51 protein-coding genes and 1 pseudogene (1 of these 52 cut by a window edge) are annotated in these 56,602 nt (G+C 71.3%); 14 read left to right on the top strand and 38 right to left on the bottom strand.

Going from position 1 to position 56,602, the window contains the following annotated elements; translation table 11 throughout:
* The 3 genes from ACLIYP_RS04605 to ACLIYP_RS04595 form a co-directional block, all read right to left on the bottom strand.
* A protein-coding gene (locus tag ACLIYP_RS04605; RefSeq protein WP_412711849.1) for an ABC transporter ATP-binding protein crosses the window boundary here: on the bottom strand, nt 1-622 show its 5' portion. The gene continues 338 nt to the left of window position 1, outside the view; the window shows 622 of its 960 coding nt (coding positions 1-622); the start codon lies at nt 620-622; the stop codon falls past the left edge of the window.
* 100 nt (nt 623-722) lie between these two features.
* Nucleotides 723-1,976, bottom strand: coding sequence for a LolA family protein (locus ACLIYP_RS04600; protein ID WP_412711848.1), 1,254 nt, complete (start codon nt 1,974-1,976; stop codon nt 723-725).
* Between the two features lie 276 nt (nt 1,977-2,252).
* Nucleotides 2,253-3,263, bottom strand: coding sequence for a polyprenyl synthetase family protein (locus tag ACLIYP_RS04595; RefSeq protein WP_412711847.1), 1,011 nt, complete (start codon nt 3,261-3,263; stop codon nt 2,253-2,255).
* 278 nt (nt 3,264-3,541) lie between these two features.
* On the opposite strand from ACLIYP_RS04595, the gene fahA reads away from it, so the two are divergent.
* On the top strand, nt 3,542-4,774 hold the full coding sequence (gene fahA, locus ACLIYP_RS04590) for a fumarylacetoacetase (protein WP_412711846.1): 1,233 nt from the start codon (nt 3,542-3,544) through the stop codon (nt 4,772-4,774).
* Between the two features lie 248 nt (nt 4,775-5,022).
* Nucleotides 5,023-5,532, top strand: a complete 510-nt coding sequence (locus ACLIYP_RS04585; protein ID WP_412711845.1) for a hypothetical protein — start codon at nt 5,023-5,025, stop codon at nt 5,530-5,532.
* A gap of 110 nt (nt 5,533-5,642) precedes the next feature.
* On the opposite strand, the gene nuoN is transcribed toward ACLIYP_RS04585, so the two are convergent.
* Genes nuoN through ACLIYP_RS04515 form a run of 14 tightly spaced genes read right to left on the bottom strand, consistent with a single transcriptional unit; the run spans nt 5,643 to nt 21,846 of the window.
* Complete coding sequence (gene nuoN / locus ACLIYP_RS04580; RefSeq protein WP_412711876.1) at nt 5,643-7,238, bottom strand: NADH-quinone oxidoreductase subunit NuoN; 1,596 nt, start codon at nt 7,236-7,238, stop codon at nt 5,643-5,645.
* Nucleotides 7,239-7,273: 35 nt separating this feature from the next.
* Nucleotides 7,274-8,869, bottom strand: coding sequence for an NADH-quinone oxidoreductase subunit M (locus tag ACLIYP_RS04575; RefSeq protein WP_412711844.1), 1,596 nt, complete (start codon nt 8,867-8,869; stop codon nt 7,274-7,276).
* A gap of 4 nt (nt 8,870-8,873) precedes the next feature.
* The gene (gene nuoL / locus ACLIYP_RS04570; RefSeq protein ID WP_412711843.1) at nt 8,874-10,820 is read right to left on the bottom strand and encodes an NADH-quinone oxidoreductase subunit L; all 1,947 of its coding nucleotides are present in this window, start codon (nt 10,818-10,820) and stop codon (nt 8,874-8,876) included.
* Between the two features lie 13 nt (nt 10,821-10,833).
* On the bottom strand, nt 10,834-11,133 hold the full coding sequence (nuoK, locus tag ACLIYP_RS04565; RefSeq protein WP_093660472.1) for an NADH-quinone oxidoreductase subunit NuoK: 300 nt from the start codon (nt 11,131-11,133) through the stop codon (nt 10,834-10,836).
* A complete protein-coding gene (locus tag ACLIYP_RS04560; RefSeq protein WP_412711842.1) occupies nt 11,130-12,074 on the bottom strand; it encodes an NADH-quinone oxidoreductase subunit J in 945 nt (314 codons plus the stop codon). Before ACLIYP_RS04560 ends, nuoK begins: the two co-directional genes overlap by 4 nt.
* Nucleotides 12,071-12,697 carry an NADH-quinone oxidoreductase subunit NuoI gene (gene nuoI, locus ACLIYP_RS04555; RefSeq protein WP_412695571.1) on the bottom strand — a complete coding sequence of 209 codons (627 nt, stop codon included), beginning with the start codon at nt 12,695-12,697 and terminating at the stop codon, nt 12,071-12,073. Before nuoI ends, ACLIYP_RS04560 begins: the two co-directional genes overlap by 4 nt.
* Nucleotides 12,690-14,102, bottom strand: a complete 1,413-nt coding sequence (gene nuoH / locus ACLIYP_RS04550) for an NADH-quinone oxidoreductase subunit NuoH (RefSeq protein WP_412711841.1) — start codon at nt 14,100-14,102, stop codon at nt 12,690-12,692. The genes nuoI and nuoH overlap by 8 nt, the downstream gene beginning before the upstream one ends.
* Complete coding sequence (locus tag ACLIYP_RS04545) at nt 14,102-16,651, bottom strand: NADH-quinone oxidoreductase subunit G (RefSeq protein ID WP_412711840.1); 2,550 nt, start codon at nt 16,649-16,651, stop codon at nt 14,102-14,104. Before ACLIYP_RS04545 ends, nuoH begins: the two co-directional genes overlap by 1 nt.
* Nucleotides 16,648-17,988, bottom strand: coding sequence for an NADH-quinone oxidoreductase subunit NuoF (gene nuoF / locus ACLIYP_RS04540; protein ID WP_412711839.1), 1,341 nt, complete (start codon nt 17,986-17,988; stop codon nt 16,648-16,650). Before nuoF ends, ACLIYP_RS04545 begins: the two co-directional genes overlap by 4 nt.
* Nucleotides 17,988-18,824: an NADH-quinone oxidoreductase subunit NuoE gene (gene nuoE / locus ACLIYP_RS04535; RefSeq protein ID WP_412711875.1), complete on the bottom strand. Its 837-nt coding sequence runs from the start codon at nt 18,822-18,824 to the stop codon at nt 17,988-17,990. Before nuoE ends, nuoF begins: the two co-directional genes overlap by 1 nt.
* Before the next feature lie 17 nt (nt 18,825-18,841).
* On the bottom strand, nt 18,842-20,200 hold the full coding sequence (locus ACLIYP_RS04530; protein WP_412711838.1) for an NADH-quinone oxidoreductase subunit D: 1,359 nt from the start codon (nt 20,198-20,200) through the stop codon (nt 18,842-18,844).
* Nucleotides 20,200-20,925 (bottom strand): NADH-quinone oxidoreductase subunit C, encoded by a 726-nt coding sequence (locus ACLIYP_RS04525; RefSeq protein WP_412711837.1) that lies wholly within the window; start codon nt 20,923-20,925, stop codon nt 20,200-20,202. The genes ACLIYP_RS04530 and ACLIYP_RS04525 overlap by 1 nt, the downstream gene beginning before the upstream one ends.
* The gene (locus ACLIYP_RS04520; protein ID WP_093660456.1) at nt 20,922-21,476 is read right to left on the bottom strand and encodes a NuoB/complex I 20 kDa subunit family protein; all 555 of its coding nucleotides are present in this window, start codon (nt 21,474-21,476) and stop codon (nt 20,922-20,924) included. The genes ACLIYP_RS04525 and ACLIYP_RS04520 overlap by 4 nt, the downstream gene beginning before the upstream one ends.
* A 10-nt stretch (nt 21,477-21,486) precedes the next feature.
* Nucleotides 21,487-21,846 carry an NADH-quinone oxidoreductase subunit A gene (locus ACLIYP_RS04515; protein WP_206348966.1) on the bottom strand — a complete coding sequence of 120 codons (360 nt, stop codon included), beginning with the start codon at nt 21,844-21,846 and terminating at the stop codon, nt 21,487-21,489.
* 716 nt (nt 21,847-22,562) lie between these two features.
* On the opposite strand from ACLIYP_RS04515, the gene ACLIYP_RS04510 reads away from it, so the two are divergent.
* Nucleotides 22,563-23,387, top strand: a complete 825-nt coding sequence (locus ACLIYP_RS04510; protein WP_412711836.1) for a C40 family peptidase — start codon at nt 22,563-22,565, stop codon at nt 23,385-23,387.
* A 112-nt stretch (nt 23,388-23,499) separates the two neighbouring features.
* Here ACLIYP_RS04510 and ACLIYP_RS04505 read toward each other — a convergent pair whose 3' ends face one another.
* Entirely contained in the window at nt 23,500-24,795 is a 1,296-nt protein-coding gene (locus ACLIYP_RS04505; RefSeq protein WP_412711835.1) for a geranylgeranyl reductase family protein, read from the bottom strand.
* Nucleotides 24,796-24,960: 165 nt separating this feature from the next.
* Entirely contained in the window at nt 24,961-25,653 is a 693-nt protein-coding gene (locus ACLIYP_RS04500; protein ID WP_412711834.1) for a demethylmenaquinone methyltransferase, read from the bottom strand.
* 225 nt (nt 25,654-25,878) lie between these two features.
* Here ACLIYP_RS04500 and ACLIYP_RS04495 point away from each other — a divergent pair, with 225 nt between their 5' ends.
* The 3 genes from ACLIYP_RS04495 to ACLIYP_RS04485 all read left to right on the top strand — a co-directional run bounded on the left by ACLIYP_RS04495 (nt 25,879) and on the right by ACLIYP_RS04485 (nt 29,350).
* Nucleotides 25,879-26,304 (top strand): type VII secretion target, encoded by a 426-nt coding sequence (locus ACLIYP_RS04495; protein ID WP_412711833.1) that lies wholly within the window; start codon nt 25,879-25,881, stop codon nt 26,302-26,304.
* On the top strand, nt 26,301-28,574 hold the full coding sequence (locus tag ACLIYP_RS04490; RefSeq protein WP_412711832.1) for a hypothetical protein: 2,274 nt from the start codon (nt 26,301-26,303) through the stop codon (nt 28,572-28,574). The genes ACLIYP_RS04495 and ACLIYP_RS04490 overlap by 4 nt, the downstream gene beginning before the upstream one ends.
* Before the next feature lie 125 nt (nt 28,575-28,699).
* The gene (locus ACLIYP_RS04485) at nt 28,700-29,350 is read left to right on the top strand and encodes a hypothetical protein (protein ID WP_412711831.1); all 651 of its coding nucleotides are present in this window, start codon (nt 28,700-28,702) and stop codon (nt 29,348-29,350) included.
* Between the two features lies 1 nt (nt 29,351).
* Here ACLIYP_RS04485 and ACLIYP_RS04480 read toward each other — a convergent pair whose 3' ends face one another.
* From ACLIYP_RS04480 to ACLIYP_RS04470, 3 genes are all read right to left on the bottom strand, one after another.
* Nucleotides 29,352-29,909: an imidazolonepropionase-like domain-containing protein gene (locus tag ACLIYP_RS04480; protein WP_412711830.1), complete on the bottom strand. Its 558-nt coding sequence runs from the start codon at nt 29,907-29,909 to the stop codon at nt 29,352-29,354.
* A 21-nt stretch (nt 29,910-29,930) separates the two neighbouring features.
* Nucleotides 29,931-31,130 carry a cyclic dehypoxanthinyl futalosine synthase gene (gene mqnC, locus ACLIYP_RS04475; protein ID WP_412711829.1) on the bottom strand — a complete coding sequence of 400 codons (1,200 nt, stop codon included), beginning with the start codon at nt 31,128-31,130 and terminating at the stop codon, nt 29,931-29,933.
* A gap of 182 nt (nt 31,131-31,312) precedes the next feature.
* Nucleotides 31,313-32,188 carry a menaquinone biosynthetic enzyme MqnA/MqnD family protein gene (locus ACLIYP_RS04470; protein WP_412711828.1) on the bottom strand — a complete coding sequence of 292 codons (876 nt, stop codon included), beginning with the start codon at nt 32,186-32,188 and terminating at the stop codon, nt 31,313-31,315.
* Nucleotides 32,189-32,429: 241 nt separating this feature from the next.
* On the opposite strand from ACLIYP_RS04470, the gene ACLIYP_RS04465 reads away from it, so the two are divergent.
* On the top strand, nt 32,430-32,633 hold the full coding sequence (locus tag ACLIYP_RS04465; protein WP_093660436.1) for a cold-shock protein: 204 nt from the start codon (nt 32,430-32,432) through the stop codon (nt 32,631-32,633).
* 244 nt (nt 32,634-32,877) lie between these two features.
* On the opposite strand, the gene ACLIYP_RS04460 is transcribed toward ACLIYP_RS04465, so the two are convergent.
* The 6 genes from ACLIYP_RS04460 to ACLIYP_RS04435 all read right to left on the bottom strand — a co-directional run bounded on the left by ACLIYP_RS04460 (nt 32,878) and on the right by ACLIYP_RS04435 (nt 38,294).
* Nucleotides 32,878-34,290 (bottom strand): dicarboxylate/amino acid:cation symporter, encoded by a 1,413-nt coding sequence (locus ACLIYP_RS04460; protein WP_412711827.1) that lies wholly within the window; start codon nt 34,288-34,290, stop codon nt 32,878-32,880.
* A 465-nt stretch (nt 34,291-34,755) separates the two neighbouring features.
* Nucleotides 34,756-35,112: a DUF4229 domain-containing protein gene (locus tag ACLIYP_RS04455; protein ID WP_412711826.1), complete on the bottom strand. Its 357-nt coding sequence runs from the start codon at nt 35,110-35,112 to the stop codon at nt 34,756-34,758.
* A gap of 28 nt (nt 35,113-35,140) precedes the next feature.
* Nucleotides 35,141-35,665 (bottom strand): GNAT family N-acetyltransferase, encoded by a 525-nt coding sequence (locus ACLIYP_RS04450; protein WP_412711825.1) that lies wholly within the window; start codon nt 35,663-35,665, stop codon nt 35,141-35,143.
* A 45-nt stretch (nt 35,666-35,710) separates the two neighbouring features.
* Nucleotides 35,711-36,874, bottom strand: coding sequence for an aminofutalosine synthase MqnE (gene mqnE, locus ACLIYP_RS04445; protein WP_412711824.1), 1,164 nt, complete (start codon nt 36,872-36,874; stop codon nt 35,711-35,713).
* Between the two features lie 130 nt (nt 36,875-37,004).
* On the bottom strand, nt 37,005-37,463 hold the full coding sequence (locus ACLIYP_RS04440; protein ID WP_093660428.1) for an Lrp/AsnC family transcriptional regulator: 459 nt from the start codon (nt 37,461-37,463) through the stop codon (nt 37,005-37,007).
* A gap of 105 nt (nt 37,464-37,568) precedes the next feature.
* Complete coding sequence (locus ACLIYP_RS04435; protein WP_412711823.1) at nt 37,569-38,294, bottom strand: UbiX family flavin prenyltransferase; 726 nt, start codon at nt 38,292-38,294, stop codon at nt 37,569-37,571.
* A 96-nt stretch (nt 38,295-38,390) separates the two neighbouring features.
* Between ACLIYP_RS04435 and ACLIYP_RS04430 the strand changes: the two genes are divergently transcribed.
* Both ACLIYP_RS04430 and ACLIYP_RS04425 read left to right on the top strand, forming a co-directional pair.
* Nucleotides 38,391-39,608 carry a hypothetical protein gene (locus ACLIYP_RS04430; RefSeq protein ID WP_412711822.1) on the top strand — a complete coding sequence of 406 codons (1,218 nt, stop codon included), beginning with the start codon at nt 38,391-38,393 and terminating at the stop codon, nt 39,606-39,608.
* A 169-nt stretch (nt 39,609-39,777) separates the two neighbouring features.
* The gene (locus ACLIYP_RS04425; RefSeq protein ID WP_093660422.1) at nt 39,778-40,398 is read left to right on the top strand and encodes a rhomboid family intramembrane serine protease; all 621 of its coding nucleotides are present in this window, start codon (nt 39,778-39,780) and stop codon (nt 40,396-40,398) included.
* Nucleotides 40,399-40,478: 80 nt separating this feature from the next.
* Here ACLIYP_RS04425 and mqnP read toward each other — a convergent pair whose 3' ends face one another.
* Entirely contained in the window at nt 40,479-41,399 is a 921-nt protein-coding gene (mqnP, locus tag ACLIYP_RS04420) for a menaquinone biosynthesis prenyltransferase MqnP (protein ID WP_412711821.1), read from the bottom strand.
* The gene (locus ACLIYP_RS04415) at nt 41,396-42,847 is read right to left on the bottom strand and encodes a menaquinone biosynthesis decarboxylase (protein ID WP_412711820.1); all 1,452 of its coding nucleotides are present in this window, start codon (nt 42,845-42,847) and stop codon (nt 41,396-41,398) included. The genes mqnP and ACLIYP_RS04415 overlap by 4 nt, the downstream gene beginning before the upstream one ends.
* 135 nt (nt 42,848-42,982) lie before the next feature.
* Between ACLIYP_RS04415 and ACLIYP_RS04410 the strand changes: the two genes are divergently transcribed.
* Nucleotides 42,983-43,444 (top strand): PLD nuclease N-terminal domain-containing protein, encoded by a 462-nt coding sequence (locus tag ACLIYP_RS04410; protein WP_412711819.1) that lies wholly within the window; start codon nt 42,983-42,985, stop codon nt 43,442-43,444.
* A 62-nt stretch (nt 43,445-43,506) separates the two neighbouring features.
* On the opposite strand, the gene ccsB is transcribed toward ACLIYP_RS04410, so the two are convergent.
* From ccsB to hemL, 6 genes are all read right to left on the bottom strand, one after another.
* Nucleotides 43,507-44,616, bottom strand: a complete 1,110-nt coding sequence (ccsB, locus tag ACLIYP_RS04405) for a c-type cytochrome biogenesis protein CcsB (protein ID WP_412711874.1) — start codon at nt 44,614-44,616, stop codon at nt 43,507-43,509.
* A 5-nt stretch (nt 44,617-44,621) separates the two neighbouring features.
* Nucleotides 44,622-46,448: a cytochrome c biogenesis protein ResB gene (resB, locus tag ACLIYP_RS04400; RefSeq protein ID WP_412711818.1), complete on the bottom strand. Its 1,827-nt coding sequence runs from the start codon at nt 46,446-46,448 to the stop codon at nt 44,622-44,624.
* A gap of 1 nt (nt 46,449) precedes the next feature.
* The gene (locus ACLIYP_RS04395; RefSeq protein WP_412711817.1) at nt 46,450-47,214 is read right to left on the bottom strand and encodes a cytochrome c biogenesis CcdA family protein; all 765 of its coding nucleotides are present in this window, start codon (nt 47,212-47,214) and stop codon (nt 46,450-46,452) included.
* Between the two features lie 5 nt (nt 47,215-47,219).
* Nucleotides 47,220-47,837 carry a TlpA family protein disulfide reductase gene (locus ACLIYP_RS04390; protein ID WP_412711816.1) on the bottom strand — a complete coding sequence of 206 codons (618 nt, stop codon included), beginning with the start codon at nt 47,835-47,837 and terminating at the stop codon, nt 47,220-47,222.
* 184 nt (nt 47,838-48,021) lie between these two features.
* Complete coding sequence (locus tag ACLIYP_RS04385; RefSeq protein ID WP_412711873.1) at nt 48,022-48,681, bottom strand: histidine phosphatase family protein; 660 nt, start codon at nt 48,679-48,681, stop codon at nt 48,022-48,024.
* Between the two features lie 146 nt (nt 48,682-48,827).
* Complete coding sequence (gene hemL / locus ACLIYP_RS04380) at nt 48,828-50,159, bottom strand: glutamate-1-semialdehyde 2,1-aminomutase (RefSeq protein ID WP_412711815.1); 1,332 nt, start codon at nt 50,157-50,159, stop codon at nt 48,828-48,830.
* 126 nt (nt 50,160-50,285) lie between these two features.
* On the opposite strand from hemL, the gene ACLIYP_RS04375 reads away from it, so the two are divergent.
* The 3 genes from ACLIYP_RS04375 (at nt 50,286) to ACLIYP_RS04365 (ending at nt 52,273) form a co-directional block, all read left to right on the top strand.
* Complete coding sequence (locus ACLIYP_RS04375; protein ID WP_412711872.1) at nt 50,286-50,900, top strand: hypothetical protein; 615 nt, start codon at nt 50,286-50,288, stop codon at nt 50,898-50,900.
* A gap of 34 nt (nt 50,901-50,934) precedes the next feature.
* Complete coding sequence (locus ACLIYP_RS04370) at nt 50,935-51,270, top strand: YnfA family protein (RefSeq protein WP_412711814.1); 336 nt, start codon at nt 50,935-50,937, stop codon at nt 51,268-51,270.
* 223 nt (nt 51,271-51,493) lie between these two features.
* Entirely contained in the window at nt 51,494-52,273 is a 780-nt protein-coding gene (locus tag ACLIYP_RS04365; RefSeq protein WP_412711813.1) for an SDR family NAD(P)-dependent oxidoreductase, read from the top strand.
* A gap of 103 nt (nt 52,274-52,376) precedes the next feature.
* Here the strand turns inward: ACLIYP_RS04365 and argS are convergent, their stop codons facing one another.
* Complete coding sequence (gene argS, locus ACLIYP_RS04360; RefSeq protein ID WP_412711812.1) at nt 52,377-54,161, bottom strand: arginine--tRNA ligase; 1,785 nt, start codon at nt 54,159-54,161, stop codon at nt 52,377-52,379.
* A gap of 246 nt (nt 54,162-54,407) precedes the next feature.
* Here argS and lysS point away from each other — a divergent pair, with 246 nt between their 5' ends.
* Complete coding sequence (gene lysS / locus ACLIYP_RS04355; protein WP_412711811.1) at nt 54,408-56,156, top strand: lysine--tRNA ligase; 1,749 nt, start codon at nt 54,408-54,410, stop codon at nt 56,154-56,156.
* Between the two features lie 64 nt (nt 56,157-56,220).
* On the opposite strand, the pseudogene ACLIYP_RS04350 reads toward lysS, so the two are convergent.
* Nucleotides 56,221-56,602, bottom strand: a pseudogene (locus ACLIYP_RS04350) (hypothetical protein); the annotation flags it as partial.

The raw sequence follows: 56,602 nt of genomic DNA, 5'->3' as shown, positions 1-56,602 counted from the left end.
GTTCGATCTCGTCCAGCAGATGTGAGGAGAGGAAGACCGTGGTGCCGTCACCGGCGAGTTCCCGCACGAGGGACCGGATCTCGCGCATGCCCTGGGGGTCCAGCCCGTTGGTCGGCTCGTCCAGCACCAGCAGCTCACGCGGCCGCAGCAGCGCCGCCGCCAGACCGAGGCGCTGCTTCATGCCCAGCGAGTACGCCCGCGCCTTCTTCCGGGCGGCGGCCGTGAGCCCCACCCGCTCCAGCGCCTCCCCCACCCGGGCGGCACGGGTGCGGGGATCGGCGGTCGGGTCGGCCGCGTCCAGGCGCAGCAGATTGTCGCGGCCGGAGAGGAAGCCGTACGGCGCCGGGCCCTCGATCAGCGCGCCCACCCGCGGCAGCACCCGCCGGGCGGCGTCCGGCATCGGCTCGCCCAGCAGCCGCGCGCTGCCGCCGCTGGGCCCGATCAGCCCGAGCAGCATCCGGATCGTGGTCGTCTTGCCCGAGCCGTTGGGCCCCAGGAAACCGAAGACGCTGCCGCGCGGCACCGCCAGGTCGAGGCCGTCCACGGCGAGCTGTCCGCCGCGGTACCGCTTGGTGAGCCCGCGGGCCTCGACGACCGCGTCCGGAGCGGGCGATGACTGCATGGTGCTTCCCCGGGTCGAGTGGAGGGTGCGGTGGGGCGGTGCCGCACCGGTCCCGCCGCGCCACCTCGCCGGTGGGCGGCGGGACCGGGCGGCAGGCGCGCTACCTGCCCCCGTCGGCGGAGCCGGCCGCCTTGACCAGGCCCTCGCGTGTGACGGCTCCGACGTACACGGTGCCGTCGTCGGTGATCAGTGCGTTGACGAGGCGGGTGCCGAAGAACCGGCCGGTGCCGAAGTCGCCCTTGACCTCCTCGGTGAGGCCGTCGAGCAGCCTCCGCGCCTCGGGCGCCGCCTCCCGCCCGGCGTCCGTGCCGGGCACCGGGCCTCCGCCGGGCAGTTCGATCCGGGCGACCGAGCCCCAGCCCTCGCCGATGACCTCCAGGCCGGACGGCAGCCCCTCGGCGCCCTCCGGGCCCTTGCCCTGGCCTCCCTTGCCGTGCCCCTCCCTGCCTTCCCCGTGCGGCATCCCGCCGGAGCCGTCCGGTGCGCCGTCGAGCCTCTCCTCGGTGACCTTCGCGCCCTTCGGCGGCTTGAAGTCGAAGGTGCCGGCGTCCGGCTTGGCGAAGTCCACCTCGGTGAAGCCCACGTCGACGGCGGCCTTTCCGCCGCCCTTGGGGGTGAGTGTGAACTTCAGCGGCACACCGCTGTCCGCGTCCACCGCGATCCGCACCGACCCGACCGTGCTCTCCGGCTGCTTCGGCTCGATCAGCAACTGGTAGGCATCCTGCCCGGCGACCTTCGCCGTACCGTCGACGGTGACCGAGGTGGTGGCGTCGACGGCCTTGAGTACCTCCTGGGCGGCCTTCTGCGGGGTGGCCTTCTCCAGTCCCCCGGGTGTCTCACCCCGGCCGGCGCCCCGCCCGGCCTCCTTCGGGAGGACGGTGTGGTGGACGGTGCCGGTGGCGCTGTCGTACGCCCACACGTCGCCGCCGTTGCGGACGAGGCTGTACTCCGCGGCCTTCTCCACGATCGAGAGGCGCTGTCTGTCCGGTCCGTCCACCGCCACGCGCAGGGTGTGGGAGCCGGAGGCCAGCTCGGCGAGCTTTCCTCGCGGGTCGGCGTTCCCGCCACCTTCCCCGCCGCCCTCCTCACTGCCGCCGCCGTGGCCGCCCGAGCCCATGCCGGGCAGGGCGGGAAGACCGAGATCGGTGGTGATCCTCACCGTCCCGGACAGCTGCTGGGTGTCCGAGGCCGCGATCTTCGCGACCAGTTCCTCGGCGCTGATCTCCGCCAGATCCGGGCTGCCGCCGGAACTGGCAAGTGCCGGTACGAGGCCGACGGCCGCCACCGCCGCTCCGGCCACGGTGGCCGGCACCGCGTAACGCAACGCCTTCTTCATCGGTCGGGTCCGTGCCATGTGTGCCCTTACCTCCGTGATCGGCGGCGGTCGGTCCGTACGTCGCACTCGTCAACCCCTGGCCGCCATTCTCACCCATTCCGGTGCGGGGTGACGGTGTCAATCCCACCAAATTGCTCCGGACAGGGCGTCAGACGACAGGGTCGAACCGATCTACTCCCGGGGTATGACACCACCGGCACCGCCTCGTCCCACCGGCAGCGCGCACGGCCCGCCGCACCCTCCCCGAGGCGTACGGACCCGGCCGGACCAGGGGGAACGGGACCCCCGTCGCGGTCAGCCCGCGCGGTGGACCACCGAGTCGCACAGATAGGAGAGGGCCTCCTTGGCCGCGCAGTCCGGCAGGGGCGCCAGGGCGTTGCGGGCCTCGTCCGCATAGCGGATCGTGTCGCGCCGCGCCTCCTCCAGCGCCGGATGGGCGCGCAGCCCCGCCAGTGCCTCCGCATGCCGGGCGTCATCGGTCAGATCGCCGTCCAGCAGCGCGCACAGGGCCAGGTCCTCCGGCGAACCGCCGCGGGCCGCGCGGGCGCGCAGGCGCAGGACCGGCAGCGTCACGATGCCCTCCCGCAGATCCGTGCCGGGTGTCTTGCCGGACTCGTGGGAGTCGCTGGCGATGTCGAGTACGTCGTCGGCCAGCTGGAAGGCGGTGCCGATCCGCTCTCCGTACTGGGTGAGGATGTCGACGACGTTCTCGTCCGCGCCCGACATCATCGCGCCGAAGCGTCCGGCCACCGCGATCAGCGAGCCGGTCTTGCCCGCGATCACGTCGAGGTAGTGGGCGATCGGGTCGTCGCCCTCCTGCGGTCCCGCCGTCTCCAGGATCTGCCCGGTCACCAGCCGTTCGAACGCCTCGGCCTGGACCCGGACCGCCTCCGGGCCCAGGTCGGCCAGGATGTGCGAGGCCCGGGCGAAGAGGAAGTCGCCGGTGAGGACGGCCACGGAGTTGTTCCAGCGGGCGTTGGCGCTGGGCACCCCGCGCCGTACGTCCGCCTCGTCCATCACGTCGTCGTGGTAGAGCGTCGCCAGGTGCGTCAGTTCCACGACCACCGCCGAGGGGACCACCCCGGGGGCGTGCGGATCACCGAACTGCGCCGCCAGCATCACCAGCAGCGGGCGGAAGCGCTTGCCGCCTGCCCGCACCAGGTGCTGTGCGGCTTCCGTTATGAAGGGCACGCCGCTCTTGGTGGCCTCGATGAGACCCTCCTCGACAGCCGCCAACCCCGCCTGGACATCGGTTTCCAGCGCATGGTCCCGCACGCTCAGCCCGAAGGGCCCGACGACGGTCACGAGGGGTACTCCTGTCTGCGTACGATCAGCGAAAGATCACGCGGCTCGTCGCGGCCCTCGCGGTGTGTCGCCGTACCGCCGGGCCGCTGTCACCATCATCATCCCTGGCAGCGTAGCCGGTTCCGGGACGATCACAGCCGCCGCGTTGTCTCTGTGACGGAGGCCGCATCCCGGCCCTCCGCGGGCCCCGCAGCGGGTCGCTTCTGCCGCGGATCACCACCGCGTAGCCTGTTCGCGGCCCTGACCGGCGACGACCTCGAAGGCGAGGCACCTCACCCATGTCCGACGCGACCCCGCTCGAACTGCCCGAAGACAACCTCTTCGGCCCGGACAACCTGCCCTACTGCGTCTTCACCACCGAGGACGACCCCGATCTGCCCCGGATCGGCGTGCGCTACGGCGACTACGTCCTGGACGCGGGCTCCGCGGCCGACGCCTACGGCTCGCCCCACACCGGCCTGCTCCAGAAGCCGAACCTCAATCCCCTGATGGCGGCGGGCCGCCCGGTCTGGCAGGCGGTGCGCGCCGAACTGCGCTCCTGGCTGACCTCCCCCGAGTACGCCGGCACCGTCACCCACAGCCTGATCCGGCTCGAGGACATCACCCTCCACCTCCCCTTCGAGGTGGCCGACTACGTCGACTTCTACGCCAGCGAGCACCACGCCACCAACGTCGGGCGGATCTTCCGTCCCGGCGGCGAACCGCTCACCCCCAACTGGAAGCACCTGCCGATCGGCTACCACGGCCGCTCGGGCACCGTCGTGGTCTCCGGCACCCCCGTCGTCCGTCCGCAGGGGCAGCGCAAGGCCCCCGACGAGGCGTCCCCCTCCTTCGGCCCGTCCCGCCGCCTGGACATCGAGGCGGAGGTCGGCTTCGTCGTCGGCACCCCCTCCCGGCTGGGCGAACCGGTGCCGCAGGCGGCCTTCCGGGAGCACGTCTTCGGCGTCTGCCTGGTCAACGACTGGTCGGCACGCGACATCCAGGCCTGGGAGTACGTACCGCTGGGCCCGTTCCTGGGGAAGTCCTTCGCGACCTCCGTCTCGGCCTGGGTCACACCGCTGGACGCCCTCGACGCCGCCCGCACCGAGCCGCCGCAGCGCACCCACCCGCTGCTGGGGTACCTGGAGGACTCCGCGGGCGGGGAGCCCGGCGGGCTGGATCTGCGGATCTCCGTCTCCCTCAACGGCCACACCATCGCCGAGCCGCCGTTCTCCGCGATGTACTGGACGGCCGCCCAGCAGCTCGCCCACATGACCGTGAACGGTGCCTCGCTGCGCACCGGAGACCTCTTCGCCTCCGGCACCGTCAGCGGTCCGGAGGTGCACCAGCGCGGCTGCCTGCTGGAACTGACCTGGTCCGGCCGCGACCCGGTCGAGCTCCCCGACGGCAAGCGGACGTTCCTGGAGGACGGCGACGAGGTCGTCATCACCGCCTGGGCACCGGGCCCGAACGGCTCCCGCATCGGCCTGGGCGAGGTGTCCGGCCGCATCCACCCGGCCGCGGACCGGTAGCCGTGGTGGCGCGGTAGCGCGTCGGCCGGAGTCGGCCGGTACCCGCCTTCCGGCGGCCGCGGCACGGTGAGTGCGGCACGGTGAGTGCGGCAAGGCGGCTGCGGCGCGGTGACCGGACCGGCCGCCGCCGGAGGTCCGCGAGCCGGTCCGGGATCCGTTCCGGACCGGCGCGCCCGCCGGTCCCACCTGCTAGCTTGGCGTGTCCTTGCAATACGCAGTGAATACGCATGGAGGGGGACCACGTGCGCATGTCAGCACGGTACTCGGGAGCGGCCGCCGTCCTGGCCGCAGCCCTGCTGGTGAGCGGCTGCGGAAGCGACGGCGGCTCCGGGGAGACCGAGCCGAAGCCGAGCTCCGAGCAGACCGCCGAGCCCACCGGCGGCCCCGGTGACGAGGCGGCGACCGGCGGAGTGAACGGCACCTGGAGCGCCGAGGGCGGCGGCAAGGCGATGGTGCTGAGCGTCAGCGGCGACCAGGCGGCGCTGCTGGGCGAGACCACCTGCACGGGTACGGCGGACACCGACGCCGATCCGGTGACCTTCGCCCTCAAGTGCACCGACGGCAGCACCGACCGCACCAAGGGGACGGTCAAGAGCCTGAAGGGCGAGAGCCTCACCGTCGCCTGGGAGTCGGGCACCACCGACACCTTCACCAAGGTCGAGGTCCCCGAGGTCTCCACCGAGATCCCCGAGATCGGTGACCTGCCCAGCGACCTCCCCAGCGGCCTGCCCAGCGACCTGAAGCTCCCCGCGGAGTGACCTCGTCTGCGGAGCGCGCCTGCGGGGCACGGCTCCGCGGGTCACCCCCGGCGCACACGTACGACGGCCGCCCGGCACGGATGCCGGGCGGCCGTCGTACGTACGCGTCCTCAGCGGACGAACACCCCCGCCTGGGAGGCGAGGTCCAGGAAGTACTGCGGGGCCACGCCCAGCACCAGGGTGACCGCCACGCCGACGGCGATCGCCGTGGTGGTCAGCGGGCTCGGCACCGCGACCGACGGCCCCTCCACCTTCGGCTCGCTGAAGAACATCAGGACGATGACGCGGATGTAGAAGAACGCCGCGATGGCCGAGGCGATCACGCCCACGACCACCAGCGCCCCCGCGCCGCCCTCCGCCGCCGCCTTGAACACCGCGAACTTGCCCGCGAACCCGGAGGTCATCGGGATGCCCGCGAAGGCCAGCAGGAAGACCGCGAAGACCGCCGCCACCAGCGGTGAACGGCGCCCCAGCCCAGCCCACTTGGACAGGTGCGTGGCCTCGCCCCCCGCGTCCCGCACCAGCGTCACCACGGCGAAGGCGCCGAGCGTGACGAAGGAGTAGGCCGCCAGGTAGAACAGCACCGACGAGATGCCGGAGGGCGTCGCCGCGATCACACCGGCGAGGATGAAGCCCGCGTGCGCGATCGAGGAGTACGCCAGCAGCCGCTTGACGTCGGTCTGGGTGATGGCGATGACCGCGCCGACCAGCATCGACACGATCGCGACGCCCCACATCACCGGCCGCCAGTCCCAGGTGAGCCCCGGCAGCACGACGTACAGCAGCCGCAGCAGGGCGCCGAAGGCGGCGACCTTGGTGGCGGCGGCCATGAAGCCTGTCACGGGGGTCGGGGCGCCCTGGTAGACGTCCGGCGTCCACATGTGGAACGGCACGGCGCCGACCTTGAACAGCAGGCCCATCACCAGCAGTGCGCCGCCGACGAGCAGCAGTACGTCGTTGCCCGTCGTCCCGGCGAGCGCCTCGGTCGTGCCGCGGTTGGTGTCCGCGACGACCGAGGCGATCTCCGCGTACTTCACGCTGCCCGCGTAGCCGTACACCAGGGCGATGCCGAAGAGCAGGAAGGCGGAGGAGAAGGCGCCCAGCAGGAAGTACTTGAGCGCGGCCTCCTGCGACATCAGCCGCTTGCGGCGGGCCAGCGCGCACAGCACGTACAGCGGCAGCGAGAAGACCTCCAGCGCGATGAAGAGCGTCAGCAGGTCGTTGGCGGCCGGGAAGACGAGCATGCCGCCGACCGCGAAGAGCAGCAGCGGGTAGACCTCGGTGGTGGTGAACCCGGCCCGCACCGCCGCCTTCTCGCCCTCGCCGCCGGGCACGGCCGCGCCCTCGGCGGCGAAGGAGTCCACGTGCCTGCCGTGCGCCCGCGGGTCGAGCCTGCGCTCGGCGAAGGTGAGCACCGCGACCAGCGAGACCAGCAGGATCACGCCCTGCAGGAAGAGCGCCGGCCCGTCGACGGCGAGGGCGCCCATGGCGACCAGCCCCGCCTCGGTGGTGGCCCTCCCGGCGGCGGCCAGCCCGACGACGGCCGCGAAGGCCGACGCCAGGGCCAGGCCCGTCAGCAGCGCCTGGGCGGCGTACCGCGCCCGGCGCGGCAGGAACGCCTCGAACAGGACGCCGACGACGGCGGCGCCGATGACGATCAGCACCGGGGCGAGCTGCCCGTACTCGATGTCGGGCGCGGGGACCATCTCCTGCGCCCGCAGGGTGAGTTCCGTGGTGGTGCTCACTTGGCGGCCTCCACCTCAGGATCGGGGTCGGTCTTCTGCACGTCCGAGAGGGTGTGCTCGACCGCCGGGTTGACGATGTCCGTCAGCGGCTTGGGGAAGACGCCGAGGAAGACCAGCAGGACGATCAGCGGTGCCACCACCGCCAGTTCGCGCTTCCTCAGGTCGGGCATGCGCTCGACCTCGGGCCTGACCGGTCCGGTCATGGTGCGCTGGTAGAGCACCAGCACGTACAGCGCGGCCAGGACGATGCCGAAGGTGGCGACGATCCCGGCGGCCGGGTAGCGGGTGAACGTGCCCACCAGCACCAGGAACTCGCTGACGAACGGCGCGAGTCCCGGCAGCGACAGGGTGGCGAGCCCGCCGATCAGGAAGGTGCCGGCCAGCACCGGGGCGACCTTCTGCACCCCGCCGTAGTCGGCGATGAGCCGGGAGCCGCGGCGCGAGATCAGGAAGCCGGCGACCAGCATCAGGGCCGCGGTGGAGATCCCGTGGTTGACCATGTAGAGCGTCGCGCCGCCCTGGCCCTGGCTGGTCATCGCGAAGATGCCCAGGATGATGAAGCCGAAGTGGGAGATCGACGCGTAGGCGATCAGCCGCTTGATGTCGCGCTGCCCGATGGCGAGCAGGGCGCCGTAGATGATGCTGACCAGCGCCAGCGCCAGCACCACCGGGGTGGCCCAGGCGCTGGCCTCGGGGAAGAGCCCGAGGCAGAAGCGGAGCATCGCGAAGGTGCCGACCTTGTCCACGACGGCGGTGATGAGGACCGCGACCGGCGCGGTGGACTCGCCCATGGCGTTGGGCAGCCAGGTGTGCAGCGGCCACAGCGGCGCCTTCACCGCGAAGGCGAGGAAGAAGCCGAGGAACAGCAGCCGTTCGGTGTTCTGCGCCATCGTCAGCTCGCCGGACTGGCGGGCCTCGACGATCGCCTGGAGGGAGAAGGTGCCCTCGCCCAGCTGGTCGGCGGTGACGGCGTACAGGCCGATGACCGCGGCCAGCATGATCAGGCCGCCGGCGAGGTTGTAGAGCAGGAACTTCACGGCCGCGTAGGAGCGCTGCTTGGCCGCCTCGTCCTCGTCGCGGGTGCCCGCCCGGTCCCCGAAGCCCCCGATGAGGAAGTACATCGGGATGAGCATGGCCTCGAAGAAGACGTAGAAGAGGAAGACGTCCGTGGCCGCGAAGGAGATGATCACCATCGCCTCGACGGCCAGGATCAGCGCGAAGAAGCCCTGGGTGGGCCGCCAGCGACGGTCGGGCGTCCGGCCTTCGAGGGGGTCGGCGTCGTGCCAGCCCGCCAGGACGACGAACGGCACGAGCAGGGCGGTCAGCGCGATCAGGGCGACCCCGATGCCGTCCACGCCCAGTTCGTAGCGGACGCCGAAGTCGGCGATCCACGCGTGGGACTCGGTGAGCTGGTAGCGGTCGCCGCCGGGGTCGAAGCGGAAGGCCACGACCGCGGCGAGGACCAGGGTGGCCAGGGAGACGGCCAGCGCCAGCCACTTGGCGGCGGTGCGCCGGGCGGCGGGTACGGCGGCGGTGGCGACCGCGCCGATCGCGGGCAGCGCGGCCACCGCCGTCAGCAGGGGAAATGACATGGGATCAGACCGCCCTCATCAGCAGGGTCGCGGCGACCAGGATCGCCGCTCCGCCGAACATCGAGACCGCGTAACTGCGGGCGTAACCGTTCTGGATCCGCCGCGACCGGCCGGACAGGCCGCCGACCGCCGCGGCGGTGCCGTTGACGGCGCCGTCGACGACCTTGTGGTCGAGGTAGACCAGTCCGCGGGTGAGGTACTCGCCGGGCTTGACCAGTACCACGTGGTTGAAGTCGTCCTGGAGCAGGTCGCGGCGGGCGGCCCGGGTGAGCAGCGAGCCGCGCGGGGCCACGGCGGGCACGGGCTTGCGCCCGTACTGCAGCCAGGCGGCGCCGACACCGATGAGCAGGGCGACGACCGTGGCCGCGGTGACGGTGAGCGCGCTGACCGGCGGGTGGCCGTGCTCGAAGGGGACGACCGGCTCCAGCCAGTGGACGAACGCCTCGCCCCAGCTGAACAGACCGCCGGCGAAGACCGATCCGAAGGCCAGGACGATCATCGGGATCGTCATGGACCTCGGGGACTCGTGCGGGTGCGGCACCTCGTACTCGCCCCTGGTCTCGGCGGCCGGCTCCACACCCGGCTCCTTCGGCGAGGGGGTGGGGGCGTTGCGCCAGCGCTCCTCGCCGAAGAACGTCATCAGCATCACGCGCGTCATGTAGAACGCGGTGATGGCCGCGCCCAGCAGGGCCGCGCCGCCCAGGATCCAGCCCTCGGTGCCGCCCTTGGCGAAGGCCGCCTCGATGATCTTGTCCTTGGAGAAGAAGCCGGACAGGCCGGGGAAGCCGATGATCGCCAGATAGCCGAGCCCGAAGGTGGCGAAGGTGATCGGCATGTACTTGCGCAGACCGCCGTAGCGGCGCATGTCCACCTCGTCGTTCATGCCGTGCATCACCGAGCCGGCGCCGAGGAAGAGCCCGGCCTTGAAGAAGCCGTGGGTGACCAGGTGCATGATCGCGAAGGCGTAGCCGATCGGGCCGAGGCCCGCGGCCAGCACCATGTAGCCGATCTGCGACATCGTCGAGCCCGCCAGGGCCTTCTTGATGTCGTCCTTGGCGCAACCGACGATCGCACCGAACAGCAGCGTGACCGCGCCGACGGTGACCACCGCGGTCTGCGCGGCGGGTGCGGCGTCGAAGATCGCGCCGGAGCGGACGATCAGGTAGACGCCGGCGGTGACCATCGTCGCGGCGTGGATGAGGGCGGAGACCGGGGTCGGGCCCTCCATCGCGTCGCCCAGCCAGGACTGGAGCGGCACCTGGGCGGACTTGCCGCAGGCCGCCAGCAGCAGCATCAGACCGATGGCCGTCGCCGTGCCCTCGCTCGTCTCGCCCACCGACTCCAGCACCGGGGAGAAGGCGAAGGTGCCGAACGTGGTGAACATGATCATGATGGCGATGGACAGGCCGATGTCGCCGACGCGGTTGACGATGAACGCCTTCTTCGCCGCCGTCGCCGCGCTGGGCTTGTGCTGCCAGAAGCCGATCAGCAGGTACGAGGCGAGACCCACGCCCTCCCAGCCGGCGTACAGCAGCAGGTAGTTGTCGGCGAGGACGAGCAGGAGCATCGCCGCGAGGAACAGGTTGAGGTAGCCGAAGAAGCGGCGCCGCCGCTCGTCGTGCTCCATGTAGCCGATCGAGTAGACGTGGATGAGCGTGCCCACGCCGGTGATCAGCAGGACGAAGGTCATCGACAACTGGTCGAGCCGGAAGGCGACGTCGGCCTGGAAGCCGCCGACCGGGATCCAGCTGAAGACGTGCTGGCTCAGGGTGCGGTCCTCGGCCTCGCGGCCGAGCATGTCGGCGAAGAGCACCGCGCCGAGGACGAAGGACGCGGCGGCCAGCGCCGTGCCGATCCAGTGGCCGGTGCGGTCCAGCCTCCGGCCGCCGCACAGCAGCACCGCCGCGCCGAGCAGTGGCGCCGCGACGAGCAGTCCGATCAAAGTCTCCACTGTTCGCTACCCCTTACAGCTTCATCAGACTGGCGTCGTCGACCGAGGCCGAGTGGCGGGAGCGGAAGATCGTCACGATGATCGCCAGTCCGACCACGACCTCGGCGGCGGCGACGACCATCGTGAAGAACGCGATGATCTGGCCGTCGAGGTTGCCGTGCAGCCGGGAGAAGGCGACGAGCGCGAGGTTGGCCGCGTTCAGCATCAGCTCGACGCTCATGAACACGACGATCGCGTTGCGCCGCAGCAGTACCCCGCTGGCCCCGATGGTGAACAGCAGCGCGGCCAGATAGAGGTAGTTGACCGGGTTCACTTGGCGGCCTCCCTGTCACGGTCTCCGTCGCGGTCCCCGTCCCGGTCCGCGGCCGGGGAGTCGTCCGAGACGTCCTTGCGTACGTCCGCCGCGTCGCGCACTTCCCGGCCGCCTCCGCCCGGGCCGCCGTGGGCGGTGCTCTCGCCCCGGCCCAGGTACTCCCCGGTGCGCCGCTCCAGAGCCGCCAGGTCGGCGAGCGCCTTGCGGGAGACGTCCCGGACCTGGCCGCGGGAGCGCAGCGTGTCGCTGACGGTGAGCTCGGAGGGGGTGCCGTCCGGGAGCAGGCCGGGGATGTCCACGGCGTTGTGCCGGGCGTACACGCCGGGCGCGGGCAGCGGCGGAAGGTGCTTGCCCTCGCGGACCCGCTTCTCGGCCAGTTCGCGCTGGGTGTCGCGGCGTTCGGTGCGCTCGCGGTGGGTGAGCACCATGGCGGCGACGGCCGCGGTGACCAGGAGCGCGCCGGTGATCTCGAAGGCGAACACGTAGTCGGTGAAGATCGACCGGGCCAGGCCCTGGACGTTGCCGCCCGCGTTGGCCTCGGCCAGGCCGGTGAAGGTGCCGACGGAGGCGTTGCCGATGCCGCCGACCAGCAGGATGCCGAAGCCGAGTCCGCACAGGGCCGCCATCCAGCGCTGGCCCTTGATCGTCTCCTTCAGCGAGTCGGCCGCGGTGACGCCGACGAGCATCAGCACGAACAGGAAGAGCATCATGACCGCGCCGGTGTAGACGACGATCTGCACGATGCCCAGGAAGTAGGCGCCGTTGGCCAGGTAGAACACGGCCAGGACGATCATCGTCCCGGCCAGGCAGAGCGCCGAGTGCACCGACCGCTTCATCAGCACGGTCCCGAGTGCGCCCAGCACCGCGACGGTGCCCAGGATCCAGAACTGCACCGCCTCGCCGGTGGAGGTGGTGGACGCGGCCAGCAGGGTGCCGTTCACTTCTCGCTCACCGCCTCGGAGGCCGGCTCGTCGGGGCCGAAGGTGTCGGCGGCGGCCTGCGGGGGCTCGTTCTTCGGGTTCTTGGAGTGGGCCTCCTGCCGGACCGTCCCCGGAGCGGCCTCGGTGACCAGCCCCCGGTAGTAGTCCTTCTCGGTCATGCCCGGGAAGATCGCGTGCGGGGTGTCGACCATGCCCTCCTCCAGCCCGGCGAGCAGCTCTTCCTTGGTGTAGATGAGCGACTCGCGGGTCCGGTCGGCCAGTTCGTACTCGTTGGTCATGGTCAGCGCCCGGGTCGGGCACGCCTCGACGCACAGGCCGCACAGGATGCAGCGCAGGTAGTTGATCTGGTAGACGCGCCCGTAGCGCTCACCGGGCGAGTAGCGCTCCTCGTCGGTGTTGTCCGCGCCCTCCACGTAGATCGCGTCGGCCGGGCAGGCCCAGGCGCACAGCTCGCAGCCGACGCACTTCTCCAGCCCGTCCGGGTGCCGGTTGAGCTGGTGCCGGCCGTGGAAGCGCGGCGCGGTGGGCTTCTTCTCCTCGGGGTACTGCTCGGTGAGCCGCTTCTTGAACATGGCCTTGAAGGTCACGCCGAAGCCGGCCACCGGGTTCTCGAACTCAGGCATCGTCGGCCTCCCTGGCCTTGCCGGTCTCGCTGGACTCGCCGTCCGACCCGGCCCCCACGCCCGCGGTCTCCCGCTCGCGGCGCGGCCGCCGGCGCGGTACGGGCGGCAGGGTCTGTCCCGGCAGCGGCGGTACGGGGTAGCCGCCCGCCATCGGGTCGAAGGTCTCGGGTCCGGCCGCCTTCCCGGCCTCCTCCTTCTCCTTCTCCCCGGCGCGCTCGCCGCGTTCGCGGACGGCGTCGTAGACGAAGGACAGCAGGAGCAGCACCAGCGCCGCGCCGGCGACCCAGAGCACGATGTCGCCGAACTCGTAGCCCTCGTTGCGCAGCGCCCGCACGGTGGCCACCAGCATCAGCCAGGCCAGCGAGACGGGGATGAGGACCTTCCAGCCCAGCCTCATGAACTGGTCGTAGCGCACGCGCGGGAGCGTGCCGCGCAGCCAGACGAAGAGGAACAGCAGCAGGTTCACCTTGACGACGAACCACAGCAGCGGCCACCAGCCGTGGTTGGCGCCCTCCCAGTAGGTGCTGATGGGCGCCGGGGCGCGCCAGCCGCCCAGGAAGAGGGTGACCGCCAGGGCCGAGACGGTGACCATGTGGACGTACTCGGCGAGCATGAAGAACGCGAACTTGATCGACGAGTACTCGGTGTTGAAGCCGCCGACCAGGTCGCCCTCGGACTCGGGCATGTCGAAGGGCGCGCGGTGCGCCTCGCCGACCATCGCCACCATGTAGATGAGGAACGACACCGGCAGCAGCAGCGCGAACCAGGTGTCGGCCTGCGCCCCGACGATCGTCGAGGTGGACATCGAGCCGGAGTAGAGGAAGACCGCCGCGAAGCTCAGGCCCATGGCGACCTCGTAGGAGATCACCTGGGCCGTGGCGCGCACACCGCCCAGCAGCGGGTAGGTGGAGCCCGACGACCAGCCGGCCAGCACCGTTCCGTAGGCGGCGATGGAGGCGGTGGCCAGGATGTACAGGATCGCCACCGGCAGGTCGGTGAGCTGCATCGCGGTGCGGGTGCCGAAGACCGACACCTCGTTGCCGGGCGGGCCGAAGGGGATCACCGCGATGGCCATGAAGGCGGGGATCGCGCCGATGATGGGGGCCAGGATGTAGACGGCCTTGTCGGCCGCCTTGACGTTGACGTCCTCCTTCAGCATCAGCTTGACGCCGTCGGCCAGCGACTGGAGCATCCCCCAGGGGCCGTGCCGGTTGGGGCCGATGCGCAGCTGCATCCAGGCGACGACCTTGCGCTCCATCACGATGGAGATCAGCACGGTCACCATCAGGAAGGCGAAGCAGAACACCGCCTTGAGGCCGATCAGCCACCAGGGATCGGTGCCGAACATCGACAGGTCCTCCTCGGCGAGGACCGTCGTCCCCGTGGCCAGGACGGACGGGCTCATCACGCCTCCACCCCCTTCGTCTCCTCCGGGCCCGCCGCGGCCGCGGCGGTGGTGGCCGCAGCGGTCGCGGGGGCCGCCGACAGCTTCACGAGCCGGCCGGGCACGGTGCCCAGGTCGTCCAGGACGCCGGCACCCGTGGAGTTCAGCGGCAGCCAGACCACGCGGTCGGGCATCTCGGTGACCTCCAGCGGCAGGGTGACCGTCCCGGCCGGGCCGGTGACGGTCAGCGCCTGGCCGCCCGCGACCCCGACCTCGGCGGCCGTGGCGGCCGACAGCCGGGCGACGGCGGCGTGCCGGGTGCCGGCCAGCGCCTCGTCGCCGTCCTGGAGCCGGCCCCTGTCGAGCAGCAGCCGGTGGCCGGCGAGCACGGCCTCGCCCGCGGCGGGCCGCGGGACCTGCCGGACGCCGGCCTCCGGCGCGTCGGCGCGGGGGCCGTCCCAGACGCCCAGGCGCCGCATCTCGGCACGGACGGTGCGTACGTCCGGCAGCCCGAGGTGGACGTCGAGGGCGTCGGCGAGCATGTGCAGCACGCGGTGGTCGGACTGGACGAGCCGGCGGGTCATCTGGTCGGGCTTGATGGCTGCCTCGAACGGCCGCGAGCGGCCCTCCCAGTTGAGGAAGGAGCCCGCCTTCTCCACGACCGCGGCGACGGGCAGGACCACGTCGGCCCGCTCGGTGACCTCCGAGGGCCGCTGCTCCAGGCTGACGACGAAGCCGACCTCGTCCAGCGCCCTGCGGGCCAGCGCCGGGTCGGGCAGGTCGGCGACCTCCACGCCCCCGACCAGCAGGGCCGCGAGTTCGCCGTTCGCGGCGGCCTCGACGATCCGGCCGGTGTCGCGGCCGAAGCGGGTCGGCAGGGCGGCCACGCCCCAGACGGCGGCCGTCTCAGCGCGGGCGCTCGGGTCGGTGGCGGGGCGTCCGCCGGGCAGCAGTGTCGGGAGCGCTCCGGCCTCGACCGCGCCCCGCTCGCCGGCCCGGCGCGGGATCCACACCAGGCGGGCGCCGGTGGCGGTGGCCGTCCGCAGGGCGGCGGTGAACCCGCCGGGCACGGCGGCCAGCCGCTCCCCTGCGATGATCACCGATCCCTCGGCGCGCAGCGCCTCGGCGGCCTTCTGCCCGGTCTCGTCGAGCCCGACGCCGCCGGCCAGCGCGTCCAGCCACTCGGTCTCGGTGTGGGGCGCGGCCGGCAGCAGCGTGCCGCCCGCCTTCCTCAGGCCCCGGGTGGCGTGGGTGGCCAGCGAGAAGACGCGCTGCCCGTGCTTGCGGTGGGCCTTGCGCAGCCGCAGGAAGACGCCGGGGGCCTCCTCCTCGGCCTCGAAGCCGACCAGCAGCACGGCCGGGGCCTTCTCCAGCGCGGCGTGGGTGACGCCGCTCCCGTCGGCGTCCAGTCCGCGTCCGGCGACGTGGGAGGCGAGGAAGTCGGCCTCCTCGGTGCTGTGGACGCGGGCGCGGAAGTCGATGTCGTTGGTGTCGAGGGCGACGCGCGCGAACTTGGCGTAGGCGTAGGCGTCCTCGGCCGTCAGCCGTCCGCCGGTGAGCACGCCGGTGCGGCCGCGGGCCGCGGCCAGCCCCCTGGCCGCGGCGTCCAGCGCCTCGGGCCAGCTCGCGGGCTCCAGCTCACCGGTGTCGGCGTTGCGCAGCAGCGGGTGGGTGAGCCGGTCGCGCTGCTGGGCGTAGCGGAAGGCGAAGCGGCCCTTGTCGCAGATCCACTCCTCGTTGACCTCCGGGTCGTCGGCGGCCAGCCGCCGCATGACCTTGCCGCGCCGGTGGTCGGTGCGGGTGGCGCAGCCCGTGGAGCAGTGCTCGCACACGCTGGGCGAGGAGATCAGGTCGAAGGGGCGGGAGCGGAACCGGTAGGCGGCCGAGGTGAGCGCGCCGACCGGGCAGATCTGAATGGTGTTGCCGGAGAAGTAGGACTCGAAGGGCGGTCCCTCCCCGGTGCCGACCTGCTGCAGGGCGCCGCGCTCCAGCAGCTCGATCATCGGGTCGCCCGCGATCTGGTTGGAGAAGCGGGTGCAGCGCGCGCACAGCACGCAGCGCTCGCGGTCCAGCAGCACCTGGGTCGACAGCGGCACGGGCTTGGCGAAGGTGCGCTTGCGGCCCTCGAAGCGGCTGTCGGCCTGCCCGTGTGACATGGCCTGGTTCTGCAGCGGGCACTCGCCGCCCTTGTCGCAGACCGGGCAGTCCAGCGGGTGGTTGATGAGCAGCAGCTCCATCACGCCGCGCTGCGCCTTCTCGGCCACCGGGGAGGTCAGGTGCGTCCTGACGGCCATGCCGTCGGTGCAGGTGATCGTGCAGGAGGCCATGGGCTTGCGCTGGCCCTCGACCTCGACGATGCACTGGCGGCAGGCCCCGGCCGGGTCCAGCAGGGGGTGGTCGCAGAAGCGCGGGATCTCGATGCCGAGCAGTTCGGCGGCGCGGATGACCAGGGTGCCCTTGGGCACGCTGACCTCGATGCCGTCGATCGTCAGCGTCACCGCGTCCTCGGGAGCCTTGGGCGGCTCGGCCTCTCCGCCTCCGGAGGCCTTGGCGTCGGTGGTGACGGTCACGCGTTCACCTCCAGGTGTGCGGTCCTGTCGTCGGCCCACAGGGTCGACTTGGCCGGGTCGAAGGGACAGCCCCGCCCGGTGACGTGCTGTTCGTACTCCTCGCGGAAGTACTTCAGGGAGGAGAAGATCGGGCTGGCGGCGCCGTCGCCGAGGGCGCAGAAGGACTTGCCGTTGATGTTGTCGGCGATGTCGGCGATCTTGTCGAGGTCGGACATCGACGCCTTGCCGGCCTCGATGTCGCGCATGAGCTGGACCAGCCAGTAGGTGCCCTCGCGGCAGGGGGTGCACTTGCCGCAGGACTCGTGGGCGTAGAACTCCGTCCAGCGGGTCACCGCGCGGACCACGCAGGTGGTCTCGTCGAAGCACTGGAGCGCCTTGGTGCCGAGCATCGACCCGGCGGCGCCGACGCCCTCGTAGTCCAGCGGGACGTCGAGGTGCTCGTCGGTCAGCAGCGGGGTCGAGGAGCCGCCCGGGGTCCAGAACTTCAGCCGGTGGCCGGGGCGCATGCCGCCGCTCATCTCCAGCAGCTGGCGCAGGGTGATGCCCAGCGGCGCCTCGTACTGGCCGGGGCCGGCGACGTGGCCGCTGAGGGAGTACAGCGTGAAGCCCGGGGACTTCTCGCTGCCCATCGTGCGGAACCACTCCTTGCCACGGTTCATGATCGCGGGAACCGAGGCGATGGACTCGACGTTGTTGACGACGGTGGGGCACGCGTACAGGCCCGCGACGGCCGGGAAGGGGGGACGCAGCCTCGGCTGGCCGCGCCGGCCCTCCAGGGAGTCCAGCAGGGCGGTCTCCTCGCCGCAGATGTACGCGCCCGCGCCCGCGTGCACGGTGATGTCCACGTCCAGGCCCGAGCCGAGGACGTCCTTGCCGAGGTAGCCCGCCTCGTAGGCCTCGCGCACCGCGGCGTGCAGCCGCCGCAGCACGGGGACGACCTCGCCGCGCAGGTAGATGAAGGCGTGGTTGGAGCGGATCGCGTGGCAGGCGATCACGATGCCCTCGATCAGCGAGTGCGGGTTGGCGAAGAGGAGGGGGATGTCCTTGCAGGTGCCCGGCTCGGACTCGTCGGCGTTGACCACCAGGTAGTGCGGCTTGCCGTCGCCCTGGGGGATGAACTGCCACTTCATGCCCGTGGGGAAGCCCGCGCCGCCCCGGCCGCGCAGACCGGACTCCTTGACGTAGGCGATGACGTCGTCCGGCTTCATCGCCAGGGCCTTGCGCAGGCCCTCGTAGCCCTCGTGCGCCCGGTAGGTCCCAAGCGTCCAGGACGTCGGGTCGTCCCAGAAGGCCGAGAGCACCGGGGCCAGCAGCTTCTCCGCTGATTCGGCGGTCATCACTTGCCCTCCTTCGCCACCGGACCGGCCGGGTTGTCGGGGTCGGAGGCGGCCGTCCTGCGCGGCGCGTCGTGGGAACTGGGGTGGGGTTCGGGCGCCTCACCGGTCTCGGTGACGGGCTGCCCGGCCGACGCGGGCGCCTCCCCGCCGCGCGGCGAGACCACCTTCGGCCCGCCCTTCTCGCCCTTGGCCAGCCTCAGTCCGGCCAGCGACGCCGGGCCCGCGCTGCCGCTCGCCTCGACGGCGCCGGGCCGCTCGTCGGGGAAACCGGCGAGGATGCGGGCGGTCTCCTTGAAGGTGCACAGCGGGGCGCCGCGGGTGGGCCGCACCTCGCGCCCGGCGCGCAGGTCGTCCACCAGCTTCCTGGCGCTCTCGGGCGTCTGGTTGTCGAAGAACTCCCAGTTGACCATCACCACGGGCGCGAAGTCGCAGGCCGCGTTGCACTCGATGTGCTCCAGCGTCACCTTGCCGTCCTCGGTGGTCTCGTCGTTGCCGACCCCGAGGTGCTCCTGGAGCGCCTCGAAGATGGCGTCGCCGCCCATCACCGCGCACAGGGTGTTGGTGCACACCCCCACCTGGTAGTCGCCCGAGGGCTTGCGCCGGTACATCGTGTAGAAGGTGGCCACCGCCGTGACCTCGGCCGTGGTCAGGTCGAGCATCTCGGCGCAGAACCGCAGCCCGGTGGGGGTGACGTACCCCTCCTCGGACTGCACCAGGTGCAGCATCGGCAGCAGCGCGGAGCGGCTGCCGGGGTAGCGGGCGATGATCTCCTGCGCGTCCGCCTCCAGCCGGGCGCGGACGTCGGCCGGGTAGTCGGGGGCGGGGAGCTGGGGCATCCCGAGCGATACGTCTGTCACCGGTCGACGCCTCCCATCACGGGGTCGATGGACGCGACGGCGACGATGACGTCGGCGACCTGGCCGCCCTCGCACATCGCCGCCATGGTCTGCAGGTTGGTGAAGGACGGGTCGCGGAAGTGGACCCGGAACGGGCGGGTGCCGCCGTCGCTGACCGCGTGCACGCCCAGCTCGCCCTTGGCGGACTCCACCGCGGCGTACGCCTGCCCCGGCGGCACCCGGAAGCCCTCCGTCACCAGCTTGAAGTGGTGGATGAGGGCCTCCATCGAGGTGCCCATGATGTTCCTGATGTGGTCCAGCGAGTTGCCGAGCCCGTCGGGGCCGAGCGCGAGCTGCGCGGGCCAGGCGATCTTCTTGTCGGCGACCATCACCGGGCCGGGCTCCAGCCGGTCCAGGCACTGCTCGACGATCCGCAGCGACTGGCGCATCTCCTCCAGCCGGATCAGGAAGCGGCCGTAGGAGTCGCAGGTGGTGTCGGTCGGGACGTCGAAGTCGTAGGTCTCGTAGCCGCAGTACGGCTGCGCCTTGCGCAGGTCGTGCGGGAGTCCGGTGGACCGCAGGATGGGGCCGGTGGCGCCGAGCGCCATGCAGCCGGCCAGGTCCAGGTAGCCGACGTCCTTCAGGCGTGCCTTGAAGACGGGGTTGCCGGTGCAGAGCTTGTCGTACTCCGGCAGGTTCTTCCGCATCTTCTTCACGAACTCGCGGACCTGGTCCACCGCTCCGGCCGGCAGGTCCTGGGCGAGGCCGCCGGGCCGGATGTAGGCGTGGTTCATCCGCAGGCCGGTGATGAGCTCGAAGAGGTCCAGGACCAGTTCGCGGTCCCGGAAGCCGTAGATCATCACCGTGGTGGCGCCCAGCTCCATGCCGCCGGTGGCGATGGCCACCAGGTGGGAGGAGATCCGGTTGAGCTCCATCATCATCACGCGGATGACGCTGGCGCGGTCGGGTACCTGGTCCTCGATGCCCAGCAGCTTCTCCACCGCCAGGCAGTACGCCGTCTCGTTGAAGAACGGCGTGAGGTAGTCCATGCGCGTCACGAAGGTCGTGCCCTGCGTCCAGTTGCGGTACTCGAGGTTCTTCTCGATACCGGTGTGCAGGTAGCCGATGCCGCAGCGGGCCTCGGTGACCGTCTCGCCGTCGATCTCCAGGATGAGCCGGAGCACGCCGTGCGTGGACGGGTGCTGCGGGCCCATGTTGACGATGATCTTCTCGTCGTCGCCCCTGGCGGCGGCGGTGGCGATCTCGTCCCAGTCGCCGCCGGTGACGGTGTAGACGGTGCCCTCGGTGGTCTCGCGGGCGCTCGCCTGTGACGCCGTGGGGTCCGTCGCGTGCGGGGTTGCGTGCGAGGTGCTCATCAGCTGTACGACCTCCGCTGGTCGGGAGCCGGGATCTGGGCGCCCTTGTACTCGACGGGGATGCCGCCGAGGGGGTAGTCCTTGCGCTGCGGGAAGCCCTGCCAGTCGTCGGGCATCATGATCCGCGTGAGCGCGGGATGGCCGTCGAAGACGATGCCGAAGAAGTCGTACGTCTCGCGCTCGTGCCAGTCGTTGGTCGGGTAGACCGAGACGATCGACGGGATGTGCGGATCGCCGTCGGGCACGCTCACCTCCAGCCGGATCAGCCGGTTGTGGGTGATCGAGCGCAGGTGGTAGACGGCGTGCAGTTCGCGCCCGGAGTCGCCGGGGAAGTGGACGCCGCTGACGCCGGTGCACATCTCGAAGCGCAGCGCGGGGTCGTCGCGCAGGACGCGGGCCGTGACCGGCAGGTGGTCGCGGGCGATGTGGAAGGTGATCTCGCCGCGGTCCACGACCGTCCTCTCGATCACCTCCTCCGGCACCAGGCCCTGCTCCTCGAGCGCGCCCTCCAGTTCGTCGGCCACCTCGTCGAACCAGCCCCCGTACGGCCGGCCCGACGCGCCCGGCAGCCGGACGGTGCGCACCAGCCCGCCGTAGCCGGAGGTGTCGCCGCCCTCCTTGGCGCCGAACATGCCGCGGCGGACGTCGATCACCTCGCCCGTCTCACCGCGCGGCGAGGGGACGGCGCCGTTGCCGCCGCCACCGTTGCTCTGCTCGTCGCTCATCGGAGCAGCCCCTTCATCTCGATCGTCGGAAGCGCCTTGAGCGCCGCCTCCTCCGCCTCGCGGGCGGCCTGCTCCCGGTTGACCCCGAGCTTCTCGCCCTGGATCTTCTGGTGGAGCTTGAGGATCGCGTCCAGCAGCATCTCGGGGCGCGGCGGGCAGCCGGGCAGGTAGATGTCGACCGGCACGATGTGGTCGACGCCCTGCACGATCGCGTAGTTGTTGAACATGCCGCCCGAGGAGGCGCACACGCCCATGGAGATGACCCACTTGGGGTTCGGCATCTGGTCGTAGACCTGCCGCAGGACCGGCGCCATCTTCTGGCTGACCCGGCCGGCCACGATCATCAGGTCCGCCTGCCGGGGCGAGCCGCGGAAGACCTCCATCCCGAAGCGGGCGAGGTCGTAGCGGCCGGCGCCGGTGGTCATCATCTCGATGGCGCAGCAGGCCAGGCCGAAGGTCGCCGGGAAGACCGACGACTTGCGCACCCAGCCCGCGGCCTGCTCGACGGTGGTCAGCAGGAAGCCGCTCGGCAGTTTCTCTTCGATACCCATGTGTACGCCCCTAGTCCCATTCCAGGCCGCCGCGCCGCCAGACGTAGGCGTAGGCGACGAAGACGGTGAGCACGAAGAGCAGCATCTCCACGAGCCCGAACAGCCCCAGGACGTCGAAGGTGACGGCCCAGGGGTAGAGGAAGACGATCTCGATGTCGAAGACGATGAAGAGCATCGCCGTCAGGTAGTACTTGATCGGGAAGCGCCCGCCTCCCGCTGCCTGCGGGGTGGGCTCGATGCCGCACTCGTACGCCTCGAGCTTGGCCCTGTTGTAGCGCTTGGGGCCGACGATCGAGGCCATGACCACGGAGAAGACAGCGAAGGCTGCCCCGAGCGCTCCCAGTACGAGGATGGGCGCGTAGACGTTCACCGCTCCTCGCTCCTTCCAGTCGACGACGCTGCCGGCGGGCCGTTGCGGGCCGTTTTCGGACCGGTGTTCCGTTCACGAAGATCGCGTATATGTGAGGCAGTTCACAAGCCCGAGTCGACTGCATCCTATGCCCGTCCTTCTGTGATCTGCGACACGGGGTGCGGCAACAAGTTTGTGATCTCCACCACCTGACGAATGATCATGAAGCCGGATGGACGGCGATCTTCACACGTGAAGCGGCCGACTGATCACCACACGTGACATTCCGGCGCGTCTTCGCTGATCGGAGGGGGTGCGCCCTATCAAATGATGCCCACTACAGGCAAATTTGCCCTGGACATCCTGGCTTGGTAAACGGCGCGGAGCGCACCTCCGGCGAGGCCGGGGGGAGACGACCGCGAGGCCGCCTCCGCACCCCTCCGGGAACCCGGCGCGGCAAGATCGTGAATCCGTGCTCAATCTGTGACCTCCACCACGCCCGGACCCCGCGGCGCGAGCCCGTCTTTGCGCGGGGAGGACCGCCCGTGCTAGGCGCGCGGAGCGAAGTGGATCAATCGGACAATGTCATGGTCACGGCCTCTTAACGGGGCAATGATCGACTTCCGGGAGAGGCATCCGTAGCGCCGCGCTCCGCCCAAAGTGGGCGCGTACACGCCGAGTGTGGCGCAACACACCTTTGTTGAACGGAACCTCCCACGGCTGATAGCCGTGGTGGCATGTCCCAGACCGCCCACATACCCGGCCACCGGAAACCCCGTCGAGCCGGCAGGAACCCCCTGCTGCGCACGGGCGTTGCCGGTGGCGTCCTCAGCACCCTCGCGGTGACCGCCGCGGCCGCCCCCTCCTCCGCCGAGGAGCGGAAGACGGCCGCCGACACCGCCGAGATGCCCGTGATCGTCCCCGACGCGGCCACCGGCGCCCTGCGGGCCGCCGACGCCAACCGGACGGTCGCGACCCGGTACGAGACCGAGGCCGCGCGGATCCTGGCCGCCGAGCAGGCCATGGAGCGGGCCGGTGAACTGGCCGAGAGGAAGAAGGCCGAGGCCGAGCGCAGGGCGGCGGAGGCCGCCGAGGCCGAGCGCGAGCGCGCCGCCCGGGAGCGCGCGGCGCGCGACTCCCGGCGCACCACCCTCGGTGCCGCCCCCGCCGCGACCGATGCCCCCGCCGCCTCCGCACCGGCCGGCAGCGGCAACGTGGCGACCCTGGTGGGCTTCCTGCGCGCACAGGTCGGCAAGGCGTACGTCCTCGGCGCCACCGGCCCGAACGCCTACGACTGCTCCAGCCTCACCCAGGCCGCCTTCCGCCAGATCGGGATCAGCCTCCCGCGGACCTCGCAGCCGCAGTCCACGGCGGGCACCCAGATCCCCCTGAGCAGCGTGCGGCCGGGCGACATCCTCTACTGGGGCAGCGCCGGCAACGCGTACCACGTCGCCGTCTACATCGGGAACGGCCGCTTCGTCGGCGCCCAGAACCCCTCCACCGGCGTCGCCGAGCGCGACATGGGCTACGACATGCCGACGGGCGCGGTGCGCGTGCTCTGACGCCGCGCGGCGCGCGTACGGCACGTACACGCACGTGCACGGCGAAGGGCCGTCCGGTTCTCCCGGACGGCCCTTCGCCGCTCCTCGGCGCCCTCTCCCGAGCGGCGGCGTACTACGCGCGCGGGGCGACCTTCGTCAGCCCGTTGATGATCCGGTCCATCGCGTCGCCGCCCGTCGGGTCCGTCAGGTTCGCCAGCAGCTTCAGCGTGAAGCGCATCAGTACCGGGTGGGTCAGGCCGCGCTCGGCTGCCAGCTTCATGACCTTGGGATTGCCGATCAGCTTCACGAAGGCGCGGCCCAGCGTGTAGTAGCCGCCGTAGGTGTCCTTGAGGACCCTCGGGTAGCGCCGCAGCACCAGCTCGCGCTGCGCCGGACTCCGCCGGGCGTGGGCCTGGACGATGACGTCGGCCGCGATCTGCCCGGACTCCATGGCGTACGCGATGCCCTCGCCGTTGAACGGGTTGACCATGCCGCCCGCGTCACCGACCAGCAGCAGCCCCCGCGTGTAGTGCGGCTGCCGGTTGAAGGCCATCGGCAGGGCCGCGCCGCGGATCGGACCGGTCATGTTCTCGGGCGTGTATCCCCACTCCTCGGGCATCGAGGCGCACCACGCCTTGAGGACCTCGCGCCAGTCCAGCTCCTTGAAGGACGAGGAGGTGTTGAGCACTCCCAGACCGACGTTGGAGGTGCCGTCGCCCATCCCGAAGACCCAGCCGTAGCCGGGCAGCAGCCGGTCCTGCGCCCCCCGCCGGTCCCACAGCTCCAGCCAGGACTCCAGATAGTCGTCGTCGTGGCGCGGCGAGGTGAAGTACGTGCGCACGGCCACGCCCATCGGACGGTCCTCGCGCCGGTGCAGGCCCATCGCCAGCGACAGCCGCGTGGAGTTGCCGTCCGCGGCGACCACCAGCGGGGCGCGGAAGGAGACCGGCGTCTTCTCCTCGCCCAGCTTCGCCTCGACACCGGTGATCCGGCCCGTGCGCCCGTCGGTGATCGGCGCACCGACGTTGCACCGCTCGTACAGCCGGGCCCCGGCCTTCTCGGCCTGCCGGGCGAGCTGCTCGTCGAAGTCGTCGCGCCTGCGGACCAGTCCGTAGTCCGGGAAGCTCGCCAGCTCCGGCCAGTCGAGCTGGAGCCGGGTGCCGCCGGCGATGATCCGCAGGCCCTTGTTGCGCAGCCAGCCCGCCTCCTCGGAGACGTCGATCCCCATCGCCACGAGCTGCTTGACCGCACGCGGGGTCAGCCCGTCGCCGCAGACCTTCTCCCTGGGGAAGGCGGTCTTCTCCAGCAGCAGGACGTCGAGCCCGGAACGGGCCAGGTGGTAGGCGGTGGTGGACCCGGCGGGGCCGGCCCCGACCACGATCACATCGGCGCTGTGCTCGGAGGCTGCCTTCGAGGGGGACTCGGTCACGACGGACTCCCGCAAGACTCGGTATTCAACGTGCCGGTCGCGCCGGGCACTGGACGGAAGCAGTCTATGCAGGGGCCTTCGGCCCGCCGGAGAAGGGATGCGCGGGCGAACTCCCGCTCCCCGCCGACGATCGCCCGGTCCGCCCGTCCCGTACCGCTCCCGGTCCTACGGGGCGAACCCCCGGTGCAGGGCGACGATCCCGCCCGTCAGATCGCGCCAGGCGACCTTCTCCCATCCCGCGTCCTGGAGCCTGCGGGCCAGGCCGGGCTGGTCGGGCCAGGCGCGGATGGACTCGGCGAGGTAGACGTAGGCGTCCGGGTTGCTGGAAACGGCCTCCGCCACGGGCGGCAGGGCCCGCATCAGGTACTCGGTGTAGACCTTGCGGAAGGGCTCCCAGGTGGGGTGGCTGAACTCGCAGACGACGACCCGGCCGCCGGGCTTGGTCACCCGCAGCATCTCGCGCAGCGCGGCGTCGGTGTCGCGGACGTTGCGCAGCCCGAAGGAGATGGTGACGGCGTCGAACGCGTCGTCGGCGAAAGGCAGCCGGGTCGCGTCCCCGGCCGTGAACGGCATCCACGGCTCGCGCTTCTTGCCCTCCCGCAGCATCCCGAGGGAGAAGTCGCACGGCACGGTGTACGCGCCGGCCGTGGCGAACGGCACCGACGACGTCCCCGTCCCGGCCGCCAGGTCCAGCACCCGCTCCCCCGGCCGCGCGTCCACGGCGCGGGCGACCTCGCGCCGCCACAGCCGGGCCTGCCCGAGGGACAGCACGTCGTTGGTGATGTCGTACCGGGCCGCCACCTTGTCGAACATCGCGGCGACTTCGTTGGGCTGCTTGTCCAGGGATGCGCGCGTCATGTGCCCATCCTCCCAGCCCCACCCCCCTGCCCCCGCCCCGGCTCCCCGGCGCATGGGCGCGCGGGGCTTCCGGGCACCGCCGCGAACCGGCCGGCCACCGTGAGGGCCGCGACCGTTCGGATCCGGCCGATCCGGCCAGGCCACGCCCAAGCCCTTTGCGATGCCACCGGCGGGTGCGTTACACACTGCCTCCGTAGATGTACCGACTGCCACCACGGGGGGATCGTGTCGTTCGACGAAGAGTGGGCCCAACTCGTGGCCAAGGCCACCCGCGAGCAAGCGGCCCGCACCCGCCTCAACGGGGACAGCGGTGGGGGCGGCGGGAAGAAGCTCAGCGTCACCCCGAGCGAGCTCACCAAACGTGCGGGCAAGGCCGACACCGTCCGAGGCAACCTCGGCAAGGCGGACGACGCCACGATGAGGGAGACAGCGCAGGTCGCGGCCGGGCTGACCGGTTTCAAGTCCGCAGAGGCCTTCGCAACCTTCGCAGAGCGTTGGGAAGAGCAGATGAAGTACCTGCAAGGTCTGCTGAGCGACGGCGTCGCGAAGCCACTGCGTACGGCAGCGAACGATTTCCAACGCGAGGACGAGGACCGGGCCAAGGTGATCGACGGGCTGAAACTCGAAGAGGACGAGACGGGGAAGAAATGACGCTCGGCTACAGCACCGTCAAGAACGCCGATCTCGCCCCGCTGGCCGAGGCTGTCACCAAGTGGCGGAACCTGCCCGGTCAGTTCGACACCATCGCCACCTCCTTCAGGAACGAGGTGTCCAAGGCCCTGCGCACCTCCGACTGGGATGGGAAAGCCGCAGAAGCGGCCTTCAAGAAGTTCGACGAGGTGGAGAGGCAGTTCAAGAACGCCTCGGAGGAAGCCAAAGACATCCATCGCCTGCTCGACAGTGCGCTGGAGAACTTCCGCTCCGCCCAGAAACGCATCCGTGACGTCACCAACGAGGTTGCCGAGGACAAGAACCTGAAGATGTCCTCCAGCGGCCTGGTGTACCTAGACCCGGATGACAAAAAAGAGCCCGGCCGGCTCGCCGTCCTCAAGCAGGCATACGAGGATGTGGTCCGCGGTTACAACGAAAAGATCAAGACGGCGCTCGCTGACGCCACCGAGGCGGATACAGCGCTGCACTGGGCCCTCTCGCAGGATCCCAACGGGCGCTCGTCCGGCTTCCACCCGGACATGTTCAACAGCGTCAAGGACGCTCAGCAGGGGCGCCGCGAAGCCCGAAAGGACGCCGATACCCTCGTCAAGCTCACTGCTCTCGGAAGAGAAATGACCGACGAGCAACTCAAGCAGTTCAACCGCCTGGCCAGGAAACATGAGGGCGACCCCTACTTCGCTGAGCGTTACGCGACCAAGGTCGGCCCCGAGGGAACCCTGCGCCTCTGGCAAGGCATCGCCGACCAGCGACGCCACTCCGACAAGGACGCGGTGAAGACTCTGGCGGACATCCAGAAGTCTCTGTCCCACACACTCGCCACCGCCTCTCACTCCGAGAGCGACGCCATGCGGGAGTGGAAGAGGGAGATGATCGGACTCGGGGACGACCGTATCCAATTCACCCACTCAGGCGCGGCGGCTAACCTTCCGAGCCAGGGATCCTACGGTTTTTCCATCATGAGCAGCCTGATGCGCCACGGTGAGTACGAAACCGAATTCCTCAAAGAGTACGGCAACGAGCTCTACTACTTCGAGAAGGAACACGAGGGCGATCTCGAAGGTCTCTGGTACGTCGACGATCACAAAGCCCGTCTCAATTTCGGATCCGACGAAGGCAATGATCCCATGGCCGGCTACTTGGAGGCCCTCGGTCACAATCCGGAAGCTTCCAAGGCGATGTTCAACTCAGAACCCTGGGCTGCAAACGGAAACCACGAAAGCAACCTCAGCCCGTTCCTCGACTATCTGATGCGCGAACGTGACTGGCTCCAAGACCCGACGGCAGGCGAAGACGCCCACAAAGGCTACGGGTACGACGAATTTGGGCACGCACTGGAGTCGGCGACCCTCGGAGTCCCATACGATCGTCCCGATCTCGGCCTGAAGCGCGACGACATGACAGCGAACATCATGAGCCAAGTTGTCGCAGTCGTCAGCACAGACGCGAGTTTCGCTTCCGACAGGCCCGGAGTGGGGGACAGCTTGGCAAAGATGGGGGCTGGCTACATCGATGATCTGCACTGGGCTGTCTCTGACTTCGGGGGTGCGGACTACACAGAAGAAGCAAGAAACTCCGCTTTCCGCCACAAAGAAGGGGACGGCCATTTCAGCGTAAATGCCAGCACGGCCGAAAAGTTCCTGGCTTCTGTCGGAGGAAGCGAAGGCGGCTACGAAATACTTGCTTCAGCTCAGCAGGAGTACGTTGCCTCCCTGATGAGAGTTCAGCCCGAACCGAATGATGAGGCGAAGCTGATCCTAGAAGCAGGATCCAAGTTCAACGGAGTGATTGACGGTGCGCGAACCCTCGAAATCATGAATACATACGGGGACAACAAAGAAGAGGCAGAGCGCAAGTTGACCGAAGCTGCAGAGTGGGAAAAATTTGCCGTCAGTCAGGGAATCGGGTTGGGTGCCGGACTTCTGACCCTTCCCTTTGGTGGTCCTACTACTTCTGCAGCGGTAGCTTTCGCGGTTCCCGCCGTGGTGGAAGGGGTGGCGAGCGCCACGGAAACCCAATACGAAGTATCGCTGAATCGCCAGCTAAAAGAAAAGATGGATAAATTCGAGGAGGAAAACAGGATAGACGTCATGGAATTCTACGACCGAGGGAAGGCCCGATCCGTGGACCCGCTCGACGCTTTCGTAAGCGCTCACGGGATCTCACCAAGCAGCCCTTGGCTTCAGGAAATCAATCTCGAGGACAGATACGACACCGGACGCAACGATATTACACCGCTGTTTCGACAGTAGCCTGAGTCGCCGGCGAAAGGGTCGGGACACAGACAAGCACGGCTCCAAACGGAAGCGCTCGACCAGACTCCAGCAGGTAAGCAATCTTCTCGGCTCGAAGAGAGAATCACCAGAGAGACGGTCCAGTGGAGAAAAAGATTTTTCGATTGCGCATCGCCTTCGCTCTCGGAAGCATCGCCTTGATGACATCATCATGCTTCAGCGGAGACAGAGGAGATTCAGTCACCGCACATGACGTATGCGGTGGCCTATCAGAGGCCGCCGCCTCCGCCATGGAGAAGATAACGGCGACAGAGGAATTCGGAAAGGATTCCGTCAGCGGCAAAGAAGAGTTCACGGACGCCCTCTTGTCCGACCTGAAGGCAGGAAGAGAGGGAAAGGAGAGAGAGTTCTGCCGAGTCCACCCCGACAAGAACAAGGATTCACCCGTTCCACGCATTCACTTCGGAATGCAAGACCGAGACGACATCCCCCCGGAAAAAGAAACAGCAGTCGTCGGCGAAGAAGATTTTCCTTTTGCCCTGCGGGCGACTTCCACATATACGTCTGCTGACGTATATTTCGAGTGTCGCTCAACCAGCACAGAAAGAAACAGCAGAGAACACCCTGTAGTGCATGGAAAACTTTCCTACGGCCCTCGGCTCGTAGGGGGGGAGGGTGGTTTGGACGCAATTAAACTGCACATGGACATACTTCAACATGTGGCGCGCAACATCGCGGGGGAACTGGGGTGCGAGGACCACGGGGACATCCCCGAGCGGGATGAGGCCTGGTAGGTCAGGCGCGGCGGTGGAGGAGGCGGCCGGCGAGGACCGTGGCGAGGCAGCGGCCGTCGGTGGCGTGGACGGCGAAGTCCGCGCGGGCGCCCGCGGAGAGGGTGGCGGGGCGGGGAGCGGCCAGGACGGTCAGGCCCGAGCGCTGGACGGCGGTGCGCACCGCGGGGCGGGTGAAGGGGCCGACGACGGAGGTGACGCCCTCGCGCAGGAGGCGCTGCAGGCCTCGGCGGGCGCTGTGCCCCCAGCGCACCTCGTCCATGGGGAGGGCCGCCAGGGCGGAGCCCGTGAGCGGATCGGTGCCGGGGATGCCGGGAAGGCCCACCTCGCGCGGGTCCGGGTGGTAGGCGGCCTCCAGCCACGCCGCCGCGTCCACCGCGCAGCGGCCGGGGGCCAGTTCGCCGGGCCAGTGGCGGACGCGGGCGGCCGGGTACGCCCCGGCGAGTTCGTCCGCCGGGCCGATAGCCACGATCCGGTCGCCCTCGACCGCCACCGCGTGCCCGGGCAGCCGCTCGCCGTCCTCGGTGAGGCGGACGGCGAGCGGGACGTGGATCGTCAGCACGGTATCGCGGGGTGAGGGCGGTCAGCCGGCGTCGATGAGCTTCAGCTCGGGATGCGCGGTGCCGCCCTCGATCGCGGTGGAGGACAGGTGGGAGACGACGCGGTCGTCCACCGGGTCCTTCGCCGGGTCGTCGTGGACGACCAGGTGCTCGTACGTCGTCGAGCGCTGCGCCGGTACGCGTCCGGCCTTGCGGATGAGGTCGATCAGCTCCATGCGGTTGGAGCGGTGCTTCGCCCCGGCCGAGGAGACGACGTTCTCCTCCAGCATCACCGAGCCCAGGTCGTCCGCGCCGTAGTGCAGGGAGAGCTGGCCGGTCTCCTTGCCCGTCGTCAGCCAGGAGCCCTGGATGTGGGCGACGTTGTCCAGGAAGAGCCGGGCGACGGCCAGGATGCGCAGGTACTCGAAGACCGTGGCCTGGGTGCGGCCCTTCAGGTGGTTGTTCTCCGGCTGGTAGGTGTACGGGATGAAGGCGCGGAAGCCGCCGGTGCGGTCCTGTACGTCGCGGATCATCCGCAGGTGCTCGATGCGTTCGGCGTTGGTCTCGCCGGTGCCCATCAGCATGGTGGAGGTGGACTCCACGCCCAGCCGGTGGGCGGTCTCCATGATCTCCAGCCAGCGCTCGCCGGACTCCTTCAGCGGCGCGATCGCCTTGCGCGGGCGCTCGGGGAGCAGCTCGGCGCCGGCTCCGGCGAAGGAGTCCAGGCCGGCGTCGTGGATGCGGCGGATCGCCTCCTCCACCGTCACGCCGGAGATCCGGGCCATGTGCTCGACCTCGGAGGCGCCCAGGGAGTGGATCACCAGCTCGGGGAAGCGCTCCTTGATCGCCGAGAAGTGCTCCTCGTAGTACTCCACGCCGAAGTCGGGGTGGTGCCCGCCCTGGAACATGATCTGGGTGCCGCCCAGCGCCACGGTCTCCTCGCAGCGGCGCAGGATGTCGTCCAGGTCCCGCGTCCAGCCCTTCTCCGTGTCCTTGGGGGCCGCGTAGAAGGCGCAGAACCGGCAGGCGGTCACACAGACGTTGGTGTAGTTGATGTTCCGCTCGATGATGTACGTGGCGATGTGCTCGGTGCCCGCGTACCGGCGGCGGCGTGCCGCGTCGGCGGCCTGGCCCAGCGCGTGCAGCGGGGCGTGCCGGTAGAGCTCCAACGCCTCCTCCGCGCTGATCCGCCCGCCCCCGGCGGCGCGGTCGAGTACGGACTGGAGGTCGGCGTTATCGGTCACCGGGCGGTCCTCTCGGGCTTGGCGGTCGGGTCGGTCGGGCTCGGCGGCCGGCCGGTCGGCGGCCACGGCGGCACGGCGTCCGATCCAGCGTACGCCAGCGTCCGGGCGGCCTTTCGGCAGGTCAGTCCGGCCCGCCCGGCCCGCCCGGCCACCGCTCCGGGCGGCCCCGGAGCGGTACGGCCTCAGCTCAGCAGGTCGACGCGCACATCGGCCGGGAATCCGGTGGTGGGACCGGTCCTGCGGGCGAACTCGGCGATGCCGCCCAGCTGTTCGGGCCCCAGCCGGAAGTCCAGGGTGGTGAAGTAGCGCTCCAGCAGTTCGGCGTCGAAGGCCTCCCAGCGGGCCGCCTGCTCCGCCACCTTGCCGACCTCCTCCAGGGACAGGTCGCGGGAGGCGAGGAAGGCCCGGTGGACCTCCCGCACGGTCTCCGGCTCGCGCTCCAGGTAGTCGCGGCGGGCGGCGAAGACGGCGAAGACGAACGGCAGGCCCGTCCACTCCTTCCACATCAGTCCCAGGTCGTGGACCCGGAGGCCGAGCCGGGGCGCGTCGTGCAGGGAGGCGCGCAGCGCGGCGTCGCCGATCAGCACCGCGGCCTGGGCCTCCTGCATCATCAGGCCGAGGTCGGGCGGGCAGGTGTAGTAGTCGGGGGCGAGGCCGTGGCGTTCGGCGAGCAGCAGCTGGGCCAGCCGCACCGAGGTGCGGGACGTGGAGCCGAGTGCGACGCGCTCGCCGTCGAGGGCGTCCAGCGGCACCTTGGAGACGATCACGCAGGACATCACCGGGCCGTCGCAGCCCACCGCGATATCCGGCAGCGCGACCAGCCGGTCGGCGTTGCGGAGGAATTCCACGAGGGTGATCGGGCCGATATCGAGATCCCCGTTCACCAGCTGTTCACTCAGCTTCTCGGGGGTGTCCTTGGTGAGCTCCAGGTCCAGCAGGGTGCCGGTGCGGGCCAGGCCCCAGTAGAGGGGCAGGCAGTTGAGGAACTGGATGTGCCCGACGCGGGGCCGCCTCCGCGGGGGCTCGGCGACGGGCCGGTCAGCGTCATTGGTGTCCACCTTGCGAGGCTATCCCCGCAGGTGCGGTCCACCCCCTCGGGGGTGCTCACCCGGACGGACGCGCCGGAACATGATCACCCTTCCCCTCCGGTGGGCACCGTGCTACGCTCACAGCAAGTTGCAGTTTGGTTTCCCTTGCAGTACAGAGCCTGCGGAGCATGTGACCGCGGGCTCTCGTCGTTTTCAGAGTTCTTAATCGGCTTCTGGAGCAGGGCAACCCTTATAGGCCCAAGGAGGGCTTATGGCTACCGGAACCGTCAAGTGGTTCAACGCCGAAAAGGGCTTTGGCTTCATCGCCCAGGACGGCGGCGGTCCCGATGTGTTCGTTCACTACTCCGCGATCAACGCCAACGGGTTCCGCTCCCTGGAGGAGAACCAGGCGGTCACCTTCGACGTGACGCAGGGTCCGAAGGGCCCGCAGGCGGAGAACGTCACCGCGGCCTGAGTTGCCCGGCTCGGCCAGACCTCCTGGCCGTGACGGCGTACGGCCGTCCGCGAGGGCGGTACGGCGTCGGCAGACGACCGGATAAGCAGTACCCAAGGAGCCCCCGCCACGGCGGGGGCTCCTGCCTTTCCCGGCCCCGGGCCGCGAGGAGCGCGGCACGGATCCGCGCCGGGACGGCCGCGGGCCCCTGCCGGCTCCCGGGTGCGGGAGCCGGCAGGGGCCCGCGGGCGTTGCGGGTGGCCGGTCAGGCGGTGGCGGGGGCCGGCTCGCCGCCCCGGCGGCCTCCCGCGCCTCCGGCGGAGGCGGCACCGGTGTCGGCATCGGCGTCGGCGATGTCGAAGCTCCGGGCACTGCGGAAGGCGTCCAGGTCGAGAATCCTCTCGCGGGCCGCGACCACGACCGGGACCGCCGCCTGGCCGGCGACGTTGGTGGCCGTCCGGATCATGTCCAGCACCGGGTCGATCGCCAGCAGCAGACCCACGCCCTCCAGCGGCAGACCGAGGGTGGAGAGGGTCAGCGTGGTCATCACGGTGGCGCCGGTGAGGCCGGCGGTGGCGGCCGAGCCGATGACCGAGACGAAGGCGATCAGCACGTAGTCGCCGATACCGAGGGAGACGCCGAAGATCTCCGCGACGAAGATCGCGGCGAGCGCCGGGTAGACCGCGGCGCAGCCGTCCATCTTGGTGGTGGCCCCGAACGGCGCGGCGAAGGACGCGTACTCCCTGGGCACCCCGAGCCGTTCGATGGCCTTCTGGGTCACCGGCATGGTGCCGACCGAGGAACGGGAGACGAAGCCGAGCTGGATGGCGGGCCAGGCGCCGCGGAAGAACTGCAGCGGGCTGACCCGGGCGGCCAGCGCCAGCAGCAGCGGGTAGACGCCGAACATCACCAGCAGGGAGCCGATGTAGACGTCGGCGGTGAAGGTGGCGTACTGGCCGATCAGGTCCCAGCCGTACTGGTCGATGGCGCGGCCGATCAGGCCGAGGGTGCCCAGCGGGGCCAGCCGGATCACCCACCACAGGGCCTTCTGCAGCAGGGAGAGGGCCGCCTCGGAGAAGGAGAGCAGCGGTGCGGCCCGCTCGCCGATCCGCAGGGCGGCTATGCCGGTGACGGCGGCCATGAAGACGATCTGCAGGACGTTCAGTTCGGTGAACGGCGTGATCACGTCGGTGGGGATGATCCCGGTGAGGAAGTCCAGCCAGGAGCCGGCCTGTTCGGGCCGGGCGCCGTCCTTGGGGGACAGGCCGGTGCCCGCGCCCGGGTTCGTGAGCAGACCGATGGTCAGGCCGATCCCGACGGCGATCAGCGAGGTGGCCATGAACCACAGCAGGGTGCGGCCGGCCAGCCGGGCGGCGCCCGAGACGTTCCGCAGGTTGGTGATCGAGACGGTGATGGCGAAGAAGACCAGCGGGCCGACGGCCAGCTTCAGCAACTGGACGAAGGTGCCGCCGATCCTGTCGAGGGCGGTGCTGAGCCAGGCGACGTCGCCGCTGCGGGCGACCCAGCCCAGCAGGGCTCCCAGGACCAGGCCGAGGAGTATCTGGGCCCAGAAGGGGACTCTGGAAAGGCCTGTGCGGCGCTTCGGTGCGGTGGACGCGGTGGACGCGGCGGTCTCGCCGGACTCGCCGGGCGCGCTGGACGGCGTGTTGGAGGACACGGACACACTCCGGTGGGACATGTGACGGGGACTGGGTTCTCTGGGTTCTGCGCGTTCTGTGCGTACGTCGGGACGACGGTGCCGGAGAACCCGGAAAGAGGGAAGAGCGCACCGGAGGTACCCGGCCGCCGTGGTCGCGCGGGACTCAGCCGATGCGACAGGCCGCGGACAGGCAGCGGCAGAGGTCGACGTGCAGCCGGGCCACGAGCATCGTGCTCCTGGCCTGGGAGGTGGTGCGGGCTGCGGTCGTCATGGTCCTCACGCTAACACCGGGCCCCGGGGCTTCCCGGGCGCCGCCTGGGCGGAACGGTTTCCGCCGACGCACAACGCCCCGCCGGGCAAAGGCATTCCCGGCGGGGCGTCGTGAGGGGGTGTGACGAGGGTTACGCGGCGCGAGGGGCCCGGAGCCGGGCCGGCGCCTTCCGGCCCGGCCGTAGCGGCCCGCCTCCGGCCCCGTCCCGCCGCCTAGTCCTCCTGGCTCTGGTTGGCGGCCAGCTTCCGCTTGGCCCGGTCCACGCGCTCGGCGATCTGCACGGACATCTCGTCGCGCTGCCTGCGCAGCAGCACCAGGCTGAGCGGCGCGGAGACGACCATGGCGAGCATCAGCAGCCACAGCGGGTTGGCCCTGCCGATGGCCTCGGGCAGTACGCCGGCGTAGGCGAGCACCGCGACGGCCACGAAGCAGGCGAGGAAGACGCCCAGCCGCATGGCCGTGTAGCGGAGCGTCGCGTGCGGCGTGCGGCCCGGCACTGCGCCGGACGCGGTCGCCGGCCCGGTGTCCGGCCCGGTGTTCGTGTTGCCGGTCTCCGAAGTGCTGGTCACGGTGGTGGATCCTTTCGGCGTGGCCGGGTCAGCTGAGCCGGAGCCACATGGTGATGTCGTCCCGGAGGTCGTCGTCCGCGACGCGGATGGCGTCGGGTACGCGTCCGACCTCCTTGTAGCCGCACGAACCGTAGAAGTGCTCCAGCCCGAGCCCGCCGCGGCAGGTGAGCCGGATGCCCCGGACGCCGTCCATGCCCCGGGCGGCCTCCTCCACGGCGGCCATCAGGGCCCGGCCCTCGCCCCGGCCCTGGCGGTCGGGGCGCAGCATCACGGTGTACAGCCACACCCAGTGTCGCATCAGCCGGTGTGTGTTCGGCATGAGGAAGGCGGTGCCCGCGACCCGCTCCTCCTCGTCGTACGCCGCCAGCAGCCGCGCCCGCCCCTCGGCCATCGCGGTCAGGTGCCGGATCAGCTCGGGCCGTACGTCCGCGTCGGTCACCGGTGGCACGAAGCCGACGGCTCCGCCCGCGTTGGTCACCTGCGCCCACAGGGCGCAGATCCCGTCGGCCAGCCGCCGGTCGACGGGAGGGTCGAGTACGTACCGCAGCGTCATCGAGCCGTCCTCAACGGTGTGTTCCGCGTCACGTCCGCCGCCGGATCACAGCCGCATCGGCTGCGGCGACTCGCGCCGCGCCGGGTCCGGGCCGTCGTACTCGCGGACGATCTCGTAGCGGGTGTTGCGCTCGATGGGGCGGAAGCCGGCGTCGCGGATCAGTTCCAGCAGGTCCTCGCGGGTGAGCTTGTCGGGGGTGCCGTAGTTGTCCGCGTCATGGGTGATCTTGTACTCGACCACCGATCCGTCCATGTCGTCCGCGCCGTGCTGGAGGGCGAGCTGGGCGGTCTGCACGCCGTGCATCACCCAGAACACCTTCACGTGCGGCACGTTGTCGAACAGCAGCCGCGAGACCGCGAACGTCTTGAGCGCCTCCGCACCGGTGGCCATGGTGGTGCGGGACTGGATCCGGTTGCGGACCTTGCCGTCCTTCATGTCCACGAAGTCGTGCTGGTAGCGCAGCGGGATGAAGACCTGGAAGCCGCCGGTCTCGTCCTGCAACTCGCGCAGCCGCAGCACGTGGTCGACGCGGTGGCGGGGCTCCTCGATGTGCCCGTACAGCATGGTGCAGGGCGTCTTGAGGCCCTTGGAGTGGGCGAGGCGGTGGATGCGCGACCAGTCCTCCCAGTGGGTGCGGTGGTCGACGATGTGCTGCCGCACCTCCCAGTCGAAGATCTCCGCGCCGCCGCCGGTGAGCGACTCCAGACCGGCGTCGATCAGCTCGTCGAGGATCTCGGACGCCGGCAGGCCGGAGATCGTCTCGAAGTGGTGGATCTCGGTGGCGGTGAACGCCTTCAGGGAGACGTCCGGCAGCGCCTTCTTCAGCTCCCGCAGCGAGCGCGGGTAGTAGCGCCAGGGCAGGGTGGGGTGGAGGCCGTTGACGATGTGCAGCTCGGTGAGGTTGTCGTCCTCCATCGCCTTGGCCAGCCGCACGGCCTCCTCGATGCGCATGGTGTACGCGTCCTTCTCCCCCGGCTTGCGCTGGAAGGAGCAGTAGGCGCACGAGGCCGTGCACACGTTGGTCATGTTCAGGTGGCGGTTGACGTTGAAGTAGACGGCGTCGCCGTTGAGCCTCGTGCGCACCTCGTGGGCTAGGCCGCCCAGCCAGGCCAGGTCGTCGGACTCGTACAGGGCGATGCCGTCCTCACGGCTGAGCCGCTCGCCGGCGCGGACCTTCTCCTCCAGCTCGCGCTTGAGCCCAGCGTCCATGCGTCGCCGCCTCCTTGTTCCTGTGTGGGGTCGCGGGTCGTGCGGGCCGTCCCTTTGCGGGCGACCCGTCGAGCCTACGCCTGCTCCGCCGCGCGCCCGGGCGGTACCCCGGGGCGCGCGGCGGGGGCGCTCACTCCTCCTCGGCGGGCAGTACGCCGACCCGGTTCTCCCACTTGGTGGAGAGCACGATGGTGGTGCGGGTCCGCGAGACGCCCTTGGTGCCCGAGAGCCTGCGGATCGTCCGCTCCAGGCCGTCCACGTCGGTGGCGCGGACCTTGAGCATGAAGGAGTCGTCCCCGGCGATGAACCAGCAGTCCTCGATCTCCGCCAGCTCCCTCAGCCGCTCCACCACGTCCTCGTGGTCGACGGAGTCCGAGAGCTGGATGCCGATCAGGGCGGTGACGCCCAGGCCCAGGGAGGGTGCGTCCACGGTCGCGCGGTAGCCGGTGATGACGCCGGCCGCCTCCAGCCGGTTGATGCGGTCGGTCACGCTGGGGCCGGAGAGGCCGACGAGCCGGCCCAGCTCCGCGTACGAGGCCCTGCCGTTCTCGCGCAGCGCCTGGATGAGCTGTCTGTCCACCGCGTCCATGCGTCCTGGTGCCTTCCGTCGTTCGGGCTGTCGTCCGGGCTGTCCGGCTGTCGGATACCGCAAGAGCTTTCCGTAATCGAATCTAAGGCATCCGGACTCGCCGCCCTACGACTGCCTCTGTGCGCCCCCCAGCTCGCCTTCCCATCGGCGGTAGAGATCGTGCGGAACGCCCAGTGCGTCCAGCGCGCGGCCGGCGACGAAGTCGACCAGCTCCTGGATGTGGGCCGCCCCCGCGTAGAACGCGGGCGAGGCCGGCAGCACCACGGCCCCGGCCTCGTCCAGGGTGACCAGATGCCTGAGCGTCTGGCCGTTCAGCGGTGTCTCGCGCACGGCGACGACCAGCGGGCGGCGCTCCTTGAGCGTGACGCTCGCCGTGCGCTGGAGCAGGTCCTTGGACAGTCCCAGGGCGATGCCCGCCACGGACGCGGTGGAGGCCGGTACGACGATCATGCCCCTGGCCGGGTACGAGCCGGACGACGGCCCGGCGGCCAGGTCGCCGGCGGGCCAGTACCGTACGGTCCCGCCGCCCGTGCCCGTCTCCGTGCCCGTCCCCCCGCCCGTTCCCGGACCGGGCTCGGGGATCGCCACGTCGTACGCGTCCGGGGTGCCGTCCGCCCCCCGGGCCAGCCAGCGCCGCAGGTCCTCGCGCCAGTGGGCGTCGCGGAAGGGGTGGCCGGTCTCGTCCAGCAGGGTCAGCCGGGAGGCCCGGCTGACCACCAGGTCCACGTCCTCGCCCGCCGCGAGCAGCGCGCGGATCACCGACGCGGCGTACGGCGTTCCGGACGCCCCGGACACACCGACGATCCACGGCCGTCGCACACTGTCACTCACGGCACCGAGCCTAACGGCCGCCGCACCGACCTCCCGCGCCGGCCGGGGCACCCTGGACCCTGGCCGTCTCCGCCCCCGAAGTAGTTGGATCGCCGCATGTCCCGTATGCCCCGCACGCCCACCGCGCACGTCGAGCACATCGAGCAGGCCGAGCACGTCGAGCACTCCAGCCACGTCCCGGACACCGGCAGCGCCTCGCGCTCCCGGCGCGCCCGGCGCACGGGACGCACCGGGCGCGCGGGCATGGCGGCGGCCGGCTGCGCCCTTCTGATCGCCGTCTCCACCGCCTGCGAGGCCCCTGGGAGGGCCGACGCCGAGACCAGGGTCCGCCAGTCCGCCGAGAGGCTCGGCGAGTGGGAGACGGTGTCGGTCACCGTGCGCGTCGAGGCCCCGGCCGAGGAGATACACGCATTCCTGCGGCGCAACCACGAGCGGGGCATAGGCCCGGCGGTCTCCCGGACCGACGCGCTGCTGCTGTCCCGGATGGAGACGGCGTTCGTGTTCGGCGCGGACAGACCGCTGAAGGACCTCGGCGAGAAGGACCGGCTCGACACGGCCGCGGCCGTGAACTTCGGCAACCGGGACGTGGCCGCCTACAAGTCGGTGGGGGCAGACTTCTACGTGCGCGCCGACTGGACGCGGCTGGCGCACGAGACGAACCGGAACCGCGAGACGGTGGTGCAGGCGGCCGAGCTGGCCCGCTCGGCGGGCGAGCTGCCGCCCTCCCTCGCCGCGGCCCGGGACATGTTCGAGGGCCGGTGGGTGCAGATCGACCCCGAGGAGTTCGACCACTTCGCGCGGGCGGTGGGCGGCAAGTACGGCGAGCGCGCCCAGCGGCTGGCCAACAGCGTGGACATCCTGCAGAGCGCGCGGGCCCAGCACCATGTGGTCGGCGCGGTGCGCCGGGCCCTGGACGACCACGCCGTCCTGCGGGACGCCGGGCGGGCGGACGGCACCGAGCGCGTCAGGGTGACCCTCCCGGCCCGGGAGGCCGCCGACGGCCTCGCACGGGCGCTGGCCCCGCTGGAGGACCGCTTCGACGGGATCGGGTTCTCCTGGCTGGAGCGGGCGCCGGACCGGCGGGTCACGGCGGAGCTGGCGCTGCGCGACGGCGTCCTGTCGGGAATGACGGTGGACCTGGCGCAGTTCACCGGGGAGACGGGTGCCGGGGAACCGGTGGAGATACCCCTCGCCATGTCCTTCGCGCCCGGTTCGGCGGTTCCGGTGAAGGCGCCGGAGGGCGCCAGGTGGCTGAACCCCCAGGACGTGATGGCCGCGGTGCTCTACGAGGAACTGGGATCGCCCCGGCCGTGAGGCGCCCCCGCCCCGGGAAGTCCCCGCCCCGGGACGCCCCGGCCGGAACTCCCGACACGTTCCGTGACGTTCTCCGGACGTACGCGGCGGTGGAACGGGCAGACCGAAGACGGCGCCGTCCGCGGTCGCGGCGACGGCGGCGACCGCGGTATCGAACGGAAGGGACCGGATGGTGTACGGATCTGCGGCCGGAGCAGCCCGCTCCTCACGCGCCTCCAGGGCCGTGTCGGCGGGTGTGCTGATGGCGTCCTGGGTGGCCCTGCTGTGGGTGCTGGAGGCCGTCGACGTGGCCACCGGCAACTCCCTCGACCCCTACGGCATCTCGCCGCGCGAGACGGAGGAGCTGGCCGACGTGGTGCCGGCGGCGTTCCTGCACTTCGGCTGGGACCACGTGGCGGCCAACAGCCTGCCGCTGCTGGTGCTGGGCTTCCTGGCGGCCGTCCGCGGGATAGGCCGCTTCCTGGCCGTCTGCCTGACGATCATCGTCGTCAGCGGCCTCGGCGTCTGGCTCACCGCGCCGGAGAACTCCCTGACGGCGGGCGCCTCGGGCGTGGTCTTCGGCCTCTTCGGCTATCTGCTGGTGCGCGGCTTCGTCGACCGGGACGCACTCGACATCACCGTGGGCATCACGGTCGTCCTGCTCTACGGCTCGATCCTGTGGGGCGTACTGCCCACCGCCCAGGGCGTCTCCTGGCAGGGCCATCTGTTCGGGCTGATCGGCGGGGTGCTGGCGGCGTTCTGGTTCCGCCGCTCGGCGCCGGCCGCGCGGGTGAGGCGGCAGATACCCTGACCCGCCCGGACGGGCGGGCAGGCGGGCCGCCTGACCTGCCACCGCCGCCGCGACCGCCGCCGGGCCACCGCCGCCGCGCCTCACACCGTCAGGCCGCGCAGCGCCAGGTCGAGCAGGACGCAGCCGAACAGCGCCATCCCGATGAAGCCGTTGACGGTGAAGAACGCCCGGTTCAGCCGGGACAGGTCGCCGGGCCGCACGATGGAGTGCTCGTAGACGAACGCCGCCACCACGACCGCCAGCCCGGCCCAGTACGGCGCGCCGGCCCCGGTCAGCACCCCGTACCAGGCCAGCAGCGCCACGGTGACGGCGTGGGAGCCGCGGGCCCCGTACAGCGCGGCGGCTATGCCGAAGCGGGCGGGGACGGAGCGCACCCCGTGGGCCCGGTCGGCGGCCACGTCCTGGCAGCCGAAGATCAGGTCGAAGCCGCCGATCCACACGCCCACCGCCAGACCCAGGACCACCGCCTCCCACGACCAGGCGCCGGTGACCGCGATCCAGGCGCCCACGGGCCCCATGGCCTGCGCGAGCCCGAGTATGGCGTGCGGGAAGTCGGTGAACCGCTTCCCGTACGGGTAGACCACCATCGGCACCACGGCGACGGGCGCGAGCGCCAGGCACAGCGGGTTCAGCAGGGCGGCGGCCCCCAGGAAGACGGCGAGCGCGGCCAGCGCCCCGGCCCAGGCGCTGCGCACCGACAGCGCACCGGTGACCAGCTCGCGCCCCGCGGTGCGCGGGTTGCGGGCGTCGATCTCCCGGTCGATGATCCGGTTGGCGGCCATCGCGAAGGTCCGCAGCCCCACCATCGCGACGGTGACGAGGAGCAGCTCCCACCAGTGGACGGTGCCGTCGTCCAGGAACATCGCGGTGAGCGCGGCGATGTAGGCGAAGGGCAGCGCGAAGACCGAGTGCTCGATCATCACCAGCCGCAGGAACGCCCTGACCCTGCCGGCGGGCCGGGCGGGCTGGGGACCTGCGACGCCCTGGGTGAGGGAGCTCACAGCCCGTACTCCCGCCAGCGGCGGCTGACCTTCTCGGCCGTGCCCGGGTCGGACAGGACCATGTCCGGCCAGCCCCCGTCGCGCGTGTAGCCCTCCTCGGGCCACTTGGCGGTGGCGTCGATGCCCGCCTTGCCGCCCCAGAACTGCTGGTAGGAGGCGTGGTCGAGGTGGTCCACCGGCCCCTCGGTGAGGAGGAGGTCGCGGGCGTAGTCGGTGTTGCCCAGGGCGCGCCAGGCGACCTCGTGCAGATCGTGGACGTCGCAGTCGGAGTCCACCACGACGATCAGCTTGGTCAGCGACATCATGTGCGCGCCCCAGATGGCGGACATCACCTTCTGCGCGTGCTTGGGGTACTTCTTGTCGATCGAGATGATCGCGCAGTTGTGGAAGCCGCCCGCCTCGGGCAGGTGGTAGTCCACGATGTCCGGGACGATGATCTTCAGCAGCGGCAGGAAGAAGCGTTCCGTCGCCCGGCCCAGCGGCCCGTCCTCCGTCGGCGGGCGGCCCACGACGATGGACTGGAAGACCGGGCGTCTGCGCATCGTCACGCAGTCGATGGTCAGGGCCGGGAAGTCCTCCTGCGGCGTGTAGAAACCGGTGTGGTCGCCGAAGGGCCCCTCCGGAAGCATCCTGCCCGGCTCCAGCCAGCCCTCCAGCACCACCTCGGCGCGGGCGGGGACCTGGAGCGGCACGGTCTTGCAGTCCACCATCTCCACCCGCCTGCCCTGGAGGAAGCCGGCGAACAGGTACTCGTCGATGTCGCCCGGCAGCGGCGCGGTGGAGGCGTAGGTGACGGCGGGCGGGCAGCCGAAGGCGATGGCGACCGGCAGCCGCTCGCCGCGCCGTGCGGCCGTCTGGTAGTGGTTGCGGCTGTCCTTGTGGATCTGCCAGTGCATCCCGATGGTGCGGCGGTCGTGCCGCTGGAGGCGGTACAGGCCCAGGTTGCGGATGCCGGTCTCGGGGTCCCTGGTGTGGGTCAGGCCCAGGTTGAAGAAGGAGCCGCCGTCCTTCGGCCAGGTGAACAGCGCGGGCAGTCTCTCCAGGTCCACGTCGTCGCCGGTGAGGACCACCTCCTGGACCGGCGCGTCCTTGACCTTCCTCGGCGGTACGTGCGCCATCGCGCCCAGCTTGCCGAACGCCTCGCGCACCCCGACGAAGCCGTGCGGCAGCTCGGGCCGCAGCAGTCCGCCGATCTTCTCGCTGATGTCGTCGTAGGACGACAGGCCCAGCGACTTGAGCATGCGGCGGTCGGTGCCGAAGACGTTCATCGCCAGCGGCATGCCGGAGCCCTTGACGTTCTCGAACAGGAGCGCCGGGCCGCCGGACTTCTGGACCCGGTCGACGATCTCCCCGACCTCCAGATGGGGATCGACCTCGGCCTTGATCCGTACGAGGTCGCCGTCGCGCTCCAGGGCCCGCAGCAGCGAGCGGAGATCGTCGTATGCCATACGGGCCAGTATCCGACACCGATTACCCTGGGCGTGTCACGGGGCCTCCTCCGGCTCCGGCCCGGCACCCCGGACCACGGGCCCGCGCAGGGCCCGGCACCTGCCGCACTACACGCTTCCAGGGGGCGTTGCCCAATGCTCAGGCTTCTTCCGACCGTTCTGATCCTGGCGGTGTGGATCTACGCCTTCATCGACTGCCTGAACACCCCCGAGAACGAGACCCGCAAACTGCCGAAACTGGCCTGGGTCTTCATCATCCTGTTCTTCGGTTCGGTGCTGATCGGGCCCGTCGCCTGGTTCCTGGTCGGGCGGCCGCGCAGGAACGCGCCCTACGGCGCCACCCGTCCGGACGAGCGCCGCTGGGTCGCGCCGGACGACAACCCCGACTTCCTGAAGTCGATCAACGAGCGCGGGCGGCAGCGGCCCGAGGCGCCGGAGCCGGAGCGGGAGCCGGAGGAGCCGAGGCGGGAGCCCGGTGGGGAGCACGGCCGGAAGGACGGCCGGAAGGACGGACGGAAGGACGGACGGAAGAACGCCGGGGAGGCCGACAAGGAGAACGGCGGGCCGGAGGACACCACCCCGCCCGCCGCCTCCTGAGAGGGCCGCTCCCGCGTCGCGTCAACGGCGTCCCGCCGCGGTGCGGCGCCGCGGCGGGACGGTCACACCCCGCCGTAGGAGTGCAGGCCGTCGAAGAAGATGTTGACGCCGTAGTAGTTGAACAGGAAGCACAGGAAGGCGATCAGCGCCAGGTACGCCGCCCTGCGCCCCTTCCAGCCCGCCGTGGCACGGGCGTGCAGGTACGCCGCGTAGCCGACCCAGGTGATGAACGACCAGGTCTCCTTGGGGTCCCAGCCCCAGTAGCGGCCCCAGGCGTTCTCGGCCCAGATGGCGCCCGCGATGATGGTGAAGGTCCAGAACGGGAAGACGGCGGCGTTGATGCGGTAGGCGAAGCCGTCCAGCGACGCGGAGCTGGGCAGCCGCTCCAGCACGGAGGTGGCGATGGCGCCCGGCCTGCCGCCGGCCTCCAGCTTGGCCTCGTAGCGGTCCCGGAACAGGTACAGCAGCGTGGAGACCGCGCCGAGGTAGAACAGCGCGCCGCACACGATGGCCAGCGAGACGTGGATCCACATCCAGTACGAGTCGAGCGCCGGGACGAGCTGGTCGCTCTCGGTGTAGAAGACCACGATGGCCAGGCCCAGGTCGAGCAGCACGGTGGTGACCAGCGGCAGCCCGATCCAGCGGATGTCCTTCTTCGCCACCAGGAAGGCCAGGTAGGCGCCGACGGCGACCATCGAGAAGGCCGTCGAGAACTCGTACATGTTGCCCCAGGGGGCGCGCTGCACCGACAGGGCGCGGGTGAGCACCGCGCCGAAGTGCAGCAGGAAGGCCAGCACGGTGAGCGAGACGGCGATCCGGCCGTACAGGTCGCCCTGCTCGTCGCCGCCGGCCGCGCCCGGACCGTCGGGCACGCCGGTCCGGCGGCCCGGGGCGGAGCGGGTGACGACCTCGGGGCGCTCCAGCACCTCCGTGCCACCGGAGGTGCGCACGGTGACGGAGACCTTGCCGGCCTTGCCGGCCCCCTTCTCCCCGGCGCTCCCGGCGCCCCGGGCGGTCAGCGCGGCGGCCGTACGGGCCACCTTGCTGCGGCTGCCGAACACCCACTCCACGATGTGCGCGACGAAGGCCAGGGCGTACACGGCCATCGCCGACTTGATCAGCAGGTTGCTGAACTCGGCGAGGCTCTCGTTCGCTGCGACGGCGATGTCCACTGGGTTCACTGGTTCTCTCCTCGTGACGAGGGGCCGGCGTCCTCGGTGGCAGCCGGTACGTCTTCTGCGGTCCCCCCTGTGCTCCCCCCGGCGTCCTCTCCGGGAGCCGGGTCCTGCCCGTCCGGGGCCGCCTCACCCGGATCCGCCGCGGGCGGCGCGTCGTCCTGGAGGGCGAAGGCCAGGTCGCCCAGCTCCTCGGGGAGGCGTGCGGACTCGCTGCGGCCCAGCCCGGCCATCTCCACCACGGTGACACCGTCCGCGCCGCGCCGGGCGCGGACCCACACCCTGCGGCGCCGCACGAACAGCGAGCCGGCCAGGCCGAGCACGGCCGCGGTGGCCCCGGCCAGCGCCCAGCCCTCCCCGGGCTCCTGGGAGACCTGGAAGCTGGCCCACTGCTCGACGCGGTCGAACGTCAGCGTGCCCGCGCCGTCCGGCAGCTCCACCGACTCCCCGGGGCGCAGGTCGGCCCGGAACAGGTCGCCGTCCTCGGACTTGAACTGCTCCATCTTGTCGGTGTCGAGCTGGTAGACGTTCTGCGGGAGCCCGGCGTTGACGCCCAGGTCGCCGTGGAAGGCGTTGAGGGAGAGCACCGGGTAGTCCAGCTCGGGGAAGGTCGAGTGAGGGCCGCGTTCGGCGTCGATCCCGTAGGTGGGCGTGAAGATGCCCTGGAAGCCGAGCTGCTCCTTCTCGCCGTCCTTGTTCCGGTAGTCCTTGACCTTGATGACGCCCGTGGAGGTCAGGCCCAGGCTCTCCTGCGGCAGGAACGGCACCGGGCCCCGGTACGCCATCTTCCCCTGCCCGTCGGTGACCGTGACGACCGGCGCGTAGCCGTGGCCGACCAGGAAGACCTTGGATTCGCCGACCTTCAGCGGGTGGTTGACCTCGATGGAGGTCTTCTTCTCCGGCCCGTCGGCGCCCTCCCAGTACGAGACGTCGGCGCGGAAGGTGCGCGCGGTGCCGCGCTGCGGTCCGGTGCGCTCGAAGGAGGCGTGGAACTCCTCCAGGGTGAAGCCGAAGACGTCCAGGTCGTCGGTGTCGTACAGCGAGCCGGAGGTGAAGTCGTCGTAGTGGACGAGGGTGTTGGAGAACCCGTCGCCCTCCACGACGAGCTTGCCGCCCTCGGAGTTCCACAGCTGCCCCGCCGCGAAGGCGAGCAGCATCACGATCAGCGAGACGTGGAAGACGAGGTTCCCCGCCTCGCGCAGATAGCCCTTCTCGGCGGCGACCGATCCACCCGGACCGGAACCGTCCGGCCCGCCGGGCTCCTCGGTCAGGGACGTGCGGAAGCGGCGCCCGCGCAGCAGCGTCCGCGCCGCCCCGAGCACCCGCTCCGGCTCGGCGTCGGTGCGCCAGGTGGTGTGGGCGGGCATCCTGGTCAGCCGGCGCGGCGCGCGCGGCGGACGGGAGCGGAGCTGGCCGACGAACTGCCAGCTGCGCGGGACGATGCAGCCGATGAGCGAGACGAACAGCAGGATGTAGATCGCGGAGAACCACACCGAGCTGTAGACGTCGAAGAGCTGGAGCTTGTCGTAGACCTCCGCCAGCGTCCCGTTGCGCTCCTTGAAGTCCCTTACGGCGAAGGCGTCCGCGCCGTTCTGCGGGACCAGCGAGCCGGGCACGGCGGCGAGCGAGAGCAGGAAGAGCAGGATCAGCGCGACCCGCATCGAGGTGAGCTGCCGCCAGAACCAGCGGGCCCAGCCCACCGGCCCCAGGGCGGGGACGTCGGCCGCGGAGTCCTCGCGGGGGGCGGTGGAGATCCGGCCGCCCGCCTCCTGCTCCTCGGTGTCGGCCCGGGTGTTCTCGGGAGCGTTCCCGACATCGGCTGTGGGCATCTCAGATCCCTACGGTGAAGCTGTCGGTCCAGGTGCGCATCTCGGTCAGCAGCAGGTCCCACACCCCGGTGAGCATCAGGACCCCCAGCGCGATCAGCATCCCCCCGCCGATCCGCATGACCCACGCGTAGTGCCGCTTGACCGCGGCGAAGGCGCCGATCGCCCGCCGGAAGGCCACCGCCGCCAGTATCAGCGGCAGGCCCAGGCCCAGGCAGTAGGCGACCGTCAGCAGTGCTCCCCGCCCCGCGCTCGCCTCGTTGAGCGCCAGCGCGTTGACGGCGGTCAGCGTGGGCCCCAGGCACGGGGTCCAGCCGACGCCGAAGAGCACGCCGAGCACGGGGGCGCCCGTCAGGCCCACGGCCGGTCTGCGGTGGAAGCGGAACTCGCGCTGCCCGACCCCCTTCAGCAGGCCCGCGAAGAGCAGGCCCATCGCGATCAGGACCACGCCCAGGACGCGGCTGATCGTCTCCTGGTGCTCCAGGAGCGTCTGGCCGAAGTATCCGAAGAGGGCTCCGCCCGAGACGAAGACCGCCGTGAAGCCCGCGACGAACAGGGAGGCGCCGAGCGCCATCCGCCCCCGGCGCGCCTCGGCCAGGTCCGCGCCGCCGATCCCCGTCACGTAGGAGAGGTAGCCGGGGACGAGCGGCAGGACGCACGGGGAGAAGAACGACACCAGCCCGCCCAGCAGCGCGATGGGGATCGCCAGCAGCAGACCGCCCGACAGGACGGTCTCGTTGATCCCCGTGGCGGAGGCGAGGTGGAGCATCCGCCTCACTTCTCCTCGGCCAGGGGGTCGATGATGGAGCGGAGCTCCTCCTCACCGAGCGGCTTCAGGGCCCGGGCCGCGATCCTCCCCTCCCGGTCGAGGACGAGGGTGGAGGGAATGGCCTGCGGGTTGAGGCTGCCCTTGGGGAAGCGCAGCAGGAGCTTGCCCGAGGGGTCGTAGAGGCTGGGGTAGGGGACCTCGTACTCGTCCTCGAAGCGCTGGGCCGGCACCCGGTCGAGGTCCCGGGTGTTGATCCCGACGAACCGCACCCCCTGGTCCTCGGTCTCCTCGGCCACCTTCACCAGGTGCGGCATCTCGGCGCGGCAGGGCGGGCACCACGATCCCCAGACGTTGAGGACCACGACCTCGCCCCGGTAGTCGGCGACGTCCAGCCGCTTCCCGTCGACCGTCTCGCCGGAGAGTTCGGGGGCGGGCTCGCGGTCGGCGGGTTTCACCCTGGTGACCGCACCCGTCCCCTCCACGTAGTTCTTGCCGGAACCGCTGCTCTGCTGCTGACCGCCGTCCCCGCCGCAGCCCGACAGGAGCAGTGCGCAGGCCACCGCGGCGGTGGCGGCCGCCGACAGCCGGGAGCGGCCTGGGAAGCCGATGGCGCGAAGAAACATGTGAAAAGTTTCCCATGCGCCCCGCGCAGGCGTTCCCCCACCCCCGTCAAAAGGCCCCACCGGGCGATAACCCGACAACTCTCCCCGCACGGATGTGACTTGACTCACACGGAACGGGCGGCGGCGGCGACGGCCGCGGCCGTCGCCGCCGTGCGGCCTCCCGCCCCGCGGCGGCGCGAACCGCTCAGGCCCCGAACCCCGGGCCGCCGCCCCCCGCCCGCCCCCTGGCCGGCTTCGCCCCGGCCCTCAGGTGCGGCGGCACCAGATCGCGGGCGGGCTCGCTGTAGCCGACCGAGACGATCCGGTCCCCGACGAAGGTGAAGGTGGTCAGCGACGCCAGGGTGCACTGCCGCCTGCGCGGGTCGTGCCACAGCCGGCGGCGTTCGACGAAGCTGCGCACCGTCCAGATCGGCAGCTGGTGGCTGACGCACAGCGCCTCGTGGCCGCGGGCGGCGTCCCGGGCGGCCTCCAGCGCCGCCATCATCCGCACCACCTGGTCGATGTACGGCTCGCCCCACGACGGGCGGAAGGGGTTGCGCAGGTGCGGCCAGTTCGCGACCCGGCGCAGGGCTCCGTCCCCGACGCCGAAGGTCTTGCCCTGGAAGATGTTCTCCGCCTCGATCAGCCGCTCGTCACTGGCCACGTCCAGGCCGTGGGCCTTGGCGATCGGGGAGGCGGTCTCCTGGGCGCGCTCCAGCGGGGAGGCGACGACATGGGCGATGTCGCGCCCGGCCAGGTGCTCGGCGACCCGCTCCGCCATGCGGCGGCCCAGGTCGGAGAGGTGGTAGCCGGGCAGGCGCCCGTAGAGGATCCCCTGGGGGTTCTCCACCTCGCCGTGCCGCATCAGGTGGACGACGGTGCGCTTCCCGCCGCCGTGCTGCTCGCGCTCCCCCGCCGTCTCGCCGGTGACCGCCACGTCCGCCGGGTCCGTCATCCCCGCGGGGTCCGCGGACTCCGCGGGGTTCGGGGCGCCCGCCCTCGGCTCGTCCGTCATGCCCCCTCCTCCCCGGCGGTGGCCCGCGCGGCGGCGCGTGCGGCCGCCGGCAGGGCGGCGGCGATCCGCTCGACGGCCCGGTCGTCGTGGGCGGTGGAGACGAACCAGGACTCGAAGGCCGAGGGCGGCAGGTAGACGCCCCGGGCCAGCATCTCGTGGAAGAAGGCGGTGAAGCGGAACGACTCCTGGCGCCTGGCCGCGTCGTAGTCCGCCACGTCCTCGTCGGTGAAGAAGACCGAGAACATGTTGCCCGCGCTCTGCAGCCGGTGCGCCACGCCCTCCTTGGCCAGCGCCTCGGTGACCAGCGCGCGGATCTCGGCGGAGACGGCGTCCAGCCGCTCGTACGCCGCGTCGTCCAGCAGGCGGAGCTGGGCGAGGCCGGCGGCGGTGGCGACCGGGTTCCCGGAGAGGGTGCCGGCCTGGTAGACGGGACCGGCGGGGGCGAGGTGCGCCATCACGTCGGCCCGGCCGCCGAAGGCCGCGGCCGGGAAGCCGCCGCCCATCACCTTGCCGAAGGTCATCAGGTCCGGCACGACGCCGTCCAGGCCGTACCAGCCGGCCCTGGAGACGCGGAAGCCCGTCATCACCTCGTCCGAGACGTACAGCGCCCCGTTCTCCTCGCACAGGCGCTTGAGCCCGGCGTTGAAGCCGTCGCGCGGCGGCACGACGCCCATGTTGCCCGGCGACGCCTCGGTGATCACGCACGCGATCTCGCCGGGGTGCGCGGCGAAGGCGGCGGCGACCGAGTCCAGATCGTTGTACGGCAGCACCAGCGTGTCCCCGGCCTGCGCGCCCGTCACACCGGGGGTGTCGGGCAGGGCGAAGGTGGCCACGCCCGAGCCGGCGGCGGCCAGCAGGGCGTCGACGTGCCCGTGGTAGCAGCCGGCGAACTTGACCACCTTGGCCCGCCCGGTGAAGCCGCGCGCCAGGCGGATCGCGGACATCGTGGCCTCGGTGCCGGAGGAGACCAGCCGTACCTGGTCGACGGGGGCGACGCGGGCGACGATCTCCTCGGCCAGTTCGACCTCGCCCTCGCCCGGCGTGCCGAAGGACGTGCCGCGCGCGACCGCCGCGCGCACCGCCTCCACCACGGCGGGGTGGGCGTGCCCGAGGACCATCGGGCCCCAGGAGCACACGAGGTCCACGTACTCACGGCCGTCGGCGTCGGTGAGGTACGGACCGGTACCGGACACCATGAAGCGGGGCGTACCGCCCACGGCGCGGAAGGCGCGCACCGGAGAATTCACGCCTCCGGGCGTCACGACGGCGGCACGGTCGTACAGCGACTGCGATACTGGGGCATCGTACGGATAGCTCACGCAAGCCATGGTCTCAGAGCCTCGCGCACATGTGCGGCCGGGCGTTTCGCAGCCCGCCAGAGGGGGAGGTCTCTGGAAGTCTCTGAGACGATGATCTGGTTGCGCGGCGGGGGCCGCAAGTGGTCGGGTGGTGACATGCAGCGCGGTGGCGGACTGGGCGAGGGCACGGGGGACCTGGGCCGGGGGCCCAGGCGGGCGCGGGGCCGCCACCGGCGGGACCGCGACGCGAGGGCGGTCAGCGAGACCGCCGAGGCCGGGACCGCCGGGGCCGCCGGGGCCGAGAGCACGGAGACGAGGAGCAGCAAGGGTGGCCGGGTGGGGGTGACCTACAAGTACTTCGGCGCGCCGGACGGCGCCACAGCCGCCCGGGTGCCCATCACGATGCGCCCGGACGAGCTCGGCGGGGACGAACTGGGTCACGGGATGTTCACCAGCATCAAGCCGGAGACGATGGCCGCCATGGTCCTCACCGGCATCGAGGGCGTCCCCCTGCACAAGGTGCCGCCGCTGGAACTGGTCGTGCTCCACTCCGACTACGCGGTGGTCAGGCTCCCCATGACGGTCGTCGACCCGCTGCGCGGCATCGGTGAGGAGTCGGTGGGCGCCGCCGCCTTCATCTGGTCCACCGTCCCCGACCGGGGCGGCCCGCGCGACGCCTTCGACGTCTACCGGCTGCTGCACGAGTGGCAGGACTTCTCCCACCGGCTCCACGAGGCCGGCCACCAGCCGTACTGCCTGGTCTGGCCCTGACGGGCCGGTACCGGTACCGGCCCCCGCGCAGCCCGTGTCCGTCGCACGCTCCGTCCTGCTGTTCGCCCTCGCCGCCCTTCTGGAGATCGGCGGCGCCTGGCTGGTGTGGCAGGGGGTGCGCGAGCACCGCGGCTGGGCCTGGATCGGCGCCGGTGTGGTCGCGCTGGGCGCCTACGGCTTCGTCGCCGCCTTCCAGCCGGACGCGAACTTCGGCCGTGTGCTGGCGGCGTACGGCGGGGTCTTCGTCGCGGGCTCCCTGACCTGGGGCATGGTCGTGGACGGTTTCCGGCCGGACCGCTGGGACGTCGCGGGGGCGCTGGTCTGCCTGGCCGGGGTCGCGCTGATCATGTACGCGCCGCGGGGTGGTTGAACCGGCCGGGGTCCGGGGGAAGCCCCCGGGACGGCACAGCATGTACGCGCCGCGGGGTGGTTGAACCGGCCGCCCGTCCTGCGGGGCGACCCGGGCGGAAGCGCCCGCCGCGGCACCCGCCACCATGTTCGTCTGCGTTCGTCTGCATTCGTCTGCATTCGTCCGCACCTGACACCACCATGTCCGCCCAGCACCGTGTCCACCACCCTGCGAGGAGCCCTTCATGACCCTGCCCGCCGAGCAGCAGCCCACCGCCGTCGTCACCGGCGCGAGCAGCGGCATCGGTGCCGCCACCGCGCGCCGGCTGGCCGCCGCCGGCTACCGCGCCGTGCTCACCGCCCGCCGCGCCGACCGCGTGGAGGAGCTCGCCGCCGAGCTGAACGGCGGTGGCCACCGGGCCGAGGCGCACCCCCTGGACGTCACCGACCGCGCCGCCGTGGACGCCTTCGCCTCCCGGCTCGGCCCCCTCGCCCCCGGCAGCGTGCTGGTCAACAACGCCGGCGGCGCCCTGGGGCTGGACCCGGTGGCCACCGCCGACCCCGCCGACTGGCGGTCGATGTACGAGGTCAACGTGCTGGGCACGCTGCACATGACACAGGCCCTGCTCCCGGCCCTGACCGCCTCCGGTGAGGGCACCGTTCTCGTGCTCTCCTCCACCGCGGGCCACGGCACCTACGAGGGCGGCGCCGGATACGTCGCCTCCAAGCACGGCGCCCACGTCCTGGCCGAGACCCTCCGCCTGGAGCTGTGCGGGCAGCCGGTGCGCGTCATCGAGATCGCGCCCGGCATGGTGCGCACCGAGGAGTTCTCCCTCACCCGCTTCCGCGGCGACGCCGACAGGGCGGCGAAGGTCTACGAGGGCGTCGCCGAGCCGCTGACCGCCGAGGACGTGGCCGACACCGTCGTCTGGGCCGTCACCCGCCCCCCGCACGTCAACGTCGACCTGCTGGTCCTCCGCCCCCGCGCCCAGGCGTCCAACACCAAGGTGCACCGCGAGCGCTGAGCGGCGCACACCGCACACCACACGTCCGCACGTCCGCGCGACGCGCACGGGCGCCCGCCCCGCTTCCGCGGGACGGGCGCCCGGCCGTTCCGGTCCGTACGGCTCAGAGCCGCTCGGGGGTGCGGATGCCCAGCAGCGCCATGCCCTGCCGCAGGGTGCGGGCCGTCAGGTCGCACAGGAAGAGCCTGTTCTCCCTGACCGCCTCCGACTCGGCCCGGATCACCGGGCACTGGTCGTAGAACGTGGTGTAGAGCGAGGCGAGCTGGTACAGGTACGCGGCCAGCTTGTGCGGCTCGTACGTCTCGGCCACGCCCGCCAGTGTCTCGGCGAACTCGTCCAGGTGCAGACCCAGCGCCCGCTCGGCCGGGGCCAGCCCCACCTGCGGGTGCGCGGCGGGCTTCGCGTCGCCCGCCTTGCGCAGGATCGACTGGATCCGGGCGTAGGCGTACTGCAGGTAGACGCTGGTGTCGCCGTTGAGGGAGACCATCCGGTCCAGGTCGAAGACGTAGTCGCGCGACATGGACGTCGACAGGTCGGCGTACTTCACCGCGCCGATGCCCACCTGGGCGCCGCGCTCGGCGATCTCCTCCTCCGTCAGCTCCAGACCGCCCTGCTCCGCCTTCTCCCGCACCACGGCCGTGGCCCGCTCGACGGCCTCGTCCAGCAGGTCCACCAGCCGGACCGTCTCGCCCTCACGGGTCTTGAACGGCTTGCCGTCCTTGCCCAGCACCGTGCCGAAGGCGAGCTGCCGCGCGGCGCCCTCGGGCAGCCAGCCGGCCCGGCGCGCGGTCTCGAAGACCATCTTGAAGTGCAGCGCCTGCCGGGCGTCCACCACGTACAGCAGGGTGTCGGCGCCCAGCTTTCCGACCCGGTCGCGGATGGCGGCCAGGTCGGTGGCGGCGTAGCCGAAGCCGCCGTTGGACTTCTGCACGATCAGCGGGACGGGCTTGCCGTCGGGGCCCTTGACGTCGTCGAAGAACACGCACAGCGCGCCCTCGGACCGGACCGCGACGCCGCTGTCCTCCAGCTCCTTCACGACCTGCTGGAGATCGTCGTTGTAGGCGCTCTCGCCGACCACGTCCTCGTCGCGGACCTCCACGTCGAGCTGGTCGTAGACCGCGTGGAAGTAGATCATCGACTCGCCGACGATCCTCCGCCACATCTCCAGCGTCGTCCCGTCGCCGCTCTGCAGGAGCACCACCCGGTCGCGGGCGCGCGCCTTGAACTCCTCGTCGGAGTCGAACAGCGCCCGGGAAGCCTTGTAGAGCCGGTTCAGCCGGGACATCGCGGCCTCGCCGGACGCGCCGGAGCCGCCGGCCTCCTCGCCGGAGGCGTGGTCCAGCTCGTGCGGGTGCTCGACCAGGTACTGGATGAGCATGCCGAACTGCGTGCCCCAGTCCCCGATGTGGTGCCGCCGGACCACCTTCTCGCCCCGGTGCTCCAGGATCTGCACGATCGCGTCGCCGATCACCGTCGAGCGCAGGTGCCCGACGTGCATCTCCTTGGCCACGTTGGGCTGCGAGTAGTCGATGACCGTCGTGCCCGGCCGCTCCGCGTACGGCACGCCCAGCCGCTCGTCGGCCGCCCGCGCCGCCAGCGTCCGCACGATCGCGGCGTCGGAGACGGTGATGTTGAGGAAGCCGGGCCCGGAGACCTCGATGCCGGCGATCTCGTCCGTCTCCGGCATCGCGGCGACGACCCTGCCCGCCAGCTCCCGCGGGTTGCCCTTGAGCCTCTTGGCCAGCGCCAGCATCCCGTTGGCCTGGAAGTCCGCCCGGTCGCTGCGTCGCAGCAGCGGTTCCGCGGAGGCGACCTCCGGCAGGGCTGCCGAGAGGGCGTCCGCGACGCGCTGGTGGACGGTTGCGGCAAGGGAGGGGACCGAGGCCATGAAGGAGTGCCGTTCCTCTGAGTGGGGTTTACCGGATCGGTCCAGTATCCCACGCGGCCCACCGCCGGGGCGCGCGCGTTTATCACGGGCGCGCGGCCGGCACCGCGTCTGAAACAATGGGACCACCGCCCCCGTGGACCGCCGTCCCGGGCACGGAAGCCGGCCACCGGCGCGCGAAGCAGCGCGGGGAACGGCCGAGGACGAGCAGGAACAATCGAGAACAGCCAGGAAAGGGACGTGCCGACCGTGGCTCAGAGCACAGAGGCCGACTGGGTCTCCCGCATCGCGGACGAGGTCATCGCCGAGGCGGAGCGCCGCGCCCCCGGCAAACCGGTCGTCTGCGCCTCGGGCCTCAGCCCCTCCGGCCCCATCCACCTGGGCAACCTCCGCGAGGTGATGGTGCCGCACCTCGTCGCCGACGAGATCAAGCGGCGCGGCGTGCCCTGCGAGCACATCCTGTCCTGGGACGACTACGACCGCTTCCGCAAGGTCCCGGCGGGCATCGAGGGCGTCGACACCTCGTGGTCCGAGCACATCGGCAAGCCGCTCACCCTGGTGCCCGCGCCCCCCGGCAGCGAGCACTCCAGCTGGGCCGAGCACTTCAGGGCCGCCATGGTGCGGGCGCTGGACGAGCTGGGCGTGGAGGTGCGCGGCATCAGCCAGACGGAGATGTACACCTCCGGCGCGTACGGCGAGCAGATCCTCTTCGCCATGCGCGAGCGCGGCCGCATCGACGCCGTCCTGGACCGCTACCGCACCAAGGTCGCGCCCGAGAGCGCGGCCAAGGCCGCGAAGAAGCAGGGCAGGCCGAAGGACGCCGAGATGTCCGCGGCGGAGATCGAGGCCGCCGAGGGCTCGGGCGCCGCGGGCGAGGACGACGGCAGCACGGGCGACGCCGGGTACTTCCCGTACAAGCCGTACTGCTCCGTCTGCGACCGCGACCTGACGACGATCACCGCGTACGACGACGAGAGCACGCGGATGACGTACGTGTGCCGGTGCGGCAACGAGGAGACGGTGCTGCTGTCGGAGCACCGCCGCGGCAAGCTGGTCTGGAAGGTCGACTGGCCGATGCGCTGGGCGTACGAGGGCGTGGTCTTCGAGCCCTCCGGCGTGGACCACCAGTCCCCCGGTTCCTCCTACGTCGTCGGCGGGCAGCTGGTGCGGGAGGTCTTCGGCGGCGAGCAGCCGATCGGCCCGATGTACGCCTTCGTCGGCATCAGCGGCATGGCGAAGATGTCCAGCTCCAAGGGCGGGGTGCCCACCCCGCTCGACGCGCTGGAGATCATGGAGGCGCCGCTGCTGCGCTGGCTGTACGCCCGCCGCCGCCCGAACCAGTCCTTCAAGATCGCCTTCGACCAGGAGATCCAGCGGCTCTACGACGAGTGGGACGCCCTGGAGCGCAAGGTCGCCGAGGGCACCGCGCAGCCCGCGGACGCCGCCGCGTACCGCCGCGCCACCACCACGGCCGCCGGCGAACTGCCCCGCACCCCGCACCCGCTGCCGTACCGCACGCTGGCGTCGGTGGCGGACATCACCACCGGGGACGAGGCGCAGACGCTGCGCATCCTGAGCGAGCTGGACCCGGACAACCCGGTCCGCTCCCTGGACGAGACGCGTCCGCGCCTGGACTGCGCGCAGCGCTGGATCAGCACCCACGTACCGGCCGAGCAGCGCACCCGGGTGCGCGAGGAGCCCGACACCGAGCTGCTGGCCTCGCTGGACGACGACGCGCGCGAGTCGCTGCGGCTGCTGCTGGACGGCCTGGACGACCACTGGTCGCTGGACGGGCTGACCACGCTGGTCTACGGCGTGCCCAAGGTCCGGGCGGGCCTGTCGCCGGAGGCCAGGCCGACACCGGAGCTGAAGGTGGCCCAGCGCGCCTTCTTCGCGCTGCTGTACAGGCTGCTGGTGGGCCGCGACACCGGCCCGCGGCTGCCCACGCTGCTGCTGGCCGTCGGCGCGGACCGGGTACGCAAGCTGCTGGGCGCGTAACCCGCCGGCCCGCGCCGTACGCGCCGGGCGGCAACGGAAGGACGCGGACGGGCCTGGTGGGCGGTCAGCCCCCCAGGCCCATCTCGTCGTTGTACCGCTCCCGGAACTCCCGCAGGTACGGGCGGAGGTGACCCTCGCTCAGCAGGCTGCCGTCGGCGTCGGTGACGTTGTGGTGCTCGTGGAGGGCGCGGGCCAGCTCCCGGGCGTTGGGGCGCCGGCCGTGCTCGGCCATGAACTCCCGGAACGCGTGGTAGTACACCTCCGTGTACTGGGTGCCGCTGGGCATGCCGGTCGGCCTGGTGGCGTCCGGCTCCGGCACCGCCTCCCGGCGCGGCGCGGGCACGGGGGCGGGCGCGGTCCGGACGTCGGCGCCGGGGCCGGGGCGGCCCATCGGGCGCCGGCGGCCCCCCTCGTTGACCGGCACCGTCACCCCGTTCCGGGCCGCC

The organism is Streptomyces nanhaiensis, from assembly GCF_046614825.1.
Taxonomy (GTDB): domain Bacteria; phylum Actinomycetota; class Actinomycetes; order Streptomycetales; family Streptomycetaceae; genus Streptomyces; species Streptomyces radiopugnans.
This window is presented reverse-complemented; position numbering and strand designations above follow the sequence as displayed.

Coding starts and splice junctions, on each gene's coding strand:
- ACLIYP_RS04600 (WP_412711848.1), bottom strand. CDS start 1,976: ATGGCACGGACCCGACCGATGAAGAAGGCGTTGCGTTACGCGGTGCCG.
- fahA (WP_412711846.1), top strand. CDS start 3,542: ATGTCCGACGCGACCCCGCTCGAACTGCCCGAAGACAACCTCTTCGGC.
- ACLIYP_RS04585 (WP_412711845.1), top strand. CDS start 5,023: ATGTCAGCACGGTACTCGGGAGCGGCCGCCGTCCTGGCCGCAGCCCTG.
- nuoN (WP_412711876.1), bottom strand. CDS start 7,238: ATGGTCCCCGCGCCCGACATCGAGTACGGGCAGCTCGCCCCGGTGCTG.
- ACLIYP_RS04575 (WP_412711844.1), bottom strand. CDS start 8,869: ATGTCATTTCCCCTGCTGACGGCGGTGGCCGCGCTGCCCGCGATCGGC.
- nuoI (WP_412695571.1), bottom strand. CDS start 12,697: ATGCCTGAGTTCGAGAACCCGGTGGCCGGCTTCGGCGTGACCTTCAAG.
- nuoH (WP_412711841.1), bottom strand. CDS start 14,102: ATGAGCCCGTCCGTCCTGGCCACGGGGACGACGGTCCTCGCCGAGGAG.
- nuoF (WP_412711839.1), bottom strand. CDS start 17,988: ATGACCGCCGAATCAGCGGAGAAGCTGCTGGCCCCGGTGCTCTCGGCC.
- nuoE (WP_412711875.1), bottom strand. CDS start 18,824: ATGCCCCAGCTCCCCGCCCCCGACTACCCGGCCGACGTCCGCGCCCGG.
- ACLIYP_RS04530 (WP_412711838.1), bottom strand. CDS start 20,200: ATGAGCACCTCGCACGCAACCCCGCACGCGACGGACCCCACGGCGTCA.
- ACLIYP_RS04525 (WP_412711837.1), bottom strand. CDS start 20,925: ATGAGCGACGAGCAGAGCAACGGTGGCGGCGGCAACGGCGCCGTCCCC.
- ACLIYP_RS04520 (WP_093660456.1), bottom strand. CDS start 21,476: ATGGGTATCGAAGAGAAACTGCCGAGCGGCTTCCTGCTGACCACCGTC.
- ACLIYP_RS04510 (WP_412711836.1), top strand. CDS start 22,563: ATGTCCCAGACCGCCCACATACCCGGCCACCGGAAACCCCGTCGAGCC.
- ACLIYP_RS04500 (WP_412711834.1), bottom strand. CDS start 25,653: ATGACGCGCGCATCCCTGGACAAGCAGCCCAACGAAGTCGCCGCGATG.
- ACLIYP_RS04490 (WP_412711832.1), top strand. CDS start 26,301: ATGACGCTCGGCTACAGCACCGTCAAGAACGCCGATCTCGCCCCGCTG.
- ACLIYP_RS04465 (WP_093660436.1), top strand. CDS start 32,430: ATGGCTACCGGAACCGTCAAGTGGTTCAACGCCGAAAAGGGCTTTGGC.
- ACLIYP_RS04450 (WP_412711825.1), bottom strand. CDS start 35,665: ATGACGCTGCGGTACGTACTCGACCCTCCCGTCGACCGGCGGCTGGCC.
- mqnE (WP_412711824.1), bottom strand. CDS start 36,874: ATGGACGCTGGGCTCAAGCGCGAGCTGGAGGAGAAGGTCCGCGCCGGC.
- ACLIYP_RS04440 (WP_093660428.1), bottom strand. CDS start 37,463: ATGGACGCGGTGGACAGACAGCTCATCCAGGCGCTGCGCGAGAACGGC.
- ACLIYP_RS04430 (WP_412711822.1), top strand. CDS start 38,391: ATGTCCCGTATGCCCCGCACGCCCACCGCGCACGTCGAGCACATCGAG.
- ACLIYP_RS04425 (WP_093660422.1), top strand. CDS start 39,778: ATGGTGTACGGATCTGCGGCCGGAGCAGCCCGCTCCTCACGCGCCTCC.
- ACLIYP_RS04415 (WP_412711820.1), bottom strand. CDS start 42,847: ATGGCATACGACGATCTCCGCTCGCTGCTGCGGGCCCTGGAGCGCGAC.
- ACLIYP_RS04410 (WP_412711819.1), top strand. CDS start 42,983: ATGCTCAGGCTTCTTCCGACCGTTCTGATCCTGGCGGTGTGGATCTAC.
- resB (WP_412711818.1), bottom strand. CDS start 46,448: ATGCCCACAGCCGATGTCGGGAACGCTCCCGAGAACACCCGGGCCGAC.
- ACLIYP_RS04395 (WP_412711817.1), bottom strand. CDS start 47,214: ATGCTCCACCTCGCCTCCGCCACGGGGATCAACGAGACCGTCCTGTCG.
- ACLIYP_RS04390 (WP_412711816.1), bottom strand. CDS start 47,837: ATGTTTCTTCGCGCCATCGGCTTCCCAGGCCGCTCCCGGCTGTCGGCG.
- ACLIYP_RS04385 (WP_412711873.1), bottom strand. CDS start 48,681: ATGCGGCACGGCGAGGTGGAGAACCCCCAGGGGATCCTCTACGGGCGC.
- hemL (WP_412711815.1), bottom strand. CDS start 50,159: ATGGCTTGCGTGAGCTATCCGTACGATGCCCCAGTATCGCAGTCGCTG.
- ACLIYP_RS04375 (WP_412711872.1), top strand. CDS start 50,286: ATGCAGCGCGGTGGCGGACTGGGCGAGGGCACGGGGGACCTGGGCCGG.
- ACLIYP_RS04365 (WP_412711813.1), top strand. CDS start 51,494: ATGACCCTGCCCGCCGAGCAGCAGCCCACCGCCGTCGTCACCGGCGCG.
- argS (WP_412711812.1), bottom strand. CDS start 54,161: ATGGCCTCGGTCCCCTCCCTTGCCGCAACCGTCCACCAGCGCGTCGCG.